This is a genomic window from Flavobacteriales bacterium (genome assembly GCA_016699575.1).
Taxonomy (GTDB): Bacteria; Bacteroidota; Bacteroidia; order Flavobacteriales_F; family PHOS-HE28; genus PHOS-HE28.
Genome location: CP064979.1, coordinates 4371721 through 4428290 on the forward strand (window position 1 = coordinate 4371721; position 56570 = coordinate 4428290).

General features: G+C 60.8%; 53 protein-coding genes and 2 pseudogenes (1 of these 55 running past the window's edge). 29 read left to right on the forward strand and 26 right to left on the reverse strand.

The genetic code is table 11. The features are described from left to right. Positions 1 to 62: 62 nt before the first annotated feature. Positions 63 to 1922: a hypothetical protein gene (locus tag IPJ76_18505; protein QQR86547.1), complete on the forward strand. Its 1860-nt coding sequence runs from the start codon at positions 63 to 65 to the stop codon at positions 1920 to 1922. Positions 1923 to 1934: 12 nt separating this feature from the next. Here the strand turns inward: IPJ76_18505 and IPJ76_18510 are convergent, their stop codons facing one another. After that, the gene (locus IPJ76_18510) at positions 1935 to 2267 is read right to left on the reverse strand and encodes a TfoX/Sxy family protein (protein ID QQR86548.1); all 333 of its coding nucleotides are present in this window, start codon (positions 2265 to 2267) and stop codon (positions 1935 to 1937) included. A gap of 90 nt (positions 2268 to 2357) precedes the next feature. On the opposite strand from IPJ76_18510, the gene IPJ76_18515 reads away from it, so the two are divergent. From IPJ76_18515 to IPJ76_18525, 3 genes and pseudogenes are all read left to right on the forward strand, one after another. Further along, complete coding sequence (locus IPJ76_18515; protein ID QQR86549.1) at positions 2358 to 2858, forward strand: hypothetical protein; 501 nt, start codon at positions 2358 to 2360, stop codon at positions 2856 to 2858. A gap of 41 nt (positions 2859 to 2899) precedes the next feature. Next, on the forward strand, positions 2900 to 3322 hold the full coding sequence (locus IPJ76_18520; protein ID QQR86550.1) for a DUF1801 domain-containing protein: 423 nt from the start codon (positions 2900 to 2902) through the stop codon (positions 3320 to 3322). A 143-nt stretch (positions 3323 to 3465) separates the two neighbouring features. After that, positions 3466 to 4662: pseudogene (locus IPJ76_18525) on the forward strand (IS256 family transposase). A 143-nt stretch (positions 4663 to 4805) separates the two neighbouring features. Here IPJ76_18525 and IPJ76_18530 read toward each other — a convergent pair. Together IPJ76_18530 and IPJ76_18535 are read right to left on the reverse strand one after the other, a co-directional pair. Next, positions 4806 to 6398 (reverse strand): hypothetical protein, encoded by a 1593-nt coding sequence (locus IPJ76_18530; GenBank protein QQR86551.1) that lies wholly within the window; start codon positions 6396 to 6398, stop codon positions 4806 to 4808. Positions 6399 to 6578: 180 nt separating this feature from the next. Next, entirely contained in the window at positions 6579 to 7142 is a 564-nt protein-coding gene (locus tag IPJ76_18535) for a YceI family protein (GenBank protein QQR86552.1), read from the reverse strand. Positions 7143 to 7247: 105 nt separating this feature from the next. Here IPJ76_18535 and IPJ76_18540 point away from each other — a divergent pair, with 105 nt between their 5' ends. The 3 genes from IPJ76_18540 to IPJ76_18550 are packed head-to-tail and all read left to right on the forward strand — an operon-like array spanning position 7248 to position 11698. Continuing rightward, positions 7248 to 8900: a glycosyltransferase family 39 protein gene (locus tag IPJ76_18540; GenBank protein ID QQR86553.1), complete on the forward strand. Its 1653-nt coding sequence runs from the start codon at positions 7248 to 7250 to the stop codon at positions 8898 to 8900. Between the two features lie 45 nt (positions 8901 to 8945). Then, positions 8946 to 11399 (forward strand): phosphoenolpyruvate synthase, encoded by a 2454-nt coding sequence (ppsA, locus tag IPJ76_18545; GenBank protein ID QQR86554.1) that lies wholly within the window; start codon positions 8946 to 8948, stop codon positions 11397 to 11399. A 5-nt stretch (positions 11400 to 11404) separates the two neighbouring features. Next, positions 11405 to 11698 carry a hypothetical protein gene (locus IPJ76_18550; GenBank protein ID QQR86555.1) on the forward strand — a complete coding sequence of 98 codons (294 nt, stop codon included), beginning with the start codon at positions 11405 to 11407 and terminating at the stop codon, positions 11696 to 11698. A 65-nt stretch (positions 11699 to 11763) separates the two neighbouring features. Here IPJ76_18550 and IPJ76_18555 read toward each other — a convergent pair whose 3' ends face one another. The 4 genes from IPJ76_18555 to ffh all read right to left on the reverse strand — a co-directional run bounded on the left by IPJ76_18555 (position 11764) and on the right by ffh (position 16260). Continuing rightward, positions 11764 to 13107 carry a serine/threonine-protein phosphatase gene (locus tag IPJ76_18555; GenBank protein QQR86556.1) on the reverse strand — a complete coding sequence of 448 codons (1344 nt, stop codon included), beginning with the start codon at positions 13105 to 13107 and terminating at the stop codon, positions 11764 to 11766. A gap of 221 nt (positions 13108 to 13328) precedes the next feature. Further along, on the reverse strand, positions 13329 to 14180 hold the full coding sequence (locus IPJ76_18560; protein ID QQR86557.1) for a hypothetical protein: 852 nt from the start codon (positions 14178 to 14180) through the stop codon (positions 13329 to 13331). A gap of 71 nt (positions 14181 to 14251) precedes the next feature. Continuing rightward, a complete protein-coding gene (locus IPJ76_18565) occupies positions 14252 to 14905 on the reverse strand; it encodes a hypothetical protein (protein ID QQR86558.1) in 654 nt (217 codons plus the stop codon). Between the two features lie 14 nt (positions 14906 to 14919). After that, positions 14920 to 16260: a signal recognition particle protein gene (gene ffh, locus IPJ76_18570; protein ID QQR86559.1), complete on the reverse strand. Its 1341-nt coding sequence runs from the start codon at positions 16258 to 16260 to the stop codon at positions 14920 to 14922. A gap of 679 nt (positions 16261 to 16939) precedes the next feature. Between ffh and IPJ76_18575 the strand changes: the two genes are divergently transcribed. Beyond that, entirely contained in the window at positions 16940 to 17389 is a 450-nt protein-coding gene (locus IPJ76_18575) for a hypothetical protein (protein QQR86560.1), read from the forward strand. A 102-nt stretch (positions 17390 to 17491) separates the two neighbouring features. Here the strand turns inward: IPJ76_18575 and IPJ76_18580 are convergent. After that, positions 17492 to 18688, reverse strand: a pseudogene (locus IPJ76_18580) (IS256 family transposase). Positions 18689 to 19220: 532 nt separating this feature from the next. Between IPJ76_18580 and IPJ76_18585 the strand changes: the two are divergent. Beyond that, a complete protein-coding gene (locus tag IPJ76_18585; GenBank protein ID QQR86561.1) occupies positions 19221 to 20846 on the forward strand; it encodes a serine hydrolase in 1626 nt (541 codons plus the stop codon). Positions 20847 to 21314: 468 nt separating this feature from the next. Here the strand turns inward: IPJ76_18585 and IPJ76_18590 are convergent, their stop codons facing one another. Both IPJ76_18590 and IPJ76_18595 read right to left on the reverse strand, forming a co-directional pair. After that, positions 21315 to 22031, reverse strand: coding sequence for a DUF3307 domain-containing protein (locus IPJ76_18590; GenBank protein QQR86562.1), 717 nt, complete (start codon positions 22029 to 22031; stop codon positions 21315 to 21317). Next, positions 22031 to 22747 (reverse strand): hypothetical protein, encoded by a 717-nt coding sequence (locus tag IPJ76_18595; protein ID QQR86563.1) that lies wholly within the window; start codon positions 22745 to 22747, stop codon positions 22031 to 22033. Before IPJ76_18595 ends, IPJ76_18590 begins: the two co-directional genes overlap by 1 nt. A gap of 169 nt (positions 22748 to 22916) precedes the next feature. On the opposite strand from IPJ76_18595, the gene IPJ76_18600 reads away from it, so the two are divergent. After that, positions 22917 to 23402 carry a nuclear transport factor 2 family protein gene (locus IPJ76_18600; protein ID QQR86564.1) on the forward strand — a complete coding sequence of 162 codons (486 nt, stop codon included), beginning with the start codon at positions 22917 to 22919 and terminating at the stop codon, positions 23400 to 23402. 79 nt (positions 23403 to 23481) lie between these two features. Here the strand turns inward: IPJ76_18600 and IPJ76_18605 are convergent, their stop codons facing one another. Further along, positions 23482 to 23673, reverse strand: a complete 192-nt coding sequence (locus IPJ76_18605; GenBank protein QQR86565.1) for a cold-shock protein — start codon at positions 23671 to 23673, stop codon at positions 23482 to 23484. A 196-nt stretch (positions 23674 to 23869) separates the two neighbouring features. Between IPJ76_18605 and IPJ76_18610 the strand changes: the two genes are divergently transcribed. Both IPJ76_18610 and IPJ76_18615 read left to right on the forward strand, forming a co-directional pair. Further along, on the forward strand, positions 23870 to 24334 hold the full coding sequence (locus tag IPJ76_18610) for a DUF1801 domain-containing protein (GenBank protein QQR86566.1): 465 nt from the start codon (positions 23870 to 23872) through the stop codon (positions 24332 to 24334). 15 nt (positions 24335 to 24349) lie between these two features. Beyond that, complete coding sequence (locus tag IPJ76_18615) at positions 24350 to 24937, forward strand: YdeI/OmpD-associated family protein (protein ID QQR86567.1); 588 nt, start codon at positions 24350 to 24352, stop codon at positions 24935 to 24937. A gap of 6 nt (positions 24938 to 24943) precedes the next feature. Here IPJ76_18615 and IPJ76_18620 read toward each other — a convergent pair whose 3' ends face one another. Continuing rightward, complete coding sequence (locus IPJ76_18620) at positions 24944 to 25273, reverse strand: alkylphosphonate utilization protein (GenBank protein ID QQR86568.1); 330 nt, start codon at positions 25271 to 25273, stop codon at positions 24944 to 24946. A gap of 183 nt (positions 25274 to 25456) precedes the next feature. Here IPJ76_18620 and serC point away from each other — a divergent pair, with 183 nt between their 5' ends. The 6 genes from serC (at position 25457) to IPJ76_18650 (ending at position 31090) form a co-directional block, all read left to right on the forward strand. Continuing rightward, complete coding sequence (serC, locus tag IPJ76_18625; GenBank protein ID QQR88509.1) at positions 25457 to 26524, forward strand: 3-phosphoserine/phosphohydroxythreonine transaminase; 1068 nt, start codon at positions 25457 to 25459, stop codon at positions 26522 to 26524. Next, positions 26521 to 27498 (forward strand): D-2-hydroxyacid dehydrogenase, encoded by a 978-nt coding sequence (locus tag IPJ76_18630; GenBank protein QQR86569.1) that lies wholly within the window; start codon positions 26521 to 26523, stop codon positions 27496 to 27498. Before serC ends, IPJ76_18630 begins: the two co-directional genes overlap by 4 nt. A 3-nt stretch (positions 27499 to 27501) precedes the next feature. Continuing rightward, entirely contained in the window at positions 27502 to 28722 is a 1221-nt protein-coding gene (locus IPJ76_18635) for a DUF1015 domain-containing protein (GenBank protein ID QQR86570.1), read from the forward strand. Beyond that, positions 28719 to 29384, forward strand: coding sequence for a YggS family pyridoxal phosphate-dependent enzyme (locus IPJ76_18640; protein QQR86571.1), 666 nt, complete (start codon positions 28719 to 28721; stop codon positions 29382 to 29384). The genes IPJ76_18635 and IPJ76_18640 overlap by 4 nt, the downstream gene beginning before the upstream one ends. A 121-nt stretch (positions 29385 to 29505) precedes the next feature. Beyond that, complete coding sequence (locus tag IPJ76_18645; protein QQR86572.1) at positions 29506 to 30483, forward strand: hypothetical protein; 978 nt, start codon at positions 29506 to 29508, stop codon at positions 30481 to 30483. A 97-nt stretch (positions 30484 to 30580) separates the two neighbouring features. Continuing rightward, positions 30581 to 31090, forward strand: coding sequence for a hypothetical protein (locus IPJ76_18650; protein ID QQR86573.1), 510 nt, complete (start codon positions 30581 to 30583; stop codon positions 31088 to 31090). On the opposite strand, the gene IPJ76_18655 is transcribed toward IPJ76_18650, so the two are convergent. Together IPJ76_18655 and IPJ76_18660 are read right to left on the reverse strand one after the other, a co-directional pair. Then, positions 31091 to 32023: a phosphoribosylaminoimidazolesuccinocarboxamide synthase gene (locus tag IPJ76_18655; GenBank protein QQR88511.1), complete on the reverse strand. Its 933-nt coding sequence runs from the start codon at positions 32021 to 32023 to the stop codon at positions 31091 to 31093. 14 nt (positions 32024 to 32037) lie between these two features. Next, entirely contained in the window at positions 32038 to 32949 is a 912-nt protein-coding gene (locus tag IPJ76_18660) for a PhoH family protein (GenBank protein QQR88510.1), read from the reverse strand. Positions 32950 to 33227: 278 nt separating this feature from the next. Between IPJ76_18660 and IPJ76_18665 the strand changes: the two genes are divergently transcribed. Further along, complete coding sequence (locus tag IPJ76_18665) at positions 33228 to 35375, forward strand: elongation factor G (GenBank protein QQR86574.1); 2148 nt, start codon at positions 33228 to 33230, stop codon at positions 35373 to 35375. A gap of 60 nt (positions 35376 to 35435) precedes the next feature. On the opposite strand, the gene IPJ76_18670 is transcribed toward IPJ76_18665, so the two are convergent. The 5 genes from IPJ76_18670 to IPJ76_18690 all read right to left on the reverse strand — a co-directional run bounded on the left by IPJ76_18670 (position 35436) and on the right by IPJ76_18690 (position 40936). Further along, on the reverse strand, positions 35436 to 36017 hold the full coding sequence (locus tag IPJ76_18670; protein QQR86575.1) for a hypothetical protein: 582 nt from the start codon (positions 36015 to 36017) through the stop codon (positions 35436 to 35438). A 47-nt stretch (positions 36018 to 36064) separates the two neighbouring features. Continuing rightward, complete coding sequence (locus IPJ76_18675) at positions 36065 to 36241, reverse strand: hypothetical protein (protein QQR86576.1); 177 nt, start codon at positions 36239 to 36241, stop codon at positions 36065 to 36067. 93 nt (positions 36242 to 36334) lie between these two features. Further along, positions 36335 to 37285, reverse strand: a complete 951-nt coding sequence (locus IPJ76_18680; GenBank protein QQR86577.1) for a CPBP family intramembrane metalloprotease — start codon at positions 37283 to 37285, stop codon at positions 36335 to 36337. A 62-nt stretch (positions 37286 to 37347) separates the two neighbouring features. Further along, positions 37348 to 39909 (reverse strand): hypothetical protein, encoded by a 2562-nt coding sequence (locus IPJ76_18685; protein ID QQR86578.1) that lies wholly within the window; start codon positions 39907 to 39909, stop codon positions 37348 to 37350. A 106-nt stretch (positions 39910 to 40015) separates the two neighbouring features. Further along, a complete protein-coding gene (locus tag IPJ76_18690; GenBank protein ID QQR86579.1) occupies positions 40016 to 40936 on the reverse strand; it encodes a hypothetical protein in 921 nt (306 codons plus the stop codon). On the opposite strand from IPJ76_18690, the gene IPJ76_18695 reads away from it, so the two are divergent. After that, positions 40935 to 41174, forward strand: a complete 240-nt coding sequence (locus IPJ76_18695; protein QQR86580.1) for a hypothetical protein — start codon at positions 40935 to 40937, stop codon at positions 41172 to 41174. The genes IPJ76_18690 and IPJ76_18695 overlap by 2 nt on opposite strands. A gap of 2 nt (positions 41175 to 41176) precedes the next feature. On the opposite strand, the gene IPJ76_18700 is transcribed toward IPJ76_18695, so the two are convergent. Continuing rightward, positions 41177 to 42637: a beta-lactamase family protein gene (locus IPJ76_18700; protein QQR86581.1), complete on the reverse strand. Its 1461-nt coding sequence runs from the start codon at positions 42635 to 42637 to the stop codon at positions 41177 to 41179. A 138-nt stretch (positions 42638 to 42775) separates the two neighbouring features. Here IPJ76_18700 and IPJ76_18705 point away from each other — a divergent pair, with 138 nt between their 5' ends. Genes IPJ76_18705 through IPJ76_18715 form a run of 3 tightly spaced genes read left to right on the forward strand, consistent with a single transcriptional unit; the run spans position 42776 to position 44642 of the window. Beyond that, positions 42776 to 43774 carry a T9SS type A sorting domain-containing protein gene (locus IPJ76_18705; GenBank protein ID QQR86582.1) on the forward strand — a complete coding sequence of 333 codons (999 nt, stop codon included), beginning with the start codon at positions 42776 to 42778 and terminating at the stop codon, positions 43772 to 43774. Next, on the forward strand, positions 43771 to 44136 hold the full coding sequence (locus IPJ76_18710; GenBank protein QQR86583.1) for a nuclear transport factor 2 family protein: 366 nt from the start codon (positions 43771 to 43773) through the stop codon (positions 44134 to 44136). Before IPJ76_18705 ends, IPJ76_18710 begins: the two co-directional genes overlap by 4 nt. 5 nt (positions 44137 to 44141) lie before the next feature. After that, positions 44142 to 44642: a GreA/GreB family elongation factor gene (locus tag IPJ76_18715; GenBank protein QQR86584.1), complete on the forward strand. Its 501-nt coding sequence runs from the start codon at positions 44142 to 44144 to the stop codon at positions 44640 to 44642. Here the strand turns inward: IPJ76_18715 and IPJ76_18720 are convergent. Further along, a complete protein-coding gene (locus tag IPJ76_18720; GenBank protein ID QQR86585.1) occupies positions 44639 to 45190 on the reverse strand; it encodes a pyridoxamine 5'-phosphate oxidase family protein in 552 nt (183 codons plus the stop codon). The genes IPJ76_18715 and IPJ76_18720 overlap by 4 nt on opposite strands. A gap of 39 nt (positions 45191 to 45229) precedes the next feature. On the opposite strand from IPJ76_18720, the gene IPJ76_18725 reads away from it, so the two are divergent. After that, positions 45230 to 45781, forward strand: coding sequence for a GNAT family N-acetyltransferase (locus IPJ76_18725; GenBank protein QQR86586.1), 552 nt, complete (start codon positions 45230 to 45232; stop codon positions 45779 to 45781). On the opposite strand, the gene IPJ76_18730 is transcribed toward IPJ76_18725, so the two are convergent. Further along, complete coding sequence (locus tag IPJ76_18730; GenBank protein ID QQR86587.1) at positions 45778 to 47274, reverse strand: right-handed parallel beta-helix repeat-containing protein; 1497 nt, start codon at positions 47272 to 47274, stop codon at positions 45778 to 45780. The two genes, IPJ76_18725 and IPJ76_18730, sit on opposite strands and share 4 nt — an antisense overlap. A gap of 502 nt (positions 47275 to 47776) precedes the next feature. Here IPJ76_18730 and IPJ76_18735 point away from each other — a divergent pair. Beyond that, entirely contained in the window at positions 47777 to 49105 is a 1329-nt protein-coding gene (locus IPJ76_18735; protein ID QQR86588.1) for a C1 family peptidase, read from the forward strand. On the opposite strand, the gene IPJ76_18740 is transcribed toward IPJ76_18735, so the two are convergent. The 3 genes from IPJ76_18740 to IPJ76_18750 all read right to left on the reverse strand — a co-directional run bounded on the left by IPJ76_18740 (position 49106) and on the right by IPJ76_18750 (position 52233). Further along, positions 49106 to 50968, reverse strand: a complete 1863-nt coding sequence (locus IPJ76_18740) for a hypothetical protein (protein ID QQR86589.1) — start codon at positions 50966 to 50968, stop codon at positions 49106 to 49108. Positions 50969 to 51399: 431 nt separating this feature from the next. Further along, positions 51400 to 51732 carry a hypothetical protein gene (locus IPJ76_18745; GenBank protein QQR86590.1) on the reverse strand — a complete coding sequence of 111 codons (333 nt, stop codon included), beginning with the start codon at positions 51730 to 51732 and terminating at the stop codon, positions 51400 to 51402. A gap of 102 nt (positions 51733 to 51834) precedes the next feature. Further along, a complete protein-coding gene (locus IPJ76_18750; protein ID QQR86591.1) occupies positions 51835 to 52233 on the reverse strand; it encodes an energy transducer TonB in 399 nt (132 codons plus the stop codon). A 143-nt stretch (positions 52234 to 52376) separates the two neighbouring features. On the opposite strand from IPJ76_18750, the gene IPJ76_18755 reads away from it, so the two are divergent. The 4 genes from IPJ76_18755 (at position 52377) to IPJ76_18770 (ending at position 56534) form a co-directional block, all read left to right on the forward strand. Further along, positions 52377 to 53444, forward strand: coding sequence for an acyl-CoA desaturase (locus IPJ76_18755; protein QQR86592.1), 1068 nt, complete (start codon positions 52377 to 52379; stop codon positions 53442 to 53444). Between the two features lie 53 nt (positions 53445 to 53497). Continuing rightward, positions 53498 to 54589, forward strand: a complete 1092-nt coding sequence (locus IPJ76_18760; GenBank protein ID QQR86593.1) for an acyl-CoA desaturase — start codon at positions 53498 to 53500, stop codon at positions 54587 to 54589. Positions 54590 to 54689: 100 nt separating this feature from the next. Beyond that, complete coding sequence (locus IPJ76_18765) at positions 54690 to 55469, forward strand: DUF92 domain-containing protein (protein QQR86594.1); 780 nt, start codon at positions 54690 to 54692, stop codon at positions 55467 to 55469. A gap of 63 nt (positions 55470 to 55532) precedes the next feature. Then, positions 55533 to 56534: a tryptophan 2,3-dioxygenase gene (locus tag IPJ76_18770; GenBank protein ID QQR86595.1), complete on the forward strand. Its 1002-nt coding sequence runs from the start codon at positions 55533 to 55535 to the stop codon at positions 56532 to 56534. Here the strand turns inward: IPJ76_18770 and IPJ76_18775 are convergent. Continuing rightward, a protein-coding gene (locus IPJ76_18775) for an MBL fold metallo-hydrolase (GenBank protein QQR88512.1) crosses the window boundary here: on the reverse strand, positions 56531 to 56570 show its 3' end. The gene runs 1364 nt beyond the window's last position; only the last 40 of its 1404 coding nucleotides appear in the window; its start codon lies off the right edge, out of view; its stop codon occupies positions 56531 to 56533. The two genes, IPJ76_18770 and IPJ76_18775, sit on opposite strands and share 4 nt — an antisense overlap.

The window sequence follows — 56570 nt, forward strand, 5'->3', positions numbered from 1 at the left end:
CACCTGCCCGTTCCGTCAGCGGCGACCCTCGTCGCCATGAGGCACCAGGTCACATTCGCACCATGTTGCGCGCACGGTTGTCGGTAGGGGTATTGGCTTTCGTCGGGGCCATCCTCTTGCCGGGCGTGGCAGGGGCCCAGTGCACCAACTACATCATCGAAATGCCCGACGGCGCCGGCGACACGGAGATCAGCTGGTCGCTGGTTGACCAGAACGGGGTAACGTGGGTCACCGGCGGAGCACCTTTCGGACCTGCGACTTACTGCCTGCCCGATGGCTGCTACACACTGCTGATGTTCGATAGCGGCGGCGACGGCTGGGACGGGCTCGATTGGGACATTGAAGCGGAGGACGGTGGCTGGGACGACCACACCACGTTGAACAACGGATCGCAGGATTTCGAGCAATTCGAGATGGGCGACGATGCCGATTGTGACCCGGGGGGCGGCGGCAACTGTAGCGGGGGGCAGAACCCGTATTACATCAACAGCGACCCGGGGCTGAACCCGCTGCAAATGACATGGACGCTGGCCTTGAACGGCGTGGTCATTAGCAGTGGTGGGTCTAACACGAACGACACTCTTTGTCTAGACCCGACGTGCCTTGTCCTGGTCATGAACGACTCGGGCAACAATGGCTGGCAAGGCGGCAGCATTACCATCACCGACGAGAACGGCGCCATGGTGTACACCGGCACGTTGGCCGCAGGTGCCACGTTGACAGTGAACATCCCCATCGATGGGGGCAGTTGCAGCAATCCGGGCGGTGGTGGTCCCGGCGGCGGCGGCGGGGGTCCAGTGCCCGGTACGGGGCCGGGCGGCGGTTGCAGCAATCTTCCGCCCGGAGGCGATTGCGCCACGGCCGGTTGCGCCTGTGATCCGTTCACCTTCAACATCACCCCCAGCGGCTTCGGCAATGTGAACGAAGTACCCCCTGCCGGTTCCGTGAGCAACCCGTCGTTCTTCAGCGGTGGACCCTGGGGCGGTACCTCGCCGTTCGGCTGTCTGCTGGCGGGCGAGCTCAACAGCACATGGATCCTCTTCACCGTGGGCAGCTCAGGCTCGCTGTCCTTCAGTTTCGGCGCGGGCGGCGGGCAAGCCGGCTTCTACGATTGGGCCATGTGGCCCTTCACCGGTGCATCGAGCTGCAGCGCCATTGCCACGAACACGTTGCCGCCTGTCCGCTGCGTGTGGAACGCCACTTCGGTCGGCGGCACGGGCTTGGCCAATCCGCCGCCGCCCGGTGGAAGTCCCGGCAACTTCGCGCCACCCTTGGCGGTAACCGCCGGGCAGCAGTTCATCATCTGCTTCAGCAATTGGAGCTTCATCAACACGAGCGTCAGCCTCGATTTCTTCGGCACGGCCGGCATCCAGTGCGGCCCAACGGTGCTGCCCGTTGAACTGCTTGCCTTCGATGCGGTGAACGATGGGCCTTCCGTCCTCACCACCTGGTCCACCGCCACGGAAACCGGAAGCGACCACTTCGATGTGGAACGCAGCGCCACCGGCGAGCAATGGTCGCGTGTGGGCCGTGTGACTGCCACCGGCAACAGCCAGGTTCTGTCGAACTATGCCTTGGTCGATCACGCACCGCTGGAGGGATGGAGCTATTACCGTTTGAAGGAATTCGATGCCGCAGGGCATGCCGTGGTCACGTCAACTGCAGTGGTGCAACGGGGCAGTGGTGGCGAACTGCACGCCTGGCCAATGCCCTGCAACGGCAAGTTCCTGGTGGAAGGACTAGCGGGCGATCCGTTGCTGGTGGATGCCACCGGTAGGCAAGTGCCGGTACAGTGGGAACGCTCCTCGCCACATGGACCGGTGTCCGTGAGCATGCTCCGGCCAGCCACCGGGCTCTACACTCTGATGGATGCCGACGCGGTGGCGCGCTCACTGCGCATCGTGGTTTCCGACGTGCAGTAGGGCGCGCAGCGTTCAACCCCGTTTGCTCTTCTTCTTCTTCGGGAACGGCAGCACTGCCGCCATGCGCAGCAACGTTTCCACCAGCACGCGCGGCGCTGCAATGGCATTTTCCGGCACGAGGTAGTAGTTCTTCGCACCTGGGAATGGCGGCGCAAGCTCACAGGTGCGTTCCAACGCCTTGCTCTCCAGCATCACCTTCAAGTAGAGCTGATCGTCGCAGATGAGGCCCACCACCTTGCCATCCGTGTACAGGGCAAACTCGCCGAACATGGGGAAAACACTGAAGCGACCGGGGTGGCCGAGCTGGGCGAGGATGAAGGCGGCGGTGTCCTTGCGAGTGGCCATGGACCGGTTGGTTGTGCCAAATGTGCACCGTGTCCCGATCGCTTTGTTTGTGCATCGGACGATTTGATTTGTGGGACCAACACCAGCACCATGGACCTATTGCACCACATGACGGAGTACTACAAGGGAGAACGCCTCGGCGCCATCTGCTACACGGTGGGCGGCATTGTGTTCCTGTTGCTCGCCTTCGCCATCTGGAAAGTCGCGGAGCCGGGCACCATCACGCGTGGCATGCTCATCCCTGTGGCCGTGGTCGGGATCCTGGGCACAGTCGCCGGGCCGCTCCTGTTGCGCAGCAATAACCAACGACTTGAAGACTTCGCCAAGGAGATCGGAACGGACCGTGCCGCATTCCTGGCCAAAGAAGTTCCGCGAATGGCGGGTGTGCACCGCACTTGGTTACCGCTCAAGATCGCATGGACGGTGCTGATCGCAGCCGGAGTGGTGCTGGCCTTCGTTGGTGGCACACCCATCTGGAAGGGCGTCGGGCTGGGCCTGCTGCTGATCGGCGCGGTGGGCCACACCGTGGACGGCATTGCCAGCGAGCGCAGCAGGATCTATGTGGAGCAACTGGCCAGTACCGCGGGATAGCGCATCCGGCACGACCCGCGACATCCTTCAATACCAGCACCATGGCCAAAGCAGAACTGAAGACCAAGGAGAACGAAGCCAGTGTTGACGCCTTCATCGACCAGCAAGCCGAGGAGGTGGCCGCCGACTGCCGCGCGATCATGAAACTACTGAAGAAGGTGACGGGCGAACCACCGCGCATGTGGGGTGCCAGCATCGTTGGCTTTGGTCGTTACCATTACAAAGGTGCCAGCGGCCGTGAAGGCGAGTGGTTCCTCACCGGCTTCAGCCCGCGCAAAGCGAACCTATCGGTGTACGTCCTGACCGGTCTGGACAAGTCGGCCACCCTGCTGAAGAAACTGGGCAAGCACTCCACCGGTGTGGGCTGCCTCTACTTCAAGCGCCTGAGCGATGTGGATACGAAGGTGTTGGAAGAACTGATCACGAAGGGCGTGAAAGGCCTGGAGAAGATGAGGGTGAGGTGACCGTTCGCAGATCCAGACGCGGCAGGCGACGACCCGGTTCGATGTGAACGAGTAAGTCCAGTTCACCGCATGGGCCAACCGTCCAAGGGAGACTGTTCAGTAAAGTGTGTCAGGCCGGAGTTGCGAACTTCAAACCCTGACCCATGGAAGACAAGACGGACAAGTTCGATTACGAAGCCTTCGAGAAGGAGGCCATGAAGCAATTGCTTCTGGGCAAGCCGCTCAGCGGCAGCGAAGGGGTGCTGACGCCCTTGGTAAAACGGCTGATGGAAGCCACCCTACGGGGAGAGCTGAGCGCGCATCTGGAAGAGGACACCGGCAAGGCCAACCGGCGCAACGGGCACGGCCGCAAGCGGGTGAAGACCGCACACGGGGAGGTGGACATCGCCACCCCGCGGGACCGGAACGGGACCTTCGACCCACTGCTGCTGCCTAAACGGGAACGGGTTCTGAACGCCGAGCTGGACCTGAAGATCATCAAGCTCTATGGACTGGGGATGAGCCAGCGCGACATCAGCGACCATGTGCGCGACCTCTACGGCATCGAAGTGAGCGAAGCCACCATCAGCGCGGTGACCGACCAGGTGGTCGCCGATGTGCAGGCATGGCGGCAGCGCCCCTTGGAAGCGCGTTACGCCATCGTATGGCTCGATGCCATCCATTTCAAGGTGAAGGAAGAGGGTCGCGTGGTGAACAAAGCCGTTTACACCGCCCTTGGCGTGGGCCCCGATGGCCACAAGGACCTGCTTGGCCTCTACGTTGGCCAGCACGAAGGCGCCAAGTTCTGGCTGAGCGTGCTGCACGACCTACGCCAGCGCGGGGTGGAGGACATGCTGATCGCGTGCATCGACAACCTCAGCGGCTTCTCCGAGGCCATCGCGCTGGTGTACCCGCAGAGCGACATCCAGCTGTGCATTGTGCATCAGGTGCGCAACACCTTGAAGTACGTGAGCTACAAGCACTACAAGGAAGTGGTCAAGGACATGCGGGCCATCTACCGGGCACCCAACGAGGAGCGTGCCCTGCAAGCACTGGAAGTGTTCAGCGACAAATGGGGCGAGCGCTATCCGCAAGCGGTGAACTCCTGGCGCATCAACTGGCCGCTTCTGGCCAGCCAATACCGGTACAGCGAGCGTATCCGGCGGCTGATCTACACCACCAACCCCATCGAGGGCTTCCATGCCCAGTTGCGCAAATACACCAAGACCAAGCGCGTCTTCGAGAACGACATGGCCCTGCTCAAACTGCTCTTCTTGGCCCAGCAGCGCATCGTGGAGAAGATGGCCGCAAAGCCCATCTTCGCCTGGCGTGAGATCGCAGCCGAGTTACGCTTGCTCTTCGGACCGCGCTTCGATCCACAACTGGCCAACACCGATCAACACGTTATCAGTCTCCCCCAGACCCCCTCGTTGAAAACCCAACTACATCAACAACATCAGTGATCAAGATCGTGACACACTTAATCTAACAGACCCGTCCAAGGCTATCGCACCACATGCACCAGACGGACCAACCCGTCCATCTGCAGACGCAGCCCGTACGGCCCCGCCGCCAGCTCACGCATGGCGCTCAGTTCGAAGCGGTGCTCACCCGGTGCGAGCTGCTCTTCGTTGATCATGTTCGCCACTACCCTGCCCTGTACATCCACCACATCCAAGGTGCATAGCAGCGGCTGCCGCAGATGCAGAACCACGGCACTGCCTTCGCTCCAAGGTGACCCATGCACCGTTGCCATCACTGGATCCGTTGTCCGGGGGTCTTCCCAACCCGTTGCCGGGCCCGCCGTGCGATAGATCTGCAAGTGCAACGCTCCATCGCTGTCCAGCGCTGAGCCGGAAACCAATACCCGTCCATCGTTGTACTGCAGAAAATCGGTGGGTTGGCACGATAGCTGGGTGAAAACACTGGTGCGCCCAGCACTGCCGAAGGCGAGCTGAGGTGCACCGCTGGAAGTGAATTGGCCCACGACCGCTCCGGTATCAGCGGCCAACCACAATACGCCCCCACCGTTGATCGGCAGCAGATCAAGGATGGCGGAGGCATCAGGGCCAGTGGGCTCCGTTAGTTCACCGGCAAGCCCGAAAGACATGTCCAACGCACCGTTGGCCGTGTACCGACGCAGGAACGCGACTTGTCCGGGCACCGTGCGCACCCCGGCCACCAGGGCACTGCCGTTGTCGAGCAAGGCCACGCTGGTAGCAACGGTCCACGGTGGCGCCGTCTGCCCATCCATGGCGAATCCGTTGTTCCCGAATCCGGGATCGGGCGTACCATCGTTGAGCAAACGGCCTACGAACAGGGCCTTGGGCGCTGTTCCGTTGTGGCATTGCCCGGTCAGCAGCACGCCATCATCGGGCAATATTCCGGCATCCGCCACGCGGTCGGTGCCCGTTGCCGGATCACCGCCGAGATCGAGCAGGACAAGACCATTGCTCCCGAACGAGGCGTCCAACGAGCCATCGGTCAACCAACGGAACAGCGCCACATCGGAATGCACGACGCCTCGTCGGCCGAACACCACCGTGCGGCCCGCACCGTCAAGCAGCGCACCGCGCACCTGGACTTCATCGGCGAGCGCGGGGTCGAACATCGACAAACCACCCGCGCCAAAGTCCGGATCGGGCTCGCCATCGGGAAGCAAGCGGGCAATGGCCGGGGTCAACACATTGCCGGGCCAATACGCATGGCCCACCAATAGAATGCGGTCATCGGTTTGCACGAGCACATGTTCTGCACTGAAGCCCGGGAAGGATGGAGACAGGTCGATCGTTCCCTGGGCACCGAACAGGAGATCCAACGTTCCATCATCGGAATAGCGCTGCAGCCAAGGAACGGTGTGGAAAAACTCCACGGGCGGGAACTCCGAACTGTCCCATAGCAGCACCCCGTCGCTGCCCGTGAGGACCAGGATATCCTCGGCGCTGTTGAGCGCTATGGAACGCGCACCCCAACGGTCGTTCTGCACAACACCGTTATCGCCGAACGATGGATCGAGGGAACCGGGTTGCGCGATCAGAGCACATGGTGCAGTGATCGCCCCGGCGAAGAGCATGAGGCGCTGGTGGAGGTTGAGCATGGGGTACTGTTTCCGGCAAAACTCCCGGTTGCCCATCGCACTGCCTGAACGGCGTATCACCCACCGAACCGCGAATACCCGGCGCCATCACGCCTCGCGCGGTCCGCACCAAAAGCAACGCGCATCGTTCGCGCGGATCCGGCGTACGACGCGCGTTGCACGTTCTTCGAAACGGGACGTTCAGGCTTCTCCCTGCTGCACCAATTGCACTTCGCAGGCAATGCGCACTTCATCGCTCACGAGCAGGCCGCCCGCTTCCAACGCTGCGTTCCAGTTGAGCCCCCACTGCTTGCGGTCGAGCTTGCCGTGGATGCTCACGCCGGCCTTCGTATTGCCCCAAGGGTCCTTCATCACGCCGCCGAACTCCACATCGAGCGCGATCGGTTTGGTGATGCCGTTGATGGTGAGATCGCCGTGAAGCGTCCATGAACCGTCGTGATCGACATCCTCGGTGCGGGTGGCCGTGAAGACAATGTGCGGGTGCTTCGCGGTATCGAAGAAGTCGGGGCTCTTCAAATGGGCATCGCGCTGCTCGTTCCCGGTGGTGACACTGGCCGCCTCCGCACGGAAGGTGACGCGGGCCTTGCTGAGGTCGTCGCCGGGCGCAATGATCTCCGCTTTGTACTTGCCGAAGCTGCCGGTGACGGTGGTGATCATCAAGTGCTTCACCTTGAAGTGGATCTCGCTGTGCGCGGGATCAATGGTCCATTTGGTGCGGGTGAGGGGTGCTGCAGTGGTGCTCATCGCGTGTGTTGTTTATGCGGCAAAAGTGCTGGCCCATGGTGCGACCGCACATTGAACTGGAACAAGGAATGCGGGCGCCCGTGTGCACCTTCGCCGTTGACGACCATGGCACGCTACCACACGCTCCTCCTGCTCGCGGTCTGGTCCCTGGTGCTGCTGGTCATCGACCCGCGCGGGGATTTTCCCCTCAACGACGATTGGGCCTTCGCGCATGATGTGAAGCACCTTGTTGAAGACGGCCGGTCCGTCTTCTCCGATTGGCCCGCGATGACGCTCATAGCGCAGACGCTCTGGGGCGCCGCGTTCTGCAAGGTGTTCGGGTTTTCGCATGAGGTACTGCGCTGGGCAGTGGTGGTGCTGGGCATCGGGTGTTCCTTGCTCATGTACCAGCTTGCGTTCCTGCTGGCCAACGACCGCCGCAGGGCGCTGTTCGCGAGCCTGCTGTTGATGTTGAACCCGTTGTTCCTGGCGCTCGTGGTCACGTACATGACCGAAGTGCCGTTCCTCTTCTTCACCCTGCTTTCGCTGCTGAGTGCACAGCGTTGGATGGCCCGTGAATGCAAGCTGCACTTCGTCCTCGCGTGTGCGATCGGTATGGTGGCCATGTTCGTCCGCCAGCACGGTATCGTGCTGCCCCTGGTTTTCGGATGTGCCTTTTTCCTGCGCGGTCCCAAGAGCTTGCCTCGTGCGCTCGCGGCCATAGCGCCATTCGTGCTCGCGGTTGTTATGTTGGTGCTCTTCGGGCGGTGGAAAGCAACGCTCGTCCCGGCAGCCACTCAGTATGCACCGCTTGCATCGCTCCCGGCGGCCGTTCTGGAGAGCTTGGACCTGGGCTTGGTGAAACGCACGGGGCTGTCGTTGTTCCTGATCGGCTTGCCGCTGTTGCCGCTTGCCATCGGCCTCGGTGCGGCATCACCACGGCGTTGGCTTGTGCGGCCCGCGCCCTGGGCCTGGGTGGTGCTGGCGTTGGCGACCTTGTGCATGATCGCCACATGGACACGCTTTCCCGAAGGCCTTGTGCTGTATGACCTGGGCCTTGGCGCCAAGCTCCTGAAGGACACCTTCTGGGGTGAGCACTTTCGTGGTCAACTGCACCCCATGGCATTGGCAATGCTCCGCGCCGTTGTATGCCTCGGTGTGCTTTACATCATCGGGTCAGTGCTGCGCAGGTCCAACGACCAGCTTGCCCCCCTTCCGACGGCCAGGTGGTTCGCCATCATCATCACAGCTATCGGCGGAGCATGGGCAGGCTTCACCCTGCTCAACACGCTCTTCTTCGATCGGTACACACTGATCCTGGCACCCTTGGCGATCCTGCTGATCATCGCGGCCACCAAGAACCGCCCGGTTCGCTGGCCGGTAGCATGGGCGTTGCTCGCGCTGCTGGCCATCCCGTACAGCCTCATGCTCCGCGACCACTTCAATTGGAGCCGCACCCGATGGGCCGCTCTGGACCATCTGACCGGCCATATGGGCGTACCACCATCGCACATCGACGGCGGTTTCGAGTTCAACGGCTGGCATCGACCGGGGCCCCGCCGCAAGACCGTGCGCGAAGGCATCAGCTGGTGGTTCGTGGCAGACGATGCCTACGTAGTGGCCTCCGGTCCCATCCAAGGCTTCGCGCCGGTGGACACCTTCACCTACCAGCGCATCATCCCCTGGGGCACCGATACTATCCTGGTCCTTCAACGGCACGATCTGTTACGATCCAATGGATCCGTTGGCGCTGGAGCGGAAATACAACCTTCGCCATGACTTTGCGTTGAACGCGCGTCTTACCCAGCACAATACCCGACCCCTATGAGCTCTGCCGCCCCCTACCTGAAGTGGCTCCACGAAGTTGAGTTGAAGGACATCCCCACGGTGGGCGGCAAGAACGCCAGCCTGGGCGAGATGATCCAGCACCTCGCTCCGCTCGGTGTGACAGTACCAGGGGGCTTCGTTGTCACCGTGGCGAGCTACGAGGCCTTCATCGCTCACAACGTGCTGGACCAGAAGATCCGCGACATCGTGGCGGGCTTGGACGTGGACGACGTGGAGAACATCCGTCGCACAGGTCTTGCGGTGCGTACCCTCATCAAGAACGGGAAGTTCCCGGAGGAGATCTGGAAGGGCATCATGGCCCGTTACGACGAACTGAGCCAGCAGCACGGTCAGGAAGCCACCGACGTGGCCGTGCGATCGAGCGCCACCGCGGAAGACCTTCCCGATGCATCATTCGCCGGACAACAAGAGACCTTCCTCAACATCCGCGGACACCAGGACCTCATCGCGGCGGTGCGCAACTGCTTCGCATCGCTCTGGACGGACCGCGCCATCGTGTACCGCCAAAGCCTCGGCTACGACCACTTCGATGTGGGACTGAGCGTGGGCGTACAAAAAATGGTACGCTCCGACCTGGGTGCGAGCGGTGTGGCCTTCAGCCTCGATACCGAGAGCGGCTTCAAGGACGTGGTGCTCATCAACGGTAGCTATGGCCTTGGTGAAATGGTGGTGCAAGGAGCAGTGAGCCCGGACGAGTTCCTGGTCTTCAAGCCCACGTTGGCCGAAGGCTTCAGCAGCATCATCGAGAAGAAGCTCGGCAACAAGGACCGGAAGATGGTCTATGGTGCGGAGCCCGGTAAGCCCACGCTCACCATCCCCGTGGAACGCGCGCAACGCAACCGCTTCTGCATCACCGACGAGCAGGCGCTGGAAGTGGCGCGCAGCGTATCGGCCATTGAGAAGTACTACAGCGAGAAGAAGGGCCACTGGTGCCCGATGGACGTGGAGTGGGCCGTGGACGGACTGACCAAGCAGTTGTTCATCGTTCAAGCGCGGCCCGAAACGATCCACAGTCGCAAGGCCACGGATCGCGTGGTGGAATACAAGATCTCGCTGCCCGAACAGGTGAAAGTGATCACCAAAGGCATCGCCATCGGCGACCGCGTAGGTGCAGGCAAAGTGCGCATCCTCTTCAGCCTCGATGGCCGCGGTGGCGGTGGCGATGGCAAGGACTTCCAGCAAGGCGATGTGCTCGTTACCGACATGACCGACCCCGACTGGGAGCCGATCATGAAGAAGGCCAGCGCCATCATCACCAACAAAGGCGGCAGGACCTGTCACGCCGCCATCGTGGCGCGCGAGATGGGTGTGCCTGCCATCGTGGGTTGCGGCAACGCCACTGACCTGCTCGATACCGGGATGGAAGTAACGGCGAGCTGCTGCGAAGGCGACACCGGCGTGATCTACAGCGGTATCATCCCCCACACCATAGAGGAAACGTTGCTGGCCGACATGCCGGACACGAAGACGCCCATCATGCTGAACGTGGCGAGCCCCGACCTGGCCTTCAAGTTCGCTCACCTGCCGAACGCCGGTGTGGGCTTGGCGCGCGAGGAGTTCATCATCAACAACTACATCCAGGCGCACCCGCTCGCGCTGCTGCAGCACAAGGAACTCGGCGATGTGGCCCTCAGCGGCAAGATCAGTTACCTCATCAACGGTTATGAGGACGAAGAGACCTTCTTCGTGAAGCGCCTCAGCTACGGCATCGCCAAGATCGCAGCGGCCTTCTACCCCAACAAGGTGATCGTGCGCTTCAGCGACTTCAAGAGCAACGAGTACAAGAACCTCCTGGGCGGCGAACATTTCGAACCGGAGGAAGAGAACCCGATGATCGGCTGGCGTGGGGCAAGCCGCTACTACAGCGAGGCCTACAAGGAAGCGTTCGGGCTGGAGTGCAAGGCCATCCGCCGAGTGCGCGAGAAGATGGGCCTGAAGAACGTGGTGGTGATGGTGCCCTTCTGCCGCACCGTGGAAGAACTGAAAAAGGTGAAAGCCGTAATGGACGAGTACGGCTTGAAGCGCGGCAAGGAAGGTCTGGAACTCTACCTCATGGCCGAGGTGCCGAGCAACATCATCCTTGCCGAGGAGTTCAGCAAGTACATCGACGGTTTCTCCATCGGCAGCAATGACCTCACGCAGCTCACCCTAGGCTTGGACCGCGACAGCGCATTAGTGGCGCACATCTACGACGAGCGCAACGATGCGGTTAAGGGCATGCTGCGCATGCTCATCACGTCAGCGAAGAAGACCAAGACCAAGGTGGGCATTTGCGGCCAGGGTCCGAGCGACTTCCCCGACTTTGCACAGTTCCTGGTGGAGCTCGGTATCGACACCATCAGCGTTACGCCTGACTCGCTGCTGAAGACGCGCAGGGCGATCAGCGAGGTGGAGAAGACGTTGGCAGGGAAGAACGGGGTGAGGGTGTGAGAGCGATGCGCTGGCAGCGTCCTCTTGCCATCCTGATCGGTATCGCAACCACCGTTACAGCGGTGCTCATTGGCAATGTGGTCTACGAGGTCGTTGCCACTGAAGATCCATGCGACTATCACGACGGAGTGGTCGAAACCACCTGGCTGTTCGACCTCTACTTCCCGATGACCTCAACCAATGGCTTTCATCCTGAGCCAGGTCTTGTGTTCTACCTGACAACGCTTGCAGCGGGTATCGGCTTGGGCGTGTTGTCGTTCAGGATGTTGAAGAGACGCCGGAAGGATCCGCTGTCCTGAACCTCCGCCTCCCGTGCGTCACTTGTCCTTGACCTGACGCCTGCTCTCGTTTTGGCTTTGTTCCGTCAGACACGGAACCCCAGCACGAGCACGTCATCCACCGCAGGGCGATCATGCTGCCAGAGCTCCAATGCCTGGGTAAGACGACGCTGCTGTTCGCCAGCCGGTAGCTGTGCCACTTCGGCCAGCAAGTCCCTCATCCGCGCGCGACCGAATTTCCGTCCATCAATGCCGCCGAACTGGTCCTGATAACCATCCGAGCACAAGTAGAACATGTCCCCCGGTGAGGTCTCCAGCTCATGCTCGGTGAATGCCGTCGCCTCCACGAAATGCTGGCCCACGGGCATGCGATCGGCACGCAGCTCCGTCAGTTCGCCGTTGCGGACCAGATAGAGCGGGTTGTTGGCCCCGGCGTAGTGCACACGTCCGCTTTTATGGTCCACTACGCACAAGGCGATGTCCATACCGTCCTTCGGCCCTTCCTGCTGTTGCTGGTTCAGCACCTCGATCACCTCATCACGCAAGCGGTCCAGGATCGCAGCGGGCCTCAGCTCCCTTTCATCCGCCACCACCTTCTTGAGCAATGTGCTGCCGAGGATGCTCATCAACGCACCCGGTACGCCATGTCCCGTGCAGTCGGCAGCGGCGATCACCGTACGCCCTTCGAAATGCGCGCACCAGTGGAAGTCACCACTGACGATGTCCTTGGGTCGGTGCAGCACGAAATGCTCGGCCACATGGCCCGCCATGCCGTCCACTTTGGGCAGTACCGCTTGCTGGATGCGCTGGCTGTAACGGATACTGGCCGTGAGGTCTTTGTGGGCCGCCTCGATGAGCGCACGTTGTTCGTGGGCCTCCTGGGTGGCCTTCTGCAACTGTTCGCGCAGGATCAGCTCGCGCTTGGCCAGGCGGTAGCGGTTGTGCACCATCAGCGTCGCGATGAGCGCCACCGTGATCATCAGGTTCCCGCCATTGGCCATGATCTCGCCGAACGTTAGCTGGCTTTGTACGGAGAGGAACCAGACGTTGGCCACCACGCTGGCCAGCAGCACCAGGACCGACCAGCGCACGGCCCAGAGCGCGATCATGGACCCGCCGAGGAACAACGTTGCGTACGCCAGGGTGTGGTCGCGGAACGCATCAGCGTCCATGTAGCTCCACATGTAGGCGTTCTGCGCGCTGATGAGCGTGTACGGGATGAACAGCAGGATCGCAGGGCCCAGGCCGAAGCGCTTCCGGATGAACAAGCCCAGTAGGATGCACGCACCGACCAGCGCACGCACGGTGCCGAACCGTTGCCAATGGTCGGGTGCAACCACCATATCGTTGAGCACGAAGGCCATGTTGGCCGCCGCCGCCACCCATGCACCCAAGGTGTGGATGCGTTGGGCTCTCTTCTCGAGTTCCATCGCCCATGACGAGGTAGTCCCTCCTTGTTGGACGAAGGATCCGGGGCCGAAAGCGTTGCGCACAGTGCCAAGCACGCGCCACCATCGGCTTCGTGCTGTCAATACAAGCTGATCGGGCATGGCCGGTTTACGGCCGCAAAGGCGGTTTGTTCGCCTCATCCTTCCACGCAGCGTGACCGGTCATAGCCGGAAGCTTTGCGGATCGGACCGAGCATGTCCAACTACTCCTCCGGCCAGTAGTACACGGGGCCGCCACGAGGAACAGAGGATGGGGACACCGCCTTGAGCACCGCTTGCTCGAACAAGCGCCGGTACAGGTCGCGGTGCGCATCCAATTCCTCGCTGCTGAAAACGCGGATGGGATGGTCCGGGTCGATGGCAATGAGGTGGAACCGGAGCTTGGCCCGCAGTGGGTAGTACGAGAATCTCACCGAGTGTGCGCCCACTTCCCGCAGCTTCACGTTGTTGAGGCAATAGTGTTTGGCCGGGCTCCCCACCGTGCTGATGCGTGTGGTGTCCAAAGGCTGCACCTCGTCCAATGCCCCAAGGACCCGCCATAGTTCCGCTTCCGTTGTGCGCAACTTGTAGTCCACATCCTCATAGTGCAGCGTGGTGACATCCATGGGCATCAGCATGCCCCGCGGCATGGACGTGGCACCGAAGACGAACAGCGCGAATACTCCGGTTAGGAACCGCACAGCCCGCCCCGGTACCACGCACGGTAGGGAAGCGCAGCGCAATAAGAGCAAAACAGGCAGGGCGAGCAGGTCCGTGGCGTCCACGACGCGCCCCATGGTCCAAAGCCCCATGCCGTTCCATCCATCTAGAGCGGGCTGCGATAGCGGCGACTTCCACCAAGCAAAGAGGACCGCGATCGCAATGAGCACCGAGTCCCTGCGATGCGGAACCATTGCCACCCAGAACCATCCGAAGGCGAACAAGCCGGCCACATCGCTGAGCTTGCCCGTGAACCAACACGGCCATGCGTGCTTGAGGAGGTGGTCGTTCAGCGCCAGCACAGCCACGGCCAGAACGAACCGGACGTCGGCAAGTCGGGGCAGGTCGGGGCGCATCGACCCGAAGGTAGCAGGGCTACTTGCGTGGTACAGCTTACTTCAAAAGGAAGTCATCTTGTGCAAGCACTTCAGTACCCAAGAACTGGACCACCGTAGCGCGCCTCTCTACTGGGCGCTTCAGGGAATCCCATTATCTCACTCATGGTCAGTGTCCGGCAATCCCCCTTCTCCAAGAAGGGCATTAACCAGCACCGAGTTCTTCCATCCTCCCGGACCTCGATGAAGACCGAATCCACGGCGTAATACGGCGCAAGACTGCTCGTGCCGCCCCAGTCATGGGTGTACGATGGAACGTACGACAACATGAATTCTTGATCGTCGTGTTCAACATCCAGTGGTTGCTCTATGTGTGCGGACCAGATAGCCATATGGGTGGAACCTGTCTCGCGCCCTATGACTCGCACATATGCTCGTTCGCGCAAAGCAAAGTAAGTAGTCGAGTATAGGTCGAACACTACCCATGTTGTCACCAGGATGAACGGAGGCAACATCACACCCCCCCATTTCCTGCGCACGTGGACGCAATGATGGAGGAGCAAACACAGCGCAACAAACGCTAAAAGACCGTAGAGCACGATCGTGAGCACAGCCGCGGCTTCGATATGCGCCGCTCGAGCGAACCATTCACGGGAATAGTACCAGTAGAAGAAGACGATACTTCCGAACAGCAGCGGTGTGCTCGCCAGAACGAACACCCACCATAGCAATCCGAAACGCTTCATCGTTCTATAGATGCTCACCTCCTCATCCCCTGCATCGCCTGCATCTGGCGCATCATGTTCTGCATCTTGCTCTTGTCCCCCATCATCTTCATCATCTTGCGCATCTCGTCGAACTGCTTCATCAGCTTGTTCACCTCCTCCACGCCGCGGCCGCTGCCCTTGGCGAGGCGGGCGCGGCGGCTGCCGTTGATCACGGAGGGGTTCTTGCGCTCTTCGGGCGTCATGCTCTGGATGATGGCTTCGATGCCCGTGAAGGCATCGTCCGGGATGTCGATGTTCTTCATGGCCTTGCCCACGCCGGGGATCATGCCCATGAGGTCCTTCATGTTCCCCATCTTCTTGATCTGGCCGATATGCTCCAGGAAATCGTCGAAGCCGAACTGGTCTTTCGCGATCTTCTTGTTCAGCTCGCGCGCGGCCTTCTCATCGAACTGCTCCTGGGCCTTCTCGACCAACGATACCACGTCGCCCATGCCGAGGATGCGCCCCGCCATACGGTCCGGGTGGAACTCGTCCAACGCCTCCATCTTCTCGCCCGTGCCGATGAACTTGATCGGCTTGTCCACCACGCTGCGGATCGATAGAGCCGCACCGCCGCGCGCATCGCCGTCGAGCTTCGTGAGCACCACGCCGTCGATGTTCAGGCGCTCGTTGAAGGCCTTCGCCGTGTTCACCGCGTCCTGACCGGTCATGGCGTCCACCACGAAGAGGGTCTCCTGCGGCTGGATCGCCTTCTTCACGCGGGCGATCTCGTCCATCATCTGCTCGTCGATGGCGAGGCGACCGGCGGTATCGATGATCACGGCGGTGAAGCCGTGCTGCTTGGCGAAGGCGATGCCGTTCTGCGCAATGCGCACGGGATCCTTGCTTTCCACCTCGCTGTACACGGCAACGTCCAGTTGCTTGCCGAGCGTCTGCAACTGGTCGATGGCGGCAGGGCGGTACACGTCGCAAGCCACCAGCAGCGGGCGCTTGCCCTTCTTGCGGATGTAGTTGGCCAGCTTGCCGCTGAACGTCGTCTTACCAGAGCCCTGCAGGCCGCTCATGAGCACCACCGTGGGGTTGCCGCTCATGTTCATGCCAGCGCTCTGGCCGCCCATCAGTTCGGCCAGCTCGTCGTGCGTGATCTTCGTGAGCAGCTGCCCCGGGCTGATGCTCGTGAGCACGTTCTGCCCCAGCGCCTTGGCCTTCACGCGATCGGTGAAATCCTTGGCGGTCTTGTAGTTCACGTCGGCATCCAGCAGCGCCTTGCGGATCTCCTTGGTGGTCTCCGCCACGTTGATCTCCGTGATCTGCCCCTGGCCCTTCAGGACCTTGAAGGCGCGCTCCAGCTTGTCGTTGAGGTTCTCGAACATGGATCTATCGAAAGGACGGCGAAGGTAGGCGGGGCGGTAGGTTCACCACAGAGGCACAGAGGGCACGGAGAAATGCTGAGGCCTGAGGTCCTGGAGTGTTTGGGCGTGTCGGCGCCAGTCCTTCGCTTCGCAAAGCCTCCGCTCGGGAGCGCGCCGTCGGGTGCTGCGCTATAGTCCCGCCAAAACGGCCAGCGGCTGCTCGCGCTGCGGTGGCTTCCTCCGGTCGCCTTCTCGCTGCGGCATCCGGAAAGGCCTGGTTTGTCGGGAGCTGCCGCTTCACCCCCTCATGTGGAACAACGGCTGCGATCCCTTCGGGGTCGTGATCACCGCTGTCGCTACCCGCTAAACGCTGCGCCCCCTTCGGGGTCATGAATGATCGAAGCACAACGAGAAGCGTATCAGTGAAACAGCTGACACATGCCCAACAAGCCCGCTGCGCATTTGACCCCGAAGGGGTCCCAGCATTTAGCAAGCCCAGCCCCATCAGCATTCGACCCTGAAGGGGTCGCAGCCGGGGGGTGATCCCTTGCAACCTGATCCCACATGCCCGCATGCCCACGACGGCGCACGTAACATCACAGCCTCCTCATGTTAGCAAACACGCCGTGCATCCCGGGCTACATTCGCCTCAATAATCCACTGTTCACGAATGTGTTGTCAGCATCCTCCACCGAATGGGATGAGACCAACCGAGATCATCGTTTCACTTGTCGTAGGTCTTGTTGGTGCCGCAATCTTCGCAGCCATACAGTCTTGGATAATTGAGCGAAGACACAGGAAGAAGCTGCTGCATCTTCAGAGTGCACCGGGTCAACTAGACTGGCAGCATTGGGACATTCAGGACGGATTGCTTGCTGAGGCGCCGATAGAAGCATTCATGTCCATGCGGTACTTGAAGAACAGAGAATTCGAGATCCAGTGGACTGAGAAGGAAGCACCCAATCGCGTGGTCGGTACTGGCAACATCTATTTCGAGAACTACGTCGTAGGCAAGCTTTTCTTCATTTACAATGAGCGGGCGATCTACGCGCTTCGCGATGCATTCTACCGGACGGTCGTGCACAATGATGTCGAATACGATTCACTGTCTTCCGAGGGGTCTGTTAGATTAAGTGTGTCACGATCTTGATCACTGATGTTGTTGATGTAGTTGGGTTTTCAACGAGGGGGTCTGGGGGAGACTGATAACGTGTTGATCGGTGTTGGCCAGTTGTGGATCGAAGCGCGGTCCGAAGAGCAAGCGTAACTCGGCTGCGATCTCACGCCAGGCGAAGATGGGCTTTGCGGCCATCTTCTCCACGATGCGCTGCTGGGCCAAGAAGAGCAGTTTGAGCAGGGCCATGTCGTTCTCGAAGACGCGCTTGGTCTTGGTGTATTTGCGCAACTGGGCATGGAAGCCCTCGATGGGGTTGGTGGTGTAGATCAGCCGCCGGATACGCTCGCTGTACCGGTATTGGCTGGCCAGAAGCGGCCAGTTGATGCGCCAGGAGTTCACCGCTTGCGGATAGCGCTCGCCCCATTTGTCGCTGAACACTTCCAGTGCTTGCAGGGCACGCTCCTCGTTGGGTGCCCGGTAGATGGCCCGCATGTCCTTGACCACTTCCTTGTAGTGCTTGTAGCTCACGTACTTCAAGGTGTTGCGCACCTGATGCACAATGCACAGCTGGATGTCGCTCTGCGGGTACACCAGCGCGATGGCCTCGGAGAAGCCGCTGAGGTTGTCGATGCACGCGATCAGCATGTCCTCCACCCCGCGCTGGCGTAGGTCGTGCAGCACGCTCAGCCAGAACTTGGCGCCTTCGTGCTGGCCAACGTAGAGGCCAAGCAGGTCCTTGTGGCCATCGGGGCCCACGCCAAGGGCGGTGTAAACGGCTTTGTTCACCACGCGACCCTCTTCCTTCACCTTGAAATGGATGGCATCGAGCCATACGATGGCGTAACGCGCTTCCAAGGGGCGCTGCCGCCATGCCTGCACATCGGCGACCACCTGGTCGGTCACCGCGCTGATGGTGGCTTCGCTCACTTCGATGCCGTAGAGGTCGCGCACATGGTCGCTGATGTCGCGCTGGCTCATCCCCAGTCCATAGAGCTTGATGATCTTCAGGTCCAGCTCGGCGTTCAGAACCCGTTCCCGTTTAGGCAGCAGCAGTGGGTCGAAGGTCCCGTTCCGGTCCCGCGGGGTGGCGATGTCCACCTCCCCGTGTGCGGTCTTCACCCGCTTGCGGCCGTGCCCGTTGCGCCGGTTGGCCTTGCCGGTGTCCTCTTCCAGATGCGCGCTCAGCTCTCCCCGTAGGGTGGCTTCCATCAGCCGTTTTACCAAGGGCGTCAGCACCCCTTCGCTGCCGCTGAGCGGCTTGCCCAGAAGCAATTGCTTCATGGCCTCCTTCTCGAAGGCTTCGTAATCGAACTTGTCCGTCTTGTCTTCCATGGGTCAGGGTTTGAAGTTCGCAACTCCGGCCTGACACACTTTACTGAACAGTCTCCTTCCGAGCGTCTGATTCCAACAATGCTCCGTATGCGCTAATGCGACCGACGGCAAGACGTCTCCATTCCTGACTTGAGTTCCTCGATCATCCAACTAACACCCCGAACTGTTAATGTTGTTGGGAAACGGTTGAAGGCACGACTTGAACGCCAACAACTTGTGTCAAAGTTCTCCAGGATGGCCGCGATCTTCGCCCATGCGCTCCACATCCGACTTTCTCATCCTCGGTCCAATCTCCGCCTGCTCCCACCAACCCGCTCCCTCCACCACACCGCCCGCCAACGTTTCTGAGCATTCAGCCCTCACACAAACCATCGCTGCACCATAGCGCCCTCTTCGCCGGCTAGCGCCCACGATGCCGCCGCCCTGGGCACCAAGTTCACTGATGCCTAGGCCGGACCTGGCGACTGCTCCGCGTTTGTAACGCAACGTGTTCCACCGGCGTCAGATGTCCACATCGAAAATCCCAAGCTTGATGCGCGCCCTCCTGCTGCTTCCATCCTTCATCCTGCTCTCCATCGCGCATGCGCAAGAGAACACGTCCGCCTACGATGCCGAGGTGCAGGCGCACTTCACCGCCGATGCGCCCGGCGGCGCGGTGCTGGTGGCGCAAGGCGGCAAGGTGCTCTACGAGCGGGCACTTGGCTTGGCCGATGTTCCCGCGAAGAAGGCGCTCACCACCGCGAACCAGTTCCGCATTGGCAGCGTGACGAAGCAGTTCGCGGCCGTTTCCATCCTTCAGCTCGCCGAAGCCGGCAAGTTGAACGTGGATGACGAGATCCAGAAGTACGTGGACTTCCCCAGGAAGGAGCAGCCGATCACCATCCGGCATCTGCTCACGCATACCTCGGGCATTCCCAATTTCACCAATGGGCCCGGCTACACCCCGGAAGCATATGCCAAGGACATCGACCTGAAGAGCCTCATCGCGCTCTTCGCCGATCTCCCGCTGGAATTCGCGCCCGGCAAGCAATGGAGCTACAGCAACAGCGGCTACCTGCTGCTCAGCGCCATCATCGAGAAGGCCTCGGGCCAGCCATGGTCCGACTATGCGAACGAGCACCTCTTCGCGCCTGCGGGCATGAGCCACACCACGGCCTCGCTCGTGCAGGGGTCGCCCGCCGAAGCCCAGGGCTACGCCCAAGCGGAAAGCGGCTGGCAACCCGCCTTGCCGATCAGCATGTCCTGGCCACTGGGCGCGGGCAACATCCGCAGCACGGTGGGCGACCTGTGGAAGTGGAACACGAGCGTGTTCGCCGGGAAGCTGGTGCCGCTGGCGCGCCTCGCGCAGGCGCATCAACCTGCGACGCTGGCCGATGGATCGAGCCACCCGTACGGCTTCGGCTGGGGCTTCGAGAACGTGCAGGACAGCCCCACGATCGAACACAACGGCGGCATCGACGGCTTCGTGAGCGCAAGCCTGTACCTGCCCACGGAGGACATCTACGTGGCCGTGTTGGTGAACCGCGAGAGCGGCGATGCGAGCCGCCTGGCGCCGAAGCTCGCGGCGATCGCCCTGGGCAAGCCCTTCGGCGGCCCTGAGGTAGCGCTCACCGAAGCCATGGCAGCAGCGTACACCGGGGTGTATGTGAACGCTGAAGGGGTCGAGCGCTACATCACCGCTGAGGGGAACAAGCTGCACGCCATGCGTCAAGGCGGTTCGCCCAACGCGTTGCGTCACCTGGGTAACGACCGCTTCCTGTATGAAGGCGATGTGATCACCCTCGCCTTCCAACGCACCGATGGCCGGGTGACCGCCGCGCGATTCCTTTCGCGAGACAGCGACGAGCAACTTACCCGTTCCGACAAACCGTTGCCGAAGCCGCGCGAGGCGATCCCGTTGAAGAACGCCGACCTGCAAGCCTATGCGGGTGAATTCGAACTGATGCCCGGATTCACCCTCACCTTCCGTGTCGACGGCGATCACCTGTTCGTTACCGCCACACGCCAACAAGAGATCGAGGTGTTCGGTGAAGCACCGCACAAGTTCTTCTTGAAGGTGGTGGACGCCACGATCGAGTTCCACCCGGAAACCGATGGCATGGTGAACCGCCTCACCTTCACCCAAGGCGGCGCGATGGAAGGGAAACGGATCAAGTAGGTTCGCATGGCCGCTCCCCAGGCCGCACCGATCATGCGCCTCAGATCCCACCTGCTGCTCCTCGCATGCGCGGCATTCGCGCCAGTGCATCATAGCGAAGCCCAGTCGACATCGCCCCAAGTGCGTTCATCCGCTCAAGGCGAGCTTTCGGCCACCATCGCCGTCCTGGATAGCGCCATGTTCGCCGCCTTCAACGCCCACGATGCCGCCGCGCAAGTGTGGCATCCCGGGAGTTCTTGAACCATCTCCGTCCCTCATTCTCCTTCCTGCTGCGTTGGACCACTTCGCCGTAGCCACCGCTTCGTCGCGCGTGATCCGCCTTGCATGAAGAAGAAATAGTGGCAGATCTGTCGCCCACGAACTCCTGGGAAGCCACACCGCACCTGGTTCACCCCCGACCTGGAATTCTACCGTCCCGGCCGAAGAGCCGGGATCTGTGTTTGACCGGCCTCGCGGGCTTCATGCGCCTCACGCAACAAAGCTCCTCGCCCACAAACTCACCCCTATCGCTATCGCGAAGCTGAGCAGTGTGCCGATGAGCACGTACTCGGTGCGCATGCGGTCGTGGTCGTCCTTCAGGTCGCCGAAGCGGAACACGCTCTTGGCGGCGAGCAAATAACCCACAGCTTCCAGCGCGTCGGCGAGCACGAACACCAGGATCAATAGCCGCTCGATGACGCCGATCCACATCCCCGCGTTGGGCAGGTTGTCCTCCTTCCCTTTCAGTTGCTCCGACCAGCGACCGGTGAACACCGCGATGAGGAATCCCGTGGGCCTGGTGAGCACAAGGAAGGCAAGCAGCACCGCGAGCGTGCGTTCATTGAACCACGCACCACGTAGATCGTCGAACGGCGTGCAACCCGTTAGCCATGCCCACACGGCCACAAGCACGAGCAGATGCGCGCACTGGTCGATCACGAACCACTTGGCGCTTTTCGGGTCCCTGTACGACTTGAGCAAGTCGATGCCGAGGTGCGAGAGCGCCACGACCAAACCGACGATCCATTGCGCGGGATCGCCGATAGCGACCACGACGAGCGCACCGTGCACCAAGGCGTGCAGATACAATGCACGTGAACGATGGTGCTTTTCCGAGCGGGCCTTCACCCATGATCGCGGCTGAAGGACGAAATCGCCCAGGATGTGGGCGATCAGCAGTCGGAAGAGGATATCGAGGTCGGGCATCAGCGCTTCAGGTGTGCCGCCACGACCGTCCCGTACCTGTCGAACATGGCTTGCACCGCGCTCTGATCAGCGCCAGCCAGCCGCTTGTGTACGGCAGGTTGCGAAATTCCAAGCAAGCCCGAGAGTTCGGATTGCGTCGCACCCTTAGTGATGTACAGGAGCATGGCCTGCGCCGATGCCGACGACCACTTTCCCACCAACGCGTCCAGCAGCCGCATCGATGTCCCGAACTCCGCGTCCACGTCCTCCCACGGTGTGGAGAGCGCGAGTCTTCCCCAGTTGCGGCCCAGTTCATCCAATGCACGACCGGAGTTGCGGTAGGCTTCACCATCGGATTCGACCACCTTGCCGGAGCGGTACGACACTGTGCCGACCCCGATCGCGATACGGGCATCAGGCAGGTCGTTCATCAGTATGGGCAAGCGCGCCCGGATCATTCGTCTGGCTACCGTCCTGCCCACGGGTCGTCCGCCCTCCCATTGCCTTATGCGGGCTCGAATGGCCAGCGCGGCCTTCAGTGCATCATTCACATCCACCACCCCTTGGAAGCTATCACCCCGGTAGATCTCGAACGGCCTCAACACCTGGAACCCGCCTGCCTCAACAGCGGCCAAAGCCTGCTTCACCACCTTGTTGAGCACCGCACGCTCTTTCACTACGGTGCTCCGTACCACATCGCCCGTGATCACCGCTACGACTTTCGGTCTCTTTGCCATCGGCACCGAATGTAGCGACTATAACCTCCAGAGGTTATTATCGATGATTATAACCTCCACGGGTTATACGTGAGAAATATAACCTTTGGGGGTTATATGCATCCACAGCACCTGCTCCTGAACATCCTGCCCGGATCCTGCTGGGCCGAAGACCCTGCATCTTCGCCCCATGCACTTCCAGTTAGCCCTTCTGTCCTTGGCCCTCCTCTCCGCTTGCCCCAACCAACCCGACCCATCCACCACGCCGCCCGTCAGCGTTGCCGTGAAACACGAGCTAACCACCACCATCGCCGTCCTGGATAGCGCCATGTTCGCCGCCTTCAACGCCCACGATGCCGCCGCGCTGGGCACTTGGTTCACACCCGACCTGGAGTTCTACCACGACAAGGGCGGCCTCGCGGGCTACGACAGCACCATGGCAGGCTTCCGGCGCATGTTCTCGCAGCCCACAACCGCGGACATACAGCGCGAGATGGTGCCCGGGACCCTAGAGGTTTATCCCATCGGCGAGTTCGGGTTGTTGGAGATCTGCCAGCACCGCTTCTGCCACACGGAGAACGGCAAGGAGGATTGCGGCACCTTCAAGAACAACATGGTGTGGAGGAAGGAAGGCGCGAGCTACAGGGTGAGCCGGGTGATCAGCTTTGATCACTGAGCGGCACATTGGACGGCAGCCACCAAAAACGAAGCCCCGGCTTCCGCCGGGGCTTCGAACACTTCGCGTGAACCGGGCCTTAGGCCTTGGTCACGTTGATGGCGTTGGGGCCTTTGGGGCTCTGCTCAACTTCGTAGGTGACCTTGTCACCTTCGTAAAGAGCTTGCTTGGTTCCGGTCTTGTGAACGAACACATCCTTACCACCCTCGTCCGGGGTGATGAAACCGAAGCCTTTCTCCGAGTTGAAGAACTTCACTGTACCACTTGACATGTACTACTTGGTAATGCGCCCCTATCAAAGGCGGGGCTTGTTCGACCCACGGCAAAAGCACCGGGGCCTTGATGGCGCAAAGGACGGCCATCCGCGCTTGCCTCCGACGATCCGGCCGAAATAAACCCCAGGCACGCCTCCTGGCTTACCGATCTTCCGGGGCACGCGATCGGCTGATCGTCACGACCTTCGGCCCATGGCAACCCCACGGAAGTCGAGCGCTCCAAGAGCGGCCGCCAAGACCAGAACAGCCGGTCCGGTGAAGCTCCTATCGGGCGGCAACCCGCAGATAGCGAAGGGCGATGGCGATGCCCCGGTGCAGGCCTACATTAGGGCAATGCCGGGCTGGAAAAGAGGGGTGGGTGAACAGCTTGACGCACTGCTCGAACAGCACGTGCCCAACTTGCAAAAGGCAGTGAAGTGGAACTCACCGTTCTATGGCGTGGAAGGCAATGGCTGGTTCCTGGCCACCCATGTCTTCACGCATTTCGTTCGGCTCACGTTCTTCCATGGTCAGGCGCTGAACCCCGTACCGCCCGGTCCCAGTAAGGACAAGAACGCCCGCTACCTCGACATCCGCGAGAACGACGTCATCGATGCTCACCAGCTCATCGATTGGTTCAAACAGGCTGCTGCATTGCCCGGCTGGTTGAAACACTGAAACGTCACTCTACCCATGGCATCAACAAACCCCGAGGTCAACTGGTTCTTCGAGAAGGATGGCCGATGGAAGGAGGCCTTCGCCAAGCTGCGCGCCATTGCATTGGACAGCGGCCTCACCGAAGAGCTGAAGTGGGGCCACCCCTGCTACACCTTGAAGGGGAAGAACGTCTTCCTCATGCACGGCTTCAACGACTACTGCGCGCTGCTCTTCCACAAGGGCGCGTTGCTGAAGGACGATGAAGGCATACTCGTGCAGCAAACGGCCAACGTGCAGAGCGCCCGCCAGATCCGCTTCACCAGTGCGGCACAGATCAAGAAGATGGAACGCGTGATCGCGCGTTACATGCAGGCGGCCATCGACCTGGAAAAGGCCGGCGCCACGGTGCCGCTGAAGAAGACGGCAGAGTTCGACATGCCTGACGAGTTCAGGAAGGCACTGAAAGAGATGCCCGCACTGAAGAAGGCCTTCAACGCACTGACGCCCGGCCGCCAGCGCGGCTACCTGCTCCACTTCTCCGGTGCGAAGCAGAGCAAGACGCGGGAGGCACGCATCGAAAAGAACGTGGACCGCATCCTGGAAGGCAAGGGCCTCGACGACTGAGCGCCCTCAGGCTTTCCGCACGTAGATGCTCTTCAGCCCCATGGCCCCGAAGCCATCGATCTTGCAATCGATATCGTGGTCGCCATCCACCAATTTGATGTTCTTCACCTTGGTACCGGCCTTCACCGGCTTGGGCATGCCCTTCACCGGAAGGTCCTTGATCACCACCACATCGTCGCCGTCCTGCAGCACATTGCCGTTGGCATCCTTCACCGCACCGGCCGCCGCTATCTCCTCCGGGTTCCATTCATGGCCGCACTCGGCGCACATCTGCGAGGTGCCGGTGGGATAGGTGATCGTTGATGCGCACTCTGGGCATTTCGGGTTGTCGCTCATGGCGGCGCGAACATATTCTTCTGGACCGCCCTTGGCACTGACGGAGAACAGCACTTGGCAACCCCACTGCGAACAAGTGCCGCCTCACATCCATGACCCGTCGGCGCCGCGCCCTGTCCCAGGGCTCCTACTTTTGGCCCGCTTCCCGAACCAGTTGAAGCAACCATGACAACAGCAACCAAAGTGAAGGTGCACAACTACAGCGCCGGTCCGTGCATCCTACCACGCGAGGTAATGGAACAGGCGGCGCAGGCCTGCATCGAGTTCGAAGGCGGCCTCAGCATCCTGGAGATGAGCCACCGCAGCAAGCCTTTCGAGGCCGTGATGGCCAAGGCCCAAGCGCTGGTGAAAGAACTGCTCGGCGCACCTGATCACTACCAAGTGGTATTCCTCGGCGGTGGTGCAAGCATGGGCTTCCACATGATACCGCAGAACTACATGAAGGTGGGCGGCAAGGCAGCCTACGCCAACACCGGTGAATGGGCCGGCCGCGCTATCAAGGAAAGCAAGATGGCAGGTGATACGATCGTAGTGGCCAGCAGCGAGGACAAGAACTTCAACTACATCCCCAAGGGCTTCAGCATTCCGGCCGATGCCGACTACTTCCACTTCACCAGCAACAACACCATCTTCGGAACGCAGTTCAAGCAGTTCCCGAAGAGCCCCGTACCGCTCCTGTGCGACATGAGCAGCGACATTTTCAGCCGTCCGGTGAACGTGGGCGACTTCGCGCTGATCTACGGTGGTGCGCAGAAGAACATGGGCCCGGCCGGTGCCACGGTCTATCTCTTCGACCCGGCCTACTTGGGCAAGACCGGCCGCAAGCTGAGCCCCATGATGGACTTGAAGAACCACGCCGACAAGGAGAGCATGTACAACACGCCACCGGTGTTCTCGGTGTACGTAAGCATGCTCACCATGGAGTGGATGAAGAAGGAAGGCGGCGTGGCCGAAATGGAGCGCCGCAACAACGCGAAGGCCGACCTGCTTTATGGTGCCATCGACCGGCTGCCGGTGTTCAAGGGCACCACCGCTGTTGAGGACCGCAGTATGATGAACGCAACGTTCGTGATGACCGATGCCGCACTTGAGCCCGCATTCGACGCGATGTGGAAAGCCGCTGGCATCAGCGGCATACGCGGGCACCGCAGCGTGGGCGGATACCGCGCCAGCATGTACAATGCCCTGCCCATCGAGAGCGTACAAGCCTTGGTGGACGTGATGGAAGAATTCGCAAAGAAGAACGGATGAACGCAAGGATCCACGCCAACGACGGCATCTCTGCCAACGGCAAACAAGTGCTTACGGACGCAGGCTTCAAGGTAACGAGCGACTTCGTTGCCCAGGATGCCTTGGCCGAATACATCAACAAGGAAAAGGTGGAAGTGCTGCTGGTGCGCAGCGCCACCAAAGTGCGCAAGGACCTCATAACCGCCTGCCCGGGCTTGAAGATGGTGGGCCGCGGCGGTGTGGGCATGGACAACATAGACCGCGAGTTCGCCACCAACCGCGGCATCAAGGTCTTCAACACGCCGGCCAGCAGCAGCATCAGCGTTGCCGAACTGGTGATGGCGCATTTGTTCAGCCTCATGCGCGGCCTGCACGAGAGCAACCGTCACATGCCCACGCGCGGCCAGGGCGAGTTCAAGGAGCTGAAGAAGATCTACGAGAAGGGCCAGGAGCTGCGCGGCAAAACGCTCGGCATCATCGGCTTCGGCCGCATAGGCCAGTGGACCGCGCGCTACGCGCTGGGCGCTGGCATGAAAGTGGTCTACGCCGACAACCATGCCACCGCCGAAGCAATCGAGATGGAGGTAGGAGGACAAACCGTGCGCGTTGCCGTGAAAATGGTGCCGCTACCGGAACTGCTGGCCAAAGCCGATGCCATAAGCCTGCACGTACCTGCCCAGAAAGACGGCGCTCCTGTTCTCGGCCGTGGCGAACTGGCTTTGGTGAAACCCGGCACCGTGATCGTGAACACGGCGCGTGGCGGAAGCATCGATGAGGATGCACTGCTCGATGCGCTGAAGAACAACAAGGTGCGGGCTGCCGCGCTGGACGTGTTCGTCAACGAACCCTCGCCGCGTGCCGACATCCTCGGACAGCCGAAGATCAGCTTGACCCCGCACATTGGAGCGGCCACCTTGGAGGCCCAAGGCCGCATCGGAGAAGAATTGGCCGATATCATCATCGAGCACTACGCCCGCCAGAGCGTGGATGCCTGAGGCATGATCAGCATCCGTCCGTTCCGCGCATGGCGGCCGGCGCCCGATAAGGCGCACCTGGTGGCCAGCCGCAGTTATGTGGAGTATGAACCGGATGAGTTGACGGCCAAGCTGAGGAGCAATCCATACAGCTTCCTGCACATCGTGCACCCTGATCTGGGGCGCGATCAGCACCTGACGCAGAACGAGCGCTTCCGCCGCGTGCGCAAGAAGTTCGAGTCGTTCTGCAACGAGGGCATACTGCAACACGACAGGTTGCCGAGCATATACATCTACCAGCAGGACCAGGACGGCCGCAGCTCGCGCGGGATCATCTGCGGCGTTAGCGTGCGCGATTACCGCAACGGTCTCATCAAGGTGCACGAACAAACGCTTACCGCCCGTGAGGCACTCTTCGAGAAGTACTTGGATGCCACTGGGATCAACGCGGAACCCGTGTTGCTTGCCGCTCCTGAAATGCCGCTGCTCGAAGCCACCATGGACAGGGCAACGCTGCTGCGGCCCGAGTTGGACCTCAGCACCACCGACCGCGTGCGCCATCGCCTTTGGTCGGTGAACGATGAAGCCCATGTGGGCGAGATCGTGCAATGCTTCAGCTCCGTTGATGCGCTCTACATCGCCGATGGCCATCACCGCAGCGCGAGCAGCGCCCGTTTGGCGCAAAGTAGCGCGGCGGATGGCGACGACCCGAAGGCTTGGTGTTTGGCGTTCATTGTTCCGCGCGCCCACCTGCACATCTGGAATTTCGACCGCGCAGTGACGAGCCTCAACGGCATGGAGACGACTGAATTCCTCGATGAGCTTGGTAAAGTCGGGCGCTTGGAGCCCTTGATCATCTCACCAACGTCCGCTCCGGAGCGTGGGGAGGTGTTCGTGTGCACGCGGATCGGATGGTACCGGTTCACGATGCCGTCACCACCGGTGTGGGCCAGCGCGGTTGAAGCTTTGGACCCGGCATTGCTGAGCACGTGTGTTCTTGCTCCCGTCCTGGGCATCCACGACCTGCGCACCGATCCGCACATCCGCTTCATCCCGGGCACACAAGGCGTGGCAGCCTTGGAAACCATGGTGAGCAGCAAGGAAGCCGCCGTTGCCTTCCACCTCCGGCCGGTGAGCTTCGATGAACTGAAGGCCGTGGCCGACAGCAACGGCACCATGCCGCCAAAGAGCACCTACATCGAACCGAAGATGCGCAGCGGCATGACCATCTATCCGCTGGAATGACCTCGCTCGCCGCACGGTACGAAGCATTGAAGGCATCCCTGCCCAAAGGCGTGGAGCTCATCGCCGTGAGCAAGACCCGTTCGGTGGATGAGATCAAAGCGCTGTACGATCTGGGCCATCGGGCATTCGGAGAGAACTATCCACAAGAACTGAAAGACAAGCAAGCGCAGTTGCCCGCCGACGTCCAGTGGCACTTCATCGGCCACCTGCAAACGAACAAGGTGAAGTACATCGCGCCGTTCGTGCATCTGGTGCACAGCGGCGACAGCGAACGGCTGTTGGACGAACTCGATAAGCGCGCAGCCGCGAACAACAGAACGATCAGCGTGCTTCTGCAGGTGCACGTGGCACAGGAAGAAACCAAGTTCGGCTTCACCCTTGAGGAACTTGAACCGCTTGTTCCGGGCTTCAGGGACCGTTGGACGAACCTGCGCATCGAAGGCCTGATGGCCATGGCTTCGTTGACCGAAGACATGGAGCAGGTGCAGCGCGAACTTGCGGGCGTGAATGCCCTCTTCGATCGCATCAAGGCAAGTGGTGCGTTCCCGATCGGGCAATTCGCCACCTTGAGCATGGGCATGTCGTCGGATCTACCGGTGGCATTGGCCAATGGCAGCAACATGGTGCGAATAGGCACTGCCCTCTTCGGCGCGCGTCCCTGACTTGTCGATAAACCGTAGGCAACGCCTTTCGGGCCATCCCGTCTTGCCAGCGTAGTTTCACGTCCCAGCCGCGCTGCCCATGACCCGCACACTACTCACTGCAATCCTCTTATGCTCCTCCATGGCCCTGCTCGCTCAGCGGAACATCGAGGTCGGACTGTCGGGCGGAATGACCAACTACTACGGTGACCTGGGCAACTGGGACGGCCCGATCCAGTGGAACAGCACGCGACCGGGAATGGCGATCACCATCCGCGATTTCTTCAACAATCCCAAGCGGTACGTTACACGTGCGATCACCTTGGAAGGGCGCTTGAGCTGGCACCGCATCGGCTACGACGAAACCGAGGCCACCGGCGGCATGAGCGGAACGCAGTTGAAGAACTTCAACCGCGGGCTCAACTTCCGTACCGACCTCTTCGGCGCCAGCGCCCACTTGGTGCTCAACGCCTACCGCGAACCGTACCAGCCGTTGTTCCAGCAGCGCTTCTTCGCCTACTTCTACATCGGGGCGGGCATATACTACGGTCGTCCCAAGGCGGACCTGTTCCGTGGGGATATAGCCTTGGAAAACCAGTACCACTATTGGGACGACGGCACCTTGCGCGATCACGAACAGTATACACCCGGGTATTTGAACGCCAACGTGGTCGAGCGCGACGGGAAGTACGAAACCGATCTCTACAGTTGGCACACCGAAGGCGGCTGGGTCGATTCCGAAGGCAACCGCTTGAAGCGCAATTCACCGTGGCACTTCGGCATGCCCATGGGCGCCGGTCTGCGCTACATGGTGACCAAGCAGATGAGCGTGGGGGCCGAGTTCTCGTACATCTTCTTCATCAGCGACATGCTCGATGACGTGAGCGACCGATACAGCACGTACGAGGAGATCGGCGAGGCATTCCCGAACGACAGCACGCAGCAGTTCCTGGCCCGCTACATCAGCGATCCAAGCGGCTTTGGCAGCGATGGCACCACCGGTATCAGGACCAGCCAACGCGGCAATCCGGGCTTGGCGGACTACTACAGCTGGCTGATGCTTGAGGTGAGCTACAAGTTCAAGCGCCGCCCGGGCCGCCGCATCTTCGTGCACATCTGACCCTCCGTCTTCGGATCCCGGAACGGCCCTTGCGGGCCGTTCTTCATTTGCGCGCGGACTACTTTCGCCCGCGAACAACACCGCACCGCCAAGAACGATGAGCCTCGACCCGCTGTTCACGCAGCTTCTTTCCGACGACGACACCAAGGTGCTGGAGGCCATTGAAAAAGTGGACCAACGCGGTGATGCCATGGCCATCGTGCCAATGCTGCATGCCTTGGTGAAGGCCCGCGACCATGCAGTGCAGCAACGCATCACCACCATTCTGTTCGAGGTGAAGGCCAAAGGCGCGCGGGAACAACTCCTTGCCGCGCTCGACATCCCGGAACTGCATCCGGTGCGCAGTACTGTGCTCGCCAGTTTCTGGAACGCGGGCATGGACATGCGCGAGCACCTGCTCCAGCTGGCGGGTATTGCAGCGAAGGGTTCCGCCAGTGAGGCGCTCGAGTGCCTCACCATTGTGCAGGAGCAAAGCGCCTGGCCCGAGAAAGCCGCGCGCGCCGCGGCCAAAGACCTGCGGCTGGCGTCCACCAGCGAAAAGGACGAACTGAAAGCCTCGGTCCTTACGGATATCGCCGAGGAATTGGAGCGCAGGCTCGGTAAGTGATCAGCCCTTCAGGTAGCGCTCCACGTTCCGCTGGATGCGCGCGCTGATGTCGCTCGTATCGGCAGGTGCGAAGGCATTCCCGGTGATGAGGTCGTGCAGTTCGATGTAGCGTTCGGTCACGCTCTGAACAAATCCATCATCCATCACCGGCACCTGCTGGCCTTCCTTGCCCATGAAGTCATGAGCAATGAGCCACTGCCGAACGAACTCCTTGCTCAGTTGCCTCTGGGCCTCGCCCCTGTCCTGCCGCTCGTCGTAACCGTTCAAGTGGAAGTACCGTGAACTGTCCGGCGTGTGGATCTCGTCGATGAGCAGGATCTCCCCTGCGGCGTTCCTCCCGAACTCGTACTTGGTGTCAACGAGGATGAGGCCACGTTTCCTCGCGATCCCGCTACCACGCTTGAACAAGGCCAGCGCGTACTTCACCATGGTCTCCCATTCCGCCTTGGTGCACAGTCCGCGATCAAGGATCTCCTGCGGCGTGATGTCCTCGTCGTGGCCTTCATCGGCCTTGGTGCTGGGCGTGATGATGGGCTCGGGAAATGCATCGCTCTCACGCAGACCTTCGGGCATGGATGCGCCGCAAAGCACCCGATGGCCTGCTTGGTATTGGCGCCAGGCGTGCCCGCTCAAGTAACCGCGCACCACCATCTCGACCTTCACCGGGGTGCAGCCCTGGCCCACGATCACCTGCGGGTCGGGCATGGCCACGGCCCAGTTGGGGGCCACCTCGCGAGTGGCTTGCAGCATGCTCCAGCTCACTTGGCTCAGCACCTGTCCCTTGTGCGGGATGCCGCGCGGCAGGATCACATCGAAAGCGCTGATGCGGTCGCTGGCCACCATCACCAAGCGGCCATCGCGCAGTTTGTACACGTCCCGCACTTTGCCGCGGTACACGTTCTCCGCCTCGTCCAAGCGCAGGTCGCTGCGCATCAAAGTCCCATCGCTCATCGGTCGCGTTGTTCTTCGCGTTCGCGGAAGGCCATTACCACCTTCGTTACCAATTCGTGGCGGATGATGTCCTTTTCATCCATTTCCACCACCCCGATGCCTTCCACCTTCCGCAGCATGTCCACGGCCGGCACCAACCCACTGGGCTGGTTGCGCGGCAGGTCCACTTGGGTAACATCGCCAGTGATGACGAACTTGGCGTTGCGGCCCATGCGGGTAAGGAACATCTTCACTTGGGGCAGGGTGGCGTTCTGCGCCTCGTCCAGGATCACGAACGCATTGTCCAGCGTGCGTCCGCGCATGAAGGCCAAGGGGGCTATCTGTATGATGCCGTTCTCCATGTATTCGGCCAGCTTCTGGACGGGCACCATATCGCGCAGCGCATCATAGAGCGGCTGCAAGTACGGATCCAACTTGTCTTTGAGGTCGCCGGGCAGGAAACCGAGGTTCTCCCCTGCCTCCACAGCCGGCCGCGTGAGGATGATGCGGCGCACGCTCCGGTCCTTGAGCGCCTTCACGGCCAAGGCAACGGCGGTGTAGGTCTTACCACTACCGGCCGGGCCAATGGCAAAGACCATATCGTTGGTCTGGACGGTTTCCACCAGTCGCTGCTGCCCCGGCGTGCGTGCCTTGATGCGCAAACCTTGGTTGCCGTGAACGAGCGTACCCGGCTCGTCCGGTTCCGCACCACGGTCGCCGTTGCCCATGATGTCGTCCAGGACTTTCCGCGGCAGATCGTTGTAGCGCGCCACGTGCTTCACCAGTTCATCGAAGCGCTCGGCGAAGCGATCGATCTCCTCGGCATCGCCCTTCACCATGAGGGTTTCGCCCCTGGCTATGAGCACCAGCTTAGGAAAGATCCCCTTGATGATCCTCAGGTTGCTGTCGTTGGCGCCCAGCACGGCCATGGGATCGGCGCCTTCAATGGTGATGGTGCGTTCGCTCAATCGCTGCGGAATAGGCCGCCGAAAATACCCGTAGCAAGTATGGCCGGGCACGGGTTGGCGGTCGGCGTTTGCACGATCGGACCATCGTACTACCTTCAACCTGCTCTTTCGCCAGCTCCATGCCGGTGCGCCGGCAGGCCCAAGGGCTTCGTTCCTTTCTTCCAACCCTCCGCCACCGTTCCGCCTTGCTCCGGGAGCAGCGTGAGACGAAGCGACGACGGACCAACCTTTCGATCGTCATGAAAGCCTTCGATGCGAAACACATCAAGAACGTCGTGCTCCTGGGAGCCCACGGAAGCGGCAAGACCACGCTGGCCGAGACAATGCTCTTCGAGGCGGGTCTGATCACACGCCGCGGCCGGGTCGAAGACAAGAACACCGTTAGTGACTTCAACGCCATCGAACACGAACGCGGCAGCAGCGTGTACACCACCTGCCTGCATACCGAATGGCGCAATTACAAGATCAATATACTGGACACGCCGGGGCTTGACGACCTGGTGGGCGAGACCATTCCGGCCCTGCGTGTTGCCGACACCTGTGTGCTGCTGCTTGATGCGCACCACGGCGTAGAGGTCGGTACCGATCTGGTCTGGGAACACATGCAGCGGTACGACCGCCCTGTCATCATCGGCATCAACAAGCTCGATCACCCCAACGCCGACTTCGACACCACGTTGACGCAAGCGAAAGAGCACTTCGGCAATGCCGTTACGGTGATGCAGTACCCGTTGGAGCAGGGCGAAGGCTACCACCGTATGATCGACCTGCTGAAGATGACGATGTACGTCTTCAAGGATGCGGGAGGCAAACCCGAGAAGCAGCCGATCCCGGAAAGTGAAAAGGCCCGTGCCGAAGAACTGCACAAAGTGCTGGTGGAGAAGGCTGCCGAGAACGATGAAGCGCTGATGGAGCACTACTTCGAGCGCGGCGAACTGGACGAGGACGAGATGCGCCTTGGACTGAAGCAGGGCATGATGAAGCGCACCTGCTTCCCGGTCTTCTGCCTTAGCGCACTGCGCAACATGGGCAGCGGCCGGCTCATGGGCTTCATCGACAACGTGGCACCAAGCGCCGTGGAAATGCCGCCCGAGCCCTTGGCCAGCGATGGACGCGACCCCTCGGCCATTTGGCTCGAATGCAAGGCCGATGGGCCTGCCGTGCTGTTCACGTTCAAAACAGTGATGGAACCGAAGACGGGCCAGCTCTCGTTCTTCAAGGTGATGAGCGGAACGGTGAAGGAAGGCCAGGACCTGGTGAACGACAACACGGGCGGCACCGAACGCATCGGGCAGCTCTTCATCGTGGAAGGCAAGGATCGCAAGCACGTTGATGAACTTGCTGCCGGCGACATCGGCTGCACATTGAAGCTGAAGGACACGGCAACTGCGCACACACTGCACGCGCCCGGCAAGGCCATCAAGCTCCAACCCATTGCGTTCCCCGAGCCGCGCCTGCGCGTTACGATCAAAGCGCAGGACCAGAAACTCGAGGAGAAGCTGCACGCCGCGCTGCTGGAGATCCAGAAGGAAGATCCCACCATCACGCTCACGTACATGCGAGAGACCGGCCAGCAAGTGGTGGGCGGCCAGGGCGAGCTGCACCTGAACCTGTTGAAGTGGCGCCTCAGCCACCAATACAAGATCGAGGTGGAGTTCGGCAGCCCGCGCGTCAGCTACCGCGAAACGATCCGCAAGCCTGCTTCGGCCATGTACCGGCACAAGAAGCAGACCGGTGGCGCCGGCCAGTTCGGCGAAGTGCACCTGAAGATCGAACCGTGGTACGAAGGCATGCCCGAGCCCACCGGCGTTAGCGTGCGCGGCAAGGAAGAGCATGAGCTGCCCACGGGCGGCAAACTGGTGTTCTACAACTGCATCGTCGGCGGGGTCATCGACACGAAGTTCCTGCCCAGCATCCTCAAAGGCTGCATGGAGAAGATGGAACGTGGCCCGCTCACTGGCTCACCTGCGCGCGACGTGCGCGTGATGGTGCATGATGGCAAGATGCACGCGGTGGACAGCAACGACATCAGCTTCAAGATCGCCGGCATGATGGCCTTCAAGGAAGCGTTCGTGAACGCAGAGCCACAATTGATGGAACCCGTGCAGGAGATCGTGGTACGCGTGCCCGAAGACCTTATGGGCGATGTGATGACCGACCTGCAAGGGCGCCGCAGCGTAGTGATGGGCGTGGAAGGTCAGGGCCGGTTCCAGGTCATCACGGCCCACACGCCATTGGCCGAACTAGACCGCTACAGCACCACGCTCCGTAGCCTCACCCAAGGGCGCGGCACCTACACCGAGAAGTTCCTCGCCTTCCAGCAAGTGCCCAGCGATGTGCAGCACAAACTGATGGCCGGGCACAAGGAAGAGGAACTGGTGGTCTGACGGAAGAAAGGACGATCAACGGACCGACCGCAGCGATGGACCGGCTTACGGTCGGTCCGCTCATTTCCTGCAATACGCCTCCGACTCCGCCACTGTCTTCATCACCGCCAGGTCCACGTCGTTCAGGCTCTTGCGGGCGCCCCAGTTGAAGATGCGCTCGAAGAAGGCAAGTGCTTTGCGGCTCTTGATGCGATCGAGGAAGTACACCTCGTGTTCCTTCTCGCGGATGCCCATATCGTAGAGCGCTTGGTCGTGCATGGTGATGCCCAGTTCGTGGAAGTAGTGCATCAGCCGGAAGTACTCGCACACGTTGCCGCTCTCCAATCGCCCTGCGAAGTAGTACGGCATGAACCAACCGATGACGTAACACGCACCGGAAATGACCTTGCCCGTGACATGGAAGCGGAACTCGTACCACCGCGACACCGGAATGCCGTATTGCTGCATGATGAGCAACACTTCATGCCGGTGCCCCCACTCGTCATCCTCGATCTTCTTGATGGACACCTTCTCGTCAGCGCTCTTCACTGAACCGGCGTGGCCTTGGTAGGCGAAGGCCGCAGCCTTCTCGGCCGAGTAGGCCATCTGCAACAAGTCAACGAGTGCCTTGTGCGCACGAACCTTCGCTGCTTCATGGGACATGACGCAAGGATACCGCACAGCCCTTGCCCAGTAGGGCTGCTCACGGGTCAGTTCGGATCATCGGCCCCGTGGCCTCCGCTGCCGTGGTCGTCACCCACCGCGCTATTGTCCGGTTGTAAATCGTCGTCCTTGCTGCACCCCGAAAGGCCCAACAAAGCGATAAGGCTGAGGATGAACAGAGCAGCGCTCATGCGCGCGAGCAGGCGTTCCTTGGCGGTGGTCATGGCGTTAAGGTTATTGCACCACGAAAGTCAAGGGCACCGGTCGTTGGGCTCTTCAGCACGGTGACCAAACCGGTATCCAGGCCGACCAAGCCGTCAAACACCAGGTGACGCCTCGCGCGTAAGCAAAACCATCCTGTACCGCCGGTCGACTACGAGCACAAGCAGAGAAAGCAGCACGAGCGCCACGAAGCCTGCCAGCCCCACGACCGAACCCACCAGCACATGGCCTCCAGCGGCAAAGAGCGCAAAGGCTCCAGCGCTGCCGTTCAGAACCCCGTGCAGCACGCACGGCCCCCACACCGCTCCGACCCTCACGCGTGACCAGTCGAACAGGAATGCCGCGAGCACACAGAACACCACCATCATACCGATACCTGCAACCGGATACCCCGGATAGTTGTGGCCCATGGCGATGAGTGGCGCGTGCCATAGGCCCCAAACCACTCCCACGAATGCGATGCGCCGGGCAGTCGGCCACCCCGCCAGATGTTGGTGCAAATAACCACGCCAACCAAGCTCCTCTCCCAACATGGCAGGCAGGTTGAACGTGCACGCCGTGAGCACTGCCGAGAGCAGCATGATGACGAGAATGCCCCAGGCCGGCACCATTTCCACCAATGCCGCAGTTGCGCTATCCGCCTTGCCTCCCCCTAGTTGAGCCATGAGGGTTTCCAGGCTTGCCTCCAATCTTTCATTGGTGATGCTCACGTCGCCGAAGCCGGACAGGCCCATGATGTTCCCGCACACAAGCACAACAAGGAATACGGCCGGCACCACCAGCATTCCGACGATGGCGGTGGCCCCGAGCATTTTCCAGTTCATGCCCTTCAGGCGCAGACCCAAGCCGGCCCATGGCGCTTTGTCCAGGATCCTTTGCTGCACGATAGCGGCAACAGCCGGCATGAACATGCACGCAGCAGCCAAAGCCATGTAGGCCCAACCCGGTTCAGCACGCACACCAAGCAAAGCCCCAACCCCGGCGATGCTCCACGTTAGAGCAACTGCAATGGCAATGAAAGACAGAACACGGCGAGGAATGTTCATGCTGTACTGTTTGCGGACAATGTAGCCGCAACCAGGACAATGGGGCGGTCCCGACAGAGCCGTCAGCGCATCAACACTACGCTCTTCACCACGGCAACAGTTCCTAGCGAAGCCCGCACGCTGTATACACCGCTCGCGCCTTCCAGCAACAAGTCAGTGCGCGTTGAACTGATGGAGCCCTGCAATACCAAATGGCCTGCGATATCGAAGACCTGATAGGCCGACCCGACCGGTGGCGTGCGGTCCAAGTTCAGCACCAACGGTCCGCTCGTGGGGTTGGGGTGCGCTGAGAACGACAACGCAGGTCCGTCGCCCACGGTGGTGCTCAACCACACGTACGGATCGGAAGTGCTGGCGCAACCATCGCCATCGGTGATGGTGACCGTGTACGTGCCATTGGCGACGGCTATGTGAGCGCTGTCTGTGGCACCAGCAATGGGTTGGCCGTCCAGGTACCACTGGAAGTCGCCACTGCCCCCGATCATCAGCGTATCGAAGTCGGCCATGATGACAGGCACCGCAGGCGATGCGTTCTCAGCGAAAGCCACCGAAGCCGCCCCGGAAGAGCAGCCGTTGCCACTGGTCACTACCACAGCATAGGTGCCGGTTGAATCGGCGGTGAGCCATGTGCTATCAGCACCTGCGATGTCCACACCATCGAAAGACCATTGGTAGGTAGCTCCAGCGACCGGGTCAATGGACAGCAGCACCGTACCACTGTCGCACACGCTCAGAGGCCCACCTGCAGTAATGCCCGGCAAGGCAGGTACGCTGTCCACCGCCACCACGATGCTGTTGGACACGTCCGATGCGCAATTGTTCGCATTGCTGGCCACCACGGTGTACGTTCCAGCAGTGCCCACCATCAACGATGTGCTGTCCGCACCAGCAACGGCCTGACCGTCCTGATACCACTGCAAGGTGTTTCCCGGCGCCGCAGTCGCATCCAGTTGCACGCTTCCGCCATCACAGAACGTCGTGTCGCCTTGTGCGGTCACCACAGGAGCATCCACGTTCTCGACGATCAGCATCGCAGCGCTTGTCAAGAACGAGCAACCCGTGTTGCCGTTGGTTGCTTCGAAGGTGTAAGCACCTGCGAGCGTCGCATCAACGATGGTATCCGTGGCCCCGGCAATGGGTGCATTGTTCAAGTACCACTGGTACGTCAGAGCTCCTTGCCCCGACTGGTCGAGCGCGGTGAACGGGAAGGTGCTACCGGCGCAGATAGTGGCGCTCATGGTGTCAAGTGCGAACACCGGTGGATCGTTCACATCCACCTGGATAGCGTTCGACGTGGCCGTACCACAAGCATTGTCAACCACAACGGTGAAGTAGCCCGCACCGTTCACGACCAAGGTTGAACTTGTCGCTCCCGGGATATCGAAGCCACCGACCTGCCATTTGTAGGAAGGACCACCCACCGCGGTGAGCACCACGCTGTCGCCCGTGCAGATGAGCGTGCTGCCGCCCGCGCTGATACTGGCCGTGGTAGCACCACCGATCGTGATGTCGAAGCCGTTGTCGGTACCGATGAAGTCGGGGCTGGTGGAGATGACGCGGATGCGATAGCCACTGCCCAGCGGGGTGTTGGCCGGAATGGTTGCGCTCATCACACCGGAGCCCGTAGCGTTCGTGTCGCCGACATCCACGGGTGTGGTGAAATCGCCATTGGCATCGGAAAGCTGCGCAATGAAATGGTTCGCCTGGATGAGGAACCCACCAGCGTTGTAGGCACCTGTGGCTTCGTAAGGCACATTCACCGTGGCACCCGGGCAGATGGTGCTGGCAAGTGGCTGCACCACTTCAAGGGTGCGGGGCACATCGTAGTAGTAGATGGCGTTCACAACCTGGAAACCGAAGAGCTCCGTGGTGTTGATCTGCAGAACCGGCACGCGGAGGCCCTGCGCCAACCACTTGTACTCACGCACCACAGGACGATCCACCGAGAAACCCACGCCCAACGAATCCACGGCGATGCTATCGGTGATCTCCAGGGTCGTCTTCACGCGCAACACATCGAACGAGCCTGCGGGCGTGGTAATGGCTCCCCAGCCGTCCACTTCGTTGGTGCGGTCCTGGCTGAACCCGTAATAACCCAAGCCGGGAATGTCGAGGTTGTAGGAAGAGAAGTCCGCGGTGCTGTCTCCGAACTGCACGGGCAACTCATAGATCACGTCCTGGTCCTCCATGAGGATGGGCACCGGCAGCCCGGCGAGTTCCACTCCATAACCGACCTTCCTGTACACCGAACTACTGCGGTAGAGGAAGGTGTACGGGTCGCTGATGGGCAGGAACTGGTTGAAGGGAACGTCCACCCCGTGCTTGGCATGGTTGGCACGGTTCGGGTTGAAAAAGAGATCGGCGTAGGTGATGGCGTACACGAAATTGGTGGAGGCCACCGTGAGGTACTCAGCCGTATCCGCCGTGTTCACCGTGAGGTTGCTGAAGTCCCAGACATGCGCCGCACCGGTGGTCGCGTAATCGATGAAGGGATTGGTGAACGCCCGTGTGCGCAGCAGCTCATCATTGGCATGCGGCATTTCGTTCTGGCCGATGGTGATCTGCGCTTGGGCGGCGATAGTGAGCAGGAAGGATGCGAGCGAAAGGGTAAGGTTCCGGTGCATGGGCGTTGCGAATGTGGTTACAAGGTAGAACGTGCACTTCCCCGCGGCAAGCAACGGTGACCGGTCGTTGTGAACAGCTGTGATTTGATGCCGAAGGCCCTTGTCCTCAGAACCAGCGCATGGCCACACTGCCGCAAACGGCCTTCACCACCAGAAGACCGTCAACCACCACCAGATAGTACAGGATCGAGCGCCGCTTCCGGAGCGCGTAAATGACACCGGCCATGGCGACGAACGGGATGGTGTTCAGCACCAGCTTCATGGTGCTGAAGCCGTGTGTGGCCCCGTAGTACAGGAAAGTCATGAGACCAAGGGCAGCCATTGGCAGGGCGATGCGGAACAATGTGGTGCGCAGGCCGCGTTCCACGATGAAGGTGCGCAATGCGTTCCGATGATCATCAGCATGATCCTTGATGTCGAACAGCATGCCGATGAGCGCGCAGAACATCATGTTCTTGAAGAAGAGGCGGACGCTGATGCCCACATCGGGCACCACGGCTCCATCAAGCAGGCGCGCCATCAAGGCTGGGTAAACAGTAACCACCCCGGCCCACACGAACCCCAGGACGAACGGCTTCAACCAACCGATGCGGCGCAGACCCTTCGAACCCGTTCCGTAGTAGAGCAGCCCAACAAAGGGGAACAATACGAGAAGCGCCAATTGCTCCCACCTCACCGACGCGCGTGCGTGCCAAGCATCGCGCAGCACCAAACCGATGCAGACCACAAGCGCTGCCCAAAGCACGTGCTGCACCCAACGCCGTGTGCCCGCATGCCGCACATACCACTGCGTCCGCTCATCCTTGCCTTCGCTGGCAGGCAGGTGCCTGTACGCTAGATCGTAGAAGGCTGTGGCCCCCAGGTACAGTATGATGTGGAACAAAGGCCCGTTGAGCGGCACACGCTGCTGCAGGGCGGCCTCCACGCCCAAGGCCACCGCGCACACCCCGTAGAACCAATTGCCGAAGAAGAATGCTTCTGCGCACCGCCGGGCCATTCCCAGGGTTCCCTTGGCTCCCGCCTCCATGGCGCTGAAGGTATCGGCGCGACATGTCCGCAATGCTGTGCACGAGCGGCACCTTTCCCTGCGTTGCTACGTAGAACGCCCGTACGCCACCTCGGCGCCATCGGGGAGCAACATGACCCGCAGCGAACTCAACCTCCGCCTCGAACTGGAAAAGGCCCGCACCCTGCGCCGCTTCAAGCGCACGTTGGCGGCGGTGCTGGCGGTATGCGGCGGCCTCTTGCTGCTCTCGCTGTCCTGACCTCACAGCTTCTCAACACCCAGTCCGGCAATGCGTGCATCGCTGGGGCGCAGCTGCATCATCACACGGAAACGGCTGCCGTTCTTGTTGCTGGTGAGCAGCAGCACGTATTCCTCCGGACCGAGCTGCTCCACGCCAGCGATCGTGTTCGCGCCGATATCCGTGCGCATGCGCTTGAAGGCGCTGAGGTGCTGCTCCATCGGAATGTCGTTGACGAAGCCCGGCCCGAAGTGTTCGCCGAACCATGTTTTCAGGTCTTCATCGGTCCCGGTGGCGCCCACAACCGCGCTGTAAGCTTTCATACACTCGCCTATTGGGCCATCGGGCACACCCTCCAAGACCGTGCTTTTTCCGGGTAATTCGGGCTGGTGACCAGGGATGAGCAGCGTGCGGCCCACTTCCCACGCCAGGTCCTGCATGCCGCGCGGGCTGGCGTTGCTCATCAGCACGATGGTGACCCCTTCATCCGCGTACCAGAGCACATCGGCGAACTGCACGCCATTGCCTCCGTTGTGGGTGATGAGGCGGGTGCCCCGTTGGGTCTTGAAAAGCGCCCAACCATAACCGTAGAAAGAGCCGCCTCCCTCCGGAACGTGCTCCGCGAACATGGCATCCACGCTGGCCTTCGAAAGCACCTTGTTCCTGCGCAATGCATCCACCCACGCGGCCATCTCATGCGTTGTACTTAGCATGCCACCATTGCCGCGCAGGTGCCAGCCTGGTCCGCCGTTCACCGTTGGGTGATCGAGCATCGTGCCCCAGCGGGTGCCGTCCTTGCGGTAGCCGATGGCCAGTTCGTCCTTCGACCAGTCCGGCATGCGGTAGCCGGTGTGCATGAGCCCCGCAGGTTTCAGCAGTTCCTCTTGGAGGTAGCGCTCCAAGGCCATACCGCTCACGTGCTCCACGATGATGCCGAGCAAACTGTAGCCGACATTGGAGTAGTTGTAGCCCGTGCCCGGCGCGAACTCCAATGGTACCGACATGGCCAACTTGGTGAACGCGCCACCGTCCACGGGTTCATTGTCATCGCCGATCGCCCCGGGGAAACCGGCGCTGTGCGTGAGCAAGTGGTGCAGCGTGATGCCGCGCTTATCCGCGGGAACACCTGGCAGGTATTTGATCATGCTGTCCTGCACGTTTAACTTGCCCTGCTCCTGCAACTTCAGGATGCACGCCGCCGTGAACTGCTTGGTGATGGAACCGATGGCGTGCACCGTGGTCGGCGTGTTGAGCAGCTGCGCTTCGCGGTCGCGCAGGCCGTAGCCGGTGTCAATGAGCGCAACGCCGTCGCGGAGCACGAGCAACGAGCCGTTGAACCCGGCCGCCGTGGCTTCGTGCATCAACGTGTCGATGCGCTGGAGGACCGGGTCCCGGGCCGGGACGATCGTGGCGGTGGTTGTTGGCTCGCCGCAAGCAAAGAGCAAGGCAGCACAAAACAAGGAAAGCAGGGAACGGTGGTTCATTTGGTGGGAGCTGATGCGAGTGTCGGGCACTGCAGGGCGCCAAGACGTTAAGCTGTGCCAGCGAATGTGAAGGGGTGTTAGATCGGTGCTTGCTGCTTGCCCGGACAATGGGTAAGATCGCATCGAAGTACCAAGCCCATGAACCGACCCCTACTCCTCTCCTGTTCCGTTGCCGTCGCGGTTGCCTCGAGCGCACAGGACATCCTGTTGGTGAACGACAACGACTACATCACCTACAACACCGACACCATCATCAGCGACCTCACGGCTGCGGGGTTGTCGTTCGACGTGTGGAGCATACCTGACAGTGGCGGCGCCTATCCGACCAATGCGTTCATGGATGCGTACGACCACGTCATCTGGTATGCCAGTACCGATGGTGTTGGGCTGGGCTTTTGGGACAGTGGTGCCCAATCCGAACTGATCGATCGTGTTTTCACTGGCAAGCACCTGTGGGTGATCGGCCAGGACCTGCTGTACGCTCAGTACGGCAGCGCACCGGTCACGTTCGTCAACGGCGACTTTGCCTATGACTTCATGGGACTGACATCCTATGACGTGCAGAGCTACGCGGACGATGGCGCCCTTGGCTGCACAGCCGTGTACGTTGACGCTGGTGTGCAAGGTGCGTTCGACGACAGCCTCGCATGGATCTTCACCACGAACTGGTACATGGACGGGGTGAGCATGGCCCCGATGAGCACGCCCATCTACGCCATGGGCCCGGGGAGCTACGCACTGGACGGTGCGGTGAGCATGTTCCACTTTGCGCCATCCGGTTTCAGCATCATGAGCACCTTCTTCGATCCAGCGCTCATCAACACGTTCGAGGCGCGAGTGGCCTTCCTTTCACAGACCATCCAGTACATGGATGAAGGCATGGGCATTGCCGCGCACAGCGACATTGCTCCACTGCAGATCGGAAACAACCCCACGACCGACATCATCACCATCCGTACGGACATACCGTTCGAGCGCGTGCAAGCCCTCGATGCACAGGGGCGTATCGTCATGGACCTTGGCACTGCTCAAGCCATGCCATTCGAGGTTGACTTGTCGTCGTTGCAGGCGGGGACATACACGGTGCGCACCTTAGGCATTCATGGCGTTCGCACCGGTCGAGCGATCAAACTGTGAGCGGCGCGGACACCACACGCGCCATCGCCCAGCGCTGGTTCGCGGCCTTCAACGCGCACGACCTTGGAGCCCTGCTGGGGCTATACGCCGATGATGCGCAGCACTTCAGCCCGAAACTGAAGGTGCGCCGACCGGGAACCAACGGCTTGGTGACCGGTAAGGCGGCCCTGCGCGACTGGTGGCGCGATGCCTTCGAGCGATTGCCTTCGTTGCAGTGCGAAGTGCTGAAACTGACGGCCGATGACGAGCAAGTGTTCATGGAATACATCCGACATGTGGACGGTGAAGAAGACCTGCGCGTGGGCGAAGTGCTCGAAGTCCGTAATGGCATCATTGTAGGCAGCCGCGTTTACCACGGTTAGGCGCCATGAGCAGGGGTTTCGTCAAGGAGGACGACCAAGAGGAGGCGCCGTTCATTCCGCCGCGCGCCCCGCTGCCCGATGGCGCCATCAACTACGTGACGCCCCGCGGACTTCAATTGCTACAGGAAGAGAAGGAGGTACTGGAACGCTCTTATGCGCAAGTGCAGGGCAGCGACGTGGAACGCCGGCGCGAGCACGCCATCATTGATGGGAAGCTGGCACTGCTGAACGAACGCATCGGCAGCGCGCGACCAGTGGAACCGGTTGCTGCACCGGATGAAGTCCGCTTCGGGACCACGGTTGGCTTCACCTACATCAACGGTCCCCAGAAAGGCTCCAGCCGCAACTTCACCATTGTCGGTGTGGACGAAGCCAACGTGCAGGAACAACGCATCGCGTTCACGGCGCCCATTGCACGCGCGCTCACGGGCAAGCGCGTTGGCGATGTTGCGCAGTTCCAGTTGGGGGCCACCGCGCAGGAACTCCGGGTGGACAGCATCCGCTAAGCCTCTACAACCAGCCCTGTAGGCAGTCCATCAATGCTCACCTGGTTCTTTTCCGCGCGGTAAGCCCTCACGCCCTCCTTTCCTTTCCGGTCGGCCCAATCGCCGAGTTGCGTCCGGTGCTCGCGGAAGTCGAGCAACGGCACTCCGAAGCCGCAGGACGTCTGAACGGTATTGATGTCCGCGATGATGAGCTGCCGCTCACCGGACATGGGCGGTCCGAAGTGCGGGCGCAGCTCCGACCACTCAGGATGTGAAGGCTGCACGCTGCGGCCCGTGCAATAGAGGCGCAGGATGAGCGGTGGACCGTCGAAGGCGCACCACATCAGCGTAAGGCGGCCGTTCTCCTTGAGGTGCGCAGCTGTCTCATTGCCGCTGCCTGTGGCATCCAGGTAGCCCACAAGCGTTGGCGATAGCACGCGGAACGTGTCGAGGCCTTTCGGTGAAAGGTTCACGCGGCCATCGTGCGGGGCGGTGGCCGTGAAGAACATCTTCTGGTCGCGGATGAAGCCGCTGAGCCGCTCATCCAATGCATCGAGGAACGTGGCCATGGGACGAACCTAACGCCGTGCACCGCCATCTTCGTGCCCATGCTTACGCTCGACCTGTCCGACTTCCCCACCCTGCGCACCGAACGGCTGCTGCTCCGCGAACCTCGCATGCACGACGCGGCCGCCCTCTTCGCCATGCGCAGCGACGAACGCGTGATGCAGTACATCGGTCGGCGCCGGGCCACAACCTTGGCCGATGCGGAGGAACTCCTCGCGCGCATCGACAGTGAACGCCATGCGAACATGAGCATCTCGTGGGCCATCACCCTGAACGGGGATGATACCATGATCGGCACCATCGGGTACTACCGCATCAAGTTCGAGCATTTCCGCGGCGAGGTGGGCTACATGCTGCACGCGGACCATTGGCGCAAGGGCATTATGCGCGAGGCTGTGGAAGCCGTTGTCCAGTGCGGCTTCGAGCGATTGGGCTTCCATAGCATCGAAGCCGACACCGATCCGCTCAACATCGGCAGCAATGCGCTGCTGGCGTCGTGCGGGTTCACCCGTGAAGGGCTCTTCAAGGAGAGCTTCTTCTGGAACGGCTGCTTCCAGGACAGCGCCGTTTGGAGCAGGTTGGCACCGCGCTAGCGGCTGCACCACTTCACCACGCCCACGGTGGCATCTTCGGCATTCCTGAACACCGCGACCCCGGCGCCGGTGGACAGTGCTTCAACCCGCGCTGATCCGTTCAAGTTCCGACGTGCCATCAACCGGCCATCAGTGCTGAAGAACAACACCAGCGTCGCCTTTCGGTCATCGGGGAGCAGGAAATGCGTCCCATCGAAGCGGTAGTCTTCGCCTTGGGACAGCGCACCCGTGATCGCGGTGCCCAGATCGTTCTCGTAGCAACCGATGTCGAAGCCGGAACCCAGCGGCCGCGGCGTGCCCTCGATATCGGAATCCACCACAGCACTCACTGCCGCGGTCCCCGCATCCACCATTTGGGCAGCCGCGCTCAACGGGTGGAAGTCCGAACCTGGTATCGAGAAGAGGGAAGCCTGCGGTGAGGCCACCATGCTGTTGGCGTCGAATCCAAGGGCTTGCCAAGCGGCCAGGTCCAGGATAGTTGCATCGCCGTCGGGGCTCAGGCGGTCCGTCACCAGGTTGAAGTCGCTCACGAACCCAGCGAGCGCGCTGGCAGCAACAACAATGCTTCCCCTCCAAGCGTGCTGATTGATCAGGATATTGTTGAGCAGCTGGTTACCGGTGCAGTCGTCCGTGATGTTCACGCACCAACGCGCATCGCTGGCGTTGATGATGGTATTGTTGTACACCTTGTTGCCCGTGCTCGGTGCGCCGCCATCGATCTGATAGAGGCTGATGCCGCTGGCGTGGTTGTCGTAGAGCAGGTTGTTGAAGAAGACCGAGTTCACGACACCATCGCAATTGATGCCGCTTCCACCGGCCACACCGTTGCCGTGGATGGTATTGCCGTACACCTGTGCACTGCTGATGATGCCATCTCCCCCCAAGCTCACATCGCCGTTCATGTGGATGCCGTTGGCGTTGTTGTCGAAGCAGTGGTTGAAGCGGATGATGGGATCGTCGGCACTGTTGCTCACATAGATGCCATGTTCATCCTCGCTGCCGCTGCACGAGTTGTGTTCGACGGTCACGTGTTCGGCGAAACCCGTCAGGATGCCCCACTTGTAATTGCTGTTGCAGCTGTTGTAACGGATGGTGACATGATCGCTCAACACGGTACGGATCCCGGTTCGCGGCATGTCGTTCACAGTGAAGCCCTCGACGACCACCCAGTTGACGCCTTCCACGTTGATCCCGTCCAGGTTGTTGTAGGGGCAAGGGCTCGTGATGTTCACGCCGGGACCTGTTGCGAGGAACACGATGGGCGCACCAGCGGCGCCGCTGTTGTCCATGGCCGCGAAACCCTGATAGCTGCCGGGGTGCACGAGCACCGAATCACCGGCAACAGCTTCATCGGCGCCGTGTTGCAGAGTGGCCCATGCGGTTACCATCGACAGTCCGTTGCCGGCATCGTTGCCGGATATGGCAACGTGGAACGTGGCGGCCTCGAGGGTGCTTGCGAGCAAGGCGAGGGCGGCGGCGGCGAAGTGCTTCATGCGGAAAAGCTAGCGCTACTGGACGGCCTGTCGGCTGAAATAGTCGGCAGACGCTTATGGGGATCCGACGATGGAACATCCACGATGGACGGATCTCACTTGGCTACGATGACGTGATGGTTGCGCACCGATCATCCGTTGCACAACACCCTAGCGCTAAAGCATCCTTGGAACGAAGTGCTGACACTCACGCGCACCCACAACGCTGGAACAGGCTCTTCACCGGGCACGGTCGAAGCGCGCACATCAACCACCGCAACAGTGCTGATCGGTACGTCCGGATCAACCACAGCACATCAGTGGCACGTAAGGGCCGCAGTTGCATCAAGGGTGACTGGCTGGCCGTGGTACCGGGCGGCGATCACCGCGAACAGGACGACCTCTCCGCGAACCGTGATGAACGCCAGCCTCCGCCCGGCTTTGGATGGCCCGGCCTGAGGACACACCCGGATGGTCCGTTCCAACCTTGGCATGGGGCGCTTGCTTATTTTTACCTATCTGCATGCGGCACTGTTCACTCCTTGTCCTTCTTCTGACCAACCTTCCGGGAGCCCATTCCCAATCCGGTCTGAAACCCGCCAGTGTACCCTTGCCCTTGGCCGGTTTCGTGGAAACGGCCGGTGTGGAGCATGATTTCGTACTGCCATCGGACTGCCCGCTGCCGCGGCGGGTTGACATGAGCCCGTTTTTTCCCGTTGCGGGTGACCAGAAACACCAAGCCAGTTGCACCGCTTGGGCCTTGGGTTACGGTTTGGCGTCGTTCCGGCGGAATTGGGAAAGCAACATCAAGCCGGACAAGTCCGTGCCACCGAACGAAGCGGATATCTACAGTCCCGGGTTCCTCTTCAACATGGTGAAACAGTATGTGCAGCCGGATACCAGCGCGCGCGCATGCCTGAACGGTGTGGACCTGTGTTCAACATTTGCCGTGGCCTGCCAATACGGGAACTGCACATGGGCGGAATACCCTTATGACGCGCAAAATGGCGGGTGCAAGGACACCGTACCGATGCACCTCCTGATGCGCGCCAGGGAAAGGCGCCTTCCACGCCCTGTGATGATGTGGAGATCGGACCCTGGAGGGAGCAGGTTCCAGGCTCCCTTCGATGCTGTTCAATGGAAGTACCACCTGGCCAGGAAGGAACCCGTGGTGGTGAACATCGACATTGATTGTTCGTTCCTTTTCGGTGGTGACAGTGCTTGGCGGAACCAGGAGCCGTTCATCTGGAACGTGCTCAAAGCCAATGACCGCGACACATGCTACGGTGGCCATGTGATGGTCTGCACAGGATACGACGATCACGACAGCACGTTCACGTTCCTCAATTCCTTCGGGCACCGTTGGGGCGAGAACGGATATGTGAGGATCCCGTTCAGCACTCTGCGCACCATTACCCGGGTGTCGTACATCTTCAGCCAGCAGTGGTGGCAGGTGATCCCGGTGCCTGAGGGAAAGGACGCTCAGGACATGCCCGTGGTCGACAGTACGTTGAGCGGTCTCATCAAGCCAGGCCTGACCCATCGCTTCCATGACCTGGAAGTGCGCGTGGTAACGATATCTCCCGACAAGCGCAACATCGTGATCCAGTTCAGCGACAGTTCGAAGACGGTTCCGGTGTTCACCATGGAATTCCCGAGCGGGGTGAAACGGAGCTTCATCTACGAGGACAAGCTGTGGAGCCTCACGTACAACGAGCCTGGGACCATCCGCCGGATGCTGGGCAAGGCCGTGCCGTTCACCATCAAGGTGGACCACCATGCTGACGACGTGCTCGAAACCCAGGTCGAGAACCACTTGGCCAGGTGGCGTCGGTCGAACGGTCAGAAATGATCAGGTGGCGCGTTCTGCGAACCACATTTCCAGTTCGCCCTTGCCCTTGGCCGCCACCAGCCCTCGGGCAATGAACCTGAAGCGTCGATCGTCCTTCACACGCTCGTAGGTGCTCTGCGAGATGTTCACACGCCCGACTTCCCCGCTGCTCTCCATCCGGCTGGCGGTGTTCACGGCATCGCCCCATATGTCGTAGGCGAATTTCTTGACGCCCACAATACCGGCGATAACCGTTCCCGTGTGCAGGCCCAGTCGCATACTGAAGAAGGGTGCTCCCTCCGCGCTGCGCCGACGTCCGTACTCGACCATGAAATCCTGCATATCCAAGGCCGCACAGAGCACATCTCCTGGTGGACCATGGGCCGGGTCGGGCAATCCGCCCGCGGCCATATATGCATCGCCGATCGTTTTGATCTTCTCGATGTTGTACTGCTCCATGATGCGGTCGAACGCCTTGAAGCACAAGTTCAGTTCGTCGATGAGACCAGCCGGGCTCAGCTTCTCGCTCAGCTCCGTGAAACCCTTGAAATCAGTGAACAGGATGGTGGCGGTTTCGAATTCCCTTGCGTCGGCGTAGCCCTTCGCCTTCAGTTCATCGGCCACTTCCAATGGAAGGATGTTGAGCAAAAGCCCTTCGCTGATGTCCTTCTCCTTCTGGATGGCGGCTCGGCTGCGCCGCGTGAACCGGAGCCTGTACCACAATCCCACGGCCAGTCCCAGGACGACCACGGCACTGAAGAGATAAACGTTGCGCATGCGCCGGACTTTCTCAGCACGCAGATCAGCATCGAGCTTCTGCACCTGCAACTCCTTGATCTCATTCGCCTTCTTCTCGCTTTCGTACTTCTCCTGCACCTCGGCGAGTGAACGCACCTTCTCCAGGTTGAGCAGACTATCGTTCAGGACAAGGTGCCGGTACAAGCGCTCGTTGGCCAACGCATGCTCGCCCAGTTCGGTGAACGACCGGCTCACCTGCAGTTCCATGAAAGCCTCTTCACGCAGATCGCCGGTACTGCGGCTGAGCACCAGTGCCGAGTCGAAGAGAGCGATCGCAGAACGGTGCTGCCCGCGCGATCTTTGGTTGTCCGCCAGGTTCATCAGCTGCTTCACGACACGCGACTTGTTGCCCTTCGACCGTGCAGCCTCCAACGCAATGTTGAAGTAGTGGTCCGAACTGTCCAGTTCGTCCACCATGGCTTTGAGCACACCGATGTTGGACAATGCGTCATCAACATCCCTGTCATTGCCTTCCTCCCGCGCGAGCGCGAGCACCTCCTTGAAGCCGTTCATGGCCCCTTGGAGGTCCCCTCCGGATGCCTTGGCGATCGCACGGTTGGTCAGTAGCGCGCTCCGCAGCGGGCTCACCGGCCAAGCTGGGTTCCAATGGCGCAGCGCATAAGTGCACAGGGAATCAGCATCGGCGTTCTCGGACAGGCTCAGCTTCATGTTGCTGAACCCGAGATAGGTTCGCATAAGGATCATACTGTCGCAGCCTTGATGGAATAACCGGAGCGCAGCCTGAGCGGCCACCATGGCTGAATCGTATGCACCCAGCTGATCGAAACTGGTGCACCTGAAGGCTTGTGCATGGGACAGGCCGCAGGAATCCTCGGCCTTCGCATAAACGGCCATCAATTCCTCGGTAAGGCCCAGGGTCGGTCGCGGCGCCCGTTCGGCCATCTCTACCAGTGCATGCAACGCGCTATCGGCCCATTGCAACGAACCAGCCGCTGCCCCCGATCGCTGCCCGCTGGCCACGAACGGCTCGAACAACGACACCCAACCCACGACCGATCCGGCCATGACGCGCGCGCACCACAGCGCAGAGCGAACGCGAACGCGGCCCATCGGGGCGATCCGCATTCCCCAGTAGGATCGTCGAGCGGAAGGAGAAGGGTGATCTGCTCTGTCCACGCTCACCCGTTTTGGTTCCCGATGCTTGGCTACGGTGCGTAAGAACTGCACCGAAATGAGGACCAATATGGTGAACACCATCGGACAGGTCCTGCTGAGCAGGGGAATTGGGCATCATTCGGCCCGCAAGCCGGTATCCACTTTCACATGGCGTCCGCACATCAAGCGTGGACGCATAACTGCCGCGTGGCCGGAGAAAAAAACCGGCGCAGGCCTTGGGCAGATGGCCGCCAGTGGAACACGAACCGTTGTCGCTCCCGCTCGTCGCGTAAGCACACTGCCCGGACAGCCATGAAACGAAACTGCCCGCAGCAACAACCACTGCGGGCAGATCGTTCCTTCGCCGATACACTTCGCCCTTTCAGGCGCCGCAAGCACGATCAGTGCCCGCCCCCACCCCCTCGGGTGAACTTCACGGAGGATGTCGACGTCTTACTGTTGCTCTTGGCGAAAACGGTCCAGTTCTGAACGTCACTTGACCTGAACGTGATATAGGTGGTACCTCCACTTGCTACGTCGGCCGTGAGATTGTTGCTTGAGTCGATGCGCACGTTCGAGGCGGCACCATTCACACTTAGGGTAATGTTGCCGTTGGCGTCTTCACCGCTGATCGACCAACTATAGGCGCCATCGTTCCCTCCTCCGGTGATGCCACTGGTTGAAATGGAAGCCGGCGCTGCGCTACTGGTTGTTCCTCCGGATAATGTTGCCATGTCAGTTGTGTTTGTGGGTTTGTGGGGTGAAACTAGAATTCTCCCGGAGGCACGTGACATCCACGGCTTCGAATTCACCCTTTGTGGGTAGGCGGACGAGGTTCAGCGCTTCCCGAAACGGATGGGCAACACGTACATCACGTTCACCGATGTCCCCCTGAGCCTTCCGGGCCTCCACAGTGGCAGGTCGCTCACGACACGCAAAGCCTCGGCATCCACGGCAGGATGAAGCGGGAAAAGGACCTCTGCCTCGCGCACTTCACCTGTGCGGTCCACCACGAAGCGCACCTTGAGGGTTCCGGTCAGACCTTGCTGGAAAACGGAATCGGGCAGCAACATGCTCTTCAGCAGGTGGTTACGCAAGGCAGTTTCACCTCCCGGGAAAGCTGGCGGCTCGTCCACCATGGCGTGCACTGGTTCCTTGACCAGGTCGACGGGCTGCGCGGCCGCAGATAACGCAGTGAATACGAGCAGGAGCGCAGAACAATGGAAGAAGGACATGGGAGGTTGCTTGCTACGCGATCCGGCTCCTCGCGGTTCGCCAACGGAAGTCCCTGGTTGACAGCGCGGTGGACAAGTCTGACGATCGTCTGATGCTGCGCACGGGCACGGGACTACATTCGCCACCGACCCAGATTGAACTCATGCCAAGAGTCACCTTCCTGAACCAACGCGGCGGATTCCAAGAAAGCCTTAAGGCGCGCGTAGACGCGTACTTCGCAGAACACCGGTTGAAGCCCACGGGCAATGCGGCCCTGCACGTGAAAACGGCCATACTGCTTCCCAGTGCCTTGGCCATTTATGTGGTGCTGCTGGCTGTAACCATGCCTGTGTGGCTGGGCCTTGTTCTGAGCGGTCTCCTCGGATTGATCCTGGCGCTCATCGGGTTCAACGTGATGCACGATGCCTGCCATGGGAGCTACAGCACACGTCCCTGGGTGAACGAGCTGATGGGGCTCACCGCCAATTGCCTCGGGGGGAACGCCTTCATGTGGAAGCAGAAACACAATGTGGTGCACCACACCTTCACCAACGTGGACGGGATGGATGACGACATCCAACTACAGCCCATCCTTCGCCAGAGCGAGAGCCAGAAGCGGTACTGGTTCCACCGTCTGCAGCACATCTACGGCTTCCTGCTCTACAGCTTCACAAGCTTGCTTATGGTGACCTGGGCCGATTACAAGAAGTACTTCAGCCGTCGCGTCATGACCACCCCACTGCCCAAAATGAGCGCCAAGGAGCACATCATCTTCTGGGCCAGCAAGCTGGCCTACGTGTTCTTCTACGCTGTGCTGCCGATCATGGTGCTGGGCTGGTTGCCTTGGTTGGTCGGATTCCTGGTACTGCATGCCTTCATGGGAATGGCCTTTGCCATCGTTTTCCAGGTGGCGCATGTGGTGGAAGTGACCCATTTCGAGGAAGCGACGGAAGACAAGAAGATCCCGCACGAGTGGGCTGCGCACCAAGTGATGACCACGGCCAACTTCGCCATGCGCAACAAGGTGATCAGCTGGTTGTGCGGCGGATTGAATTTCCAGATCGAGCACCACCTGTTCCCGCGCATCAGCCATGTGCACTATCCGAAGCTGGCCCCCATCGTTCAGCAGGTGTGCGCGGAGCACGGCATCCCCTATTCCAGCTTCCGCACCATGGGCGGCGCCATTGCCAGCCACTACCGCTTCATCCGCGCACTCGGCCGCAACAACTGAGCCCACGCCGGGCCACGGCGAACCCACCCACTCGCCAACGCCACGGCGCACGCATGAGCAAGGTCACCTTCGCCAACACGAACAGCGGTTTCCATGCAACGCTCAATCAGCGGGTGGAAGCCTATTTCAAAGAGAATCGTCTGCCCAAGACCGGTACTCCGGCGCTTTACCTGAAAGGCGCCGTGCTCGTGATGGCCGCTTTCGCGCTGTACGGTCTGCTCCTGTTCGTTCCCTTGCATTGGGCGGTCGCACTGATGTGCAGCGCCCTTTTCGGGATCGTGCTGGCAGGCATCGGCTTCAACATCATGCACGATGCCTGCCACGGAGGTTTCAGTGCCAGCCAGCGCGTGAACGACATCGCCGGTCTGAGCCTGAACTGCCTCGGTGGGAACGCCTACATCTGGAAGCTGAAGCACAACATCGTGCACCACACCTACACCAACGTTGATGGCGTGGATGACGACATTGCCAAGTTGCCCCTGATACGGCAATGCGGAACGCAGAAGTGGAACCCGGCGCACCGCGCGCAGCACTTCTACATGTTCCTCATCTATGGACTCAGTTCGTTCCTGTGGGCCGCGGTGATGGATTTCCAGAAGTACTTCTCGGGCATGGTGTACCGTACGCCCATGAGCACCTTCCCGCTCAAGGAGCACATCATCTTCTGGGTGAGCAAGGTCCTGTTCATCGCGTTCTATGTGGCCTTGCCCATTTACTTGGTAGGGTTCTCGCCGTGGTTGATCGGGTTCGCCGTGATGCAGGTGAGCATGGGGCTGACCTTGGCCATGGTGTTCCAGTTGGCGCACGTGGTGGAGGGTGTGCACTTCGATGAGGCCTACGAAGGCAGGAAGTTGGAGAATGAATGGGCCAAGCACCAGGTGATGACCACGGCCAACTTCGCCATGAACAGTAAGGCTGTGAGCTGGTACGTGGGCGGGCTCAACTTCCAGATCGAGCACCACCTGTTCCCGCGCGTGAGCCATGTGCACTACCCGGCCATTGCTCCCATCGTGCAGCAGGTGTGCCGCGAACACAACGTGCCCTACACCAGCTTCCCTACGGTGGCTTCTGCCTTTGCCTCGCACTACCGCTTCATGCGGTGGCTGGGGCAGCGGGGCGATGCTCCTGCGGCCGGGTTGGCCTGAGCACCATACGGATACCAAATAGTCGTTCGGCCATTCAAGCCCGACCTTGGCTTTCCATTGCATGGACGGGCTAATGAAGTTTGTCTCTGATCATGAGCGCATGAACCACACTGCCATAGCGGCGGGCCTGGCCTTGCCGTTCATTTGGCTGTGCCTACGGCTGAAGATCCTTACGCTAGGAGGTGGCGTCATGGCTGGCTTGATCGCAATGGCCGTGGTGGCCTCGCAAGGATGGCCCTGGCTCATCCCGCTGTTCGTGTTCCTGATCAGTGGTGTGCTCTTGGGCCGGTTGAACAAGACTGCGCGAACCGATGCGAAACATGGCAAGCCACGGGATGCTGTCCAGGTGTTCTGCAATGGAGGGGTGTATGCCGTGCTGGCCCTGTTCGCGGGGAATGAAGCGTTCATCTGGATGGCCGTGAGCATTTGTATTTCGACCTGTGATACATGGGCAAGCGAGGTGGGCATGTACGCACGCTGGCCAACGATCAACCTTGCAACGTTCAAACGAGTGCCGATCGGTTTATCCGGCGGCGTGAGCCTGGCAGGTACGATGGCTGGCTTTGTCGGCGCCTTCGTCGTGGGAATGGTCACTTGGCCCATTGCGTTCCCGGAGCTGTCCGGTCACAATGCATGGTCCGTTGTCTTGGCCACGGCGATCATGGCGTTCGTGCCTTCGCTCTGGCTCGCGGCCATTGGCAGCGCCGGCATGCTGCTCGATAGTCTCCTCGGGGCATTCCTTCAAGCCAAGTACGACGATGGCGCAGGCATCAGCGATCGAGGTACCAGACAAGTCGGTGGCTTTCGCTGGATGACCAACGACCTTGTCAACCTCATCAGCAATGCCGCTACGGTCGGCGTGGCGATGTTATGGCTCTGACAGCCATCAATCCCGTAGGACCGGCCGCCCGTACTTTGCGCACCTCGGCCATCGGCCCACCACATGAGCAACGTTTACTACCCCGATTATCTGCAACTGGACAAGATCCTCGGCGCGCAGGCACCCGAAAGCGAGAAGCACGGGCAACCCGCCCACGATGAGATGCTCTTCATCATCATCCACCAGGCCTACGAGCTCTGGTTCAAGCAGATCCTGCACGAGGTGGGCAGCGTTATGTCGCTGTTCGCGGACGGCCACATCGATGACAACGCCGGCGAGCTGTCCATTGCCGTGCATCGCCTGCGCCGTGTGAACACCATCCTGCAAGTGCTGGTGCACCAGATGGACGTCCTGGAGACGATGACGCCGCTCGACTTCCTCGACTTCCGCGACATGCTCCGACCGGCCAGCGGTTTCCAGAGCATGCAGTTCAAGGTGGCCGAGGCCAAGCTGGGCCTGCGTATGGACCACCGCTTCGGCAAGCAGTACTACACCAGCCAGCTGAAGCCCGAGCACAAGGCAATGATCGAAGCGCTGGAGGGAAAACCCACGCTCATCGAACAGGTGGACCAGTGGTTGGAACGCATGCCCTTCTTCGACGCGAAGTACTGGCCAGGCGAAGCGCCGTTCTTCCAGCGCATGAAGGACATCTACGCCTCAACCCTCGTTGAAGGCGAGCGGGACAACATCAAGCTCTGGGAAGCACGCTTCGAACAGAACGACCCTGCACGCCGTCTCAGTCCTGCCGCGGCGCGCGCCGCGGTGTTCATCATGCTCTACCGCGATGAGCCGATCTTCCAACAGCCCTACCGCTTCCTGGAGGCGCTGCTCGACATCGATGAGCAATTGGCCCACTGGCGCAGCCGCCACCTGAACATGGTGCGCCGCATGATCGGCATGCGCATGGGCACTGGCGGCAGCACCGGCAGCGGCTACCTCAAAGGCGCGCTGGACAGCCATTACATCTTCGGCGAGATCGCTGAGCTGAGCAGTTTCCTCATCGAACGACGGAGACTTCCACAGTTGCCGGAGGGGTTGAGGAGAGTGATGGGGTTCGGGGCCTAAACCTCGAACCGCTCCTTCCTCTTCGGCACCACCACG

Excerpts from the sequence above, each read along its gene's own strand:
- IPJ76_18560 (QQR86557.1), bottom strand. The coding sequence starts at position 14,180 with ATGCGCCCCGACCTGCCCCGACTTGCCGACGTCCGGTTCGTTCTGGCC.
- IPJ76_18530 (QQR86551.1), bottom strand. The coding sequence starts at position 6,398 with ATGCTCAACCTCCACCAGCGCCTCATGCTCTTCGCCGGGGCGATCACT.
- IPJ76_18705 (QQR86582.1), top strand. The coding sequence starts at position 42,776 with ATGAACCGACCCCTACTCCTCTCCTGTTCCGTTGCCGTCGCGGTTGCC.
- IPJ76_18760 (QQR86593.1), top strand. The coding sequence starts at position 53,498 with ATGAGCAAGGTCACCTTCGCCAACACGAACAGCGGTTTCCATGCAACG.
- IPJ76_18695 (QQR86580.1), top strand. The coding sequence starts at position 40,935 with ATGGCGCTGAAGGTATCGGCGCGACATGTCCGCAATGCTGTGCACGAG.
- IPJ76_18680 (QQR86577.1), bottom strand. The coding sequence starts at position 37,285 with ATGAACATTCCTCGCCGTGTTCTGTCTTTCATTGCCATTGCAGTTGCT.
- IPJ76_18765 (QQR86594.1), top strand. The coding sequence starts at position 54,690 with ATGAACCACACTGCCATAGCGGCGGGCCTGGCCTTGCCGTTCATTTGG.
- IPJ76_18755 (QQR86592.1), top strand. The coding sequence starts at position 52,377 with ATGCCAAGAGTCACCTTCCTGAACCAACGCGGCGGATTCCAAGAAAGC.
- IPJ76_18605 (QQR86565.1), bottom strand. The coding sequence starts at position 23,673 with ATGTCAAGTGGTACAGTGAAGTTCTTCAACTCGGAGAAAGGCTTCGGT.
- IPJ76_18515 (QQR86549.1), top strand. The coding sequence starts at position 2,358 with ATGGACCTATTGCACCACATGACGGAGTACTACAAGGGAGAACGCCTC.
- IPJ76_18650 (QQR86573.1), top strand. The coding sequence starts at position 30,581 with ATGAGCCTCGACCCGCTGTTCACGCAGCTTCTTTCCGACGACGACACC.
- IPJ76_18690 (QQR86579.1), bottom strand. The coding sequence starts at position 40,936 with ATGGAGGCGGGAGCCAAGGGAACCCTGGGAATGGCCCGGCGGTGCGCA.
- IPJ76_18720 (QQR86585.1), bottom strand. The coding sequence starts at position 45,190 with ATGGCCACGTTCCTCGATGCATTGGATGAGCGGCTCAGCGGCTTCATC.
- IPJ76_18510 (QQR86548.1), bottom strand. The coding sequence starts at position 2,267 with ATGGCCACTCGCAAGGACACCGCCGCCTTCATCCTCGCCCAGCTCGGC.
- IPJ76_18575 (QQR86560.1), top strand. The coding sequence starts at position 16,940 with ATGAGACCAACCGAGATCATCGTTTCACTTGTCGTAGGTCTTGTTGGT.
- IPJ76_18670 (QQR86575.1), bottom strand. The coding sequence starts at position 36,017 with ATGTCCCATGAAGCAGCGAAGGTTCGTGCGCACAAGGCACTCGTTGAC.
- IPJ76_18595 (QQR86563.1), bottom strand. The coding sequence starts at position 22,747 with ATGGCAAAGAGACCGAAAGTCGTAGCGGTGATCACGGGCGATGTGGTA.
- IPJ76_18600 (QQR86564.1), top strand. The coding sequence starts at position 22,917 with ATGCACTTCCAGTTAGCCCTTCTGTCCTTGGCCCTCCTCTCCGCTTGC.
- IPJ76_18665 (QQR86574.1), top strand. The coding sequence starts at position 33,228 with ATGAAAGCCTTCGATGCGAAACACATCAAGAACGTCGTGCTCCTGGGA.
- IPJ76_18640 (QQR86571.1), top strand. The coding sequence starts at position 28,719 with ATGACCTCGCTCGCCGCACGGTACGAAGCATTGAAGGCATCCCTGCCC.
- IPJ76_18630 (QQR86569.1), top strand. The coding sequence starts at position 26,521 with ATGAACGCAAGGATCCACGCCAACGACGGCATCTCTGCCAACGGCAAA.
- IPJ76_18615 (QQR86567.1), top strand. The coding sequence starts at position 24,350 with ATGGCATCAACAAACCCCGAGGTCAACTGGTTCTTCGAGAAGGATGGC.
- ppsA (QQR86554.1), top strand. The coding sequence starts at position 8,946 with ATGAGCTCTGCCGCCCCCTACCTGAAGTGGCTCCACGAAGTTGAGTTG.
- IPJ76_18535 (QQR86552.1), bottom strand. The coding sequence starts at position 7,142 with ATGAGCACCACTGCAGCACCCCTCACCCGCACCAAATGGACCATTGAT.
- IPJ76_18505 (QQR86547.1), top strand. The coding sequence starts at position 63 with ATGTTGCGCGCACGGTTGTCGGTAGGGGTATTGGCTTTCGTCGGGGCC.
- IPJ76_18745 (QQR86590.1), bottom strand. The coding sequence starts at position 51,732 with ATGGCAACATTATCCGGAGGAACAACCAGTAGCGCAGCGCCGGCTTCC.
- IPJ76_18590 (QQR86562.1), bottom strand. The coding sequence starts at position 22,031 with ATGCCCGACCTCGATATCCTCTTCCGACTGCTGATCGCCCACATCCTG.
- IPJ76_18675 (QQR86576.1), bottom strand. The coding sequence starts at position 36,241 with ATGACCACCGCCAAGGAACGCCTGCTCGCGCGCATGAGCGCTGCTCTG.
- IPJ76_18565 (QQR86558.1), bottom strand. The coding sequence starts at position 14,905 with ATGAAGCGTTTCGGATTGCTATGGTGGGTGTTCGTTCTGGCGAGCACA.
- IPJ76_18700 (QQR86581.1), bottom strand. The coding sequence starts at position 42,637 with ATGAACCACCGTTCCCTGCTTTCCTTGTTTTGTGCTGCCTTGCTCTTT.
- ffh (QQR86559.1), bottom strand. The coding sequence starts at position 16,260 with ATGTTCGAGAACCTCAACGACAAGCTGGAGCGCGCCTTCAAGGTCCTG.
- IPJ76_18685 (QQR86578.1), bottom strand. The coding sequence starts at position 39,909 with ATGCACCGGAACCTTACCCTTTCGCTCGCATCCTTCCTGCTCACTATC.
- IPJ76_18725 (QQR86586.1), top strand. The coding sequence starts at position 45,230 with ATGCTTACGCTCGACCTGTCCGACTTCCCCACCCTGCGCACCGAACGG.
- IPJ76_18555 (QQR86556.1), bottom strand. The coding sequence starts at position 13,107 with ATGGAACTCGAGAAGAGAGCCCAACGCATCCACACCTTGGGTGCATGG.
- IPJ76_18730 (QQR86587.1), bottom strand. The coding sequence starts at position 47,274 with ATGAAGCACTTCGCCGCCGCCGCCCTCGCCTTGCTCGCAAGCACCCTC.
- IPJ76_18715 (QQR86584.1), top strand. The coding sequence starts at position 44,142 with ATGAGCAGGGGTTTCGTCAAGGAGGACGACCAAGAGGAGGCGCCGTTC.
- IPJ76_18770 (QQR86595.1), top strand. The coding sequence starts at position 55,533 with ATGAGCAACGTTTACTACCCCGATTATCTGCAACTGGACAAGATCCTC.
- IPJ76_18540 (QQR86553.1), top strand. The coding sequence starts at position 7,248 with ATGGCACGCTACCACACGCTCCTCCTGCTCGCGGTCTGGTCCCTGGTG.
- IPJ76_18735 (QQR86588.1), top strand. The coding sequence starts at position 47,777 with ATGCGGCACTGTTCACTCCTTGTCCTTCTTCTGACCAACCTTCCGGGA.
- IPJ76_18520 (QQR86550.1), top strand. The coding sequence starts at position 2,900 with ATGGCCAAAGCAGAACTGAAGACCAAGGAGAACGAAGCCAGTGTTGAC.
- IPJ76_18740 (QQR86589.1), bottom strand. The coding sequence starts at position 50,968 with ATGCGGATCGCCCCGATGGGCCGCGTTCGCGTTCGCTCTGCGCTGTGG.
- IPJ76_18645 (QQR86572.1), top strand. The coding sequence starts at position 29,506 with ATGGCCCTGCTCGCTCAGCGGAACATCGAGGTCGGACTGTCGGGCGGA.
- IPJ76_18635 (QQR86570.1), top strand. The coding sequence starts at position 27,502 with ATGATCAGCATCCGTCCGTTCCGCGCATGGCGGCCGGCGCCCGATAAG.
- IPJ76_18750 (QQR86591.1), bottom strand. The coding sequence starts at position 52,233 with ATGTCCTTCTTCCATTGTTCTGCGCTCCTGCTCGTATTCACTGCGTTA.
- IPJ76_18610 (QQR86566.1), top strand. The coding sequence starts at position 23,870 with ATGGCAACCCCACGGAAGTCGAGCGCTCCAAGAGCGGCCGCCAAGACC.
- IPJ76_18585 (QQR86561.1), top strand. The coding sequence starts at position 19,221 with ATGCGCGCCCTCCTGCTGCTTCCATCCTTCATCCTGCTCTCCATCGCG.
- IPJ76_18660 (QQR88510.1), bottom strand. The coding sequence starts at position 32,949 with ATGGCCGTGCTGGGCGCCAACGACAGCAACCTGAGGATCATCAAGGGG.
- IPJ76_18550 (QQR86555.1), top strand. The coding sequence starts at position 11,405 with ATGCGCTGGCAGCGTCCTCTTGCCATCCTGATCGGTATCGCAACCACC.
- IPJ76_18655 (QQR88511.1), bottom strand. The coding sequence starts at position 32,023 with ATGCGCAGCGACCTGCGCTTGGACGAGGCGGAGAACGTGTACCGCGGC.
- IPJ76_18620 (QQR86568.1), bottom strand. The coding sequence starts at position 25,273 with ATGAGCGACAACCCGAAATGCCCAGAGTGCGCATCAACGATCACCTAT.